Source organism: Glycomyces halotolerans (assembly GCF_054779575.1).
On record NZ_BAAGXZ010000017.1, the window covers coordinates 57,672 to 108,990 of the forward strand.

The 51,319-nt window shown below is 70.3% G+C and carries 50 protein-coding genes (1 of these 50 running past the window's edge); 24 read left to right on the forward strand and 26 right to left on the reverse strand.

Features of this window, described 5'->3' with window-relative positions:
- Together ACYVL2_RS14480 and ACYVL2_RS14485 are read right to left on the reverse strand one after the other, a co-directional pair.
- Positions 1-512, reverse strand: the 5' portion of a protein-coding gene (locus ACYVL2_RS14480; RefSeq protein ID WP_460544511.1) for an acyl-CoA-like ligand-binding transcription factor. The gene continues 97 nt to the left of window position 1, outside the view; only the first 512 of its 609 coding nucleotides appear in the window; its start codon is at positions 510-512; its stop codon lies off the left edge, out of view.
- Positions 513-586: 74 nt separating this feature from the next.
- A complete protein-coding gene (locus ACYVL2_RS14485; RefSeq protein WP_460544513.1) occupies positions 587-1,618 on the reverse strand; it encodes a lactonase family protein in 1,032 nt (343 codons plus the stop codon).
- 107 nt (positions 1,619-1,725) lie between these two features.
- Here ACYVL2_RS14485 and msrB point away from each other — a divergent pair, with 107 nt between their 5' ends.
- Together msrB and ACYVL2_RS14495 are read left to right on the forward strand one after the other, a co-directional pair.
- Positions 1,726-2,112 (forward strand): peptide-methionine (R)-S-oxide reductase, encoded by a 387-nt coding sequence (msrB, locus tag ACYVL2_RS14490; RefSeq protein ID WP_460544515.1) that lies wholly within the window; start codon positions 1,726-1,728, stop codon positions 2,110-2,112.
- A gap of 65 nt (positions 2,113-2,177) precedes the next feature.
- Positions 2,178-3,689 (forward strand): protein kinase domain-containing protein, encoded by a 1,512-nt coding sequence (locus tag ACYVL2_RS14495; protein ID WP_460544517.1) that lies wholly within the window; start codon positions 2,178-2,180, stop codon positions 3,687-3,689.
- Positions 3,690-3,698: 9 nt separating this feature from the next.
- Here the strand turns inward: ACYVL2_RS14495 and ACYVL2_RS14500 are convergent, their stop codons facing one another.
- Positions 3,699-4,262, reverse strand: a complete 564-nt coding sequence (locus ACYVL2_RS14500) for a COG4315 family predicted lipoprotein (protein ID WP_460544519.1) — start codon at positions 4,260-4,262, stop codon at positions 3,699-3,701.
- Between the two features lie 63 nt (positions 4,263-4,325).
- On the opposite strand from ACYVL2_RS14500, the gene hrpB reads away from it, so the two are divergent.
- On the forward strand, positions 4,326-6,785 hold the full coding sequence (gene hrpB / locus ACYVL2_RS14505; protein ID WP_460544521.1) for an ATP-dependent RNA helicase: 2,460 nt from the start codon (positions 4,326-4,328) through the stop codon (positions 6,783-6,785).
- Here hrpB and ACYVL2_RS14510 read toward each other — a convergent pair.
- The gene (locus tag ACYVL2_RS14510) at positions 6,760-7,509 is read right to left on the reverse strand and encodes a M50 family metallopeptidase (RefSeq protein WP_460544523.1); all 750 of its coding nucleotides are present in this window, start codon (positions 7,507-7,509) and stop codon (positions 6,760-6,762) included. The two genes, hrpB and ACYVL2_RS14510, sit on opposite strands and share 26 nt — an antisense overlap.
- 106 nt (positions 7,510-7,615) lie before the next feature.
- Between ACYVL2_RS14510 and ACYVL2_RS14515 the strand changes: the two genes are divergently transcribed.
- From ACYVL2_RS14515 to ACYVL2_RS14540, 6 genes are all read left to right on the forward strand, one after another.
- Entirely contained in the window at positions 7,616-8,068 is a 453-nt protein-coding gene (locus ACYVL2_RS14515) for a hypothetical protein (RefSeq protein ID WP_460544525.1), read from the forward strand.
- 270 nt (positions 8,069-8,338) lie between these two features.
- Positions 8,339-9,787 (forward strand): glycoside hydrolase family 16 protein, encoded by a 1,449-nt coding sequence (locus tag ACYVL2_RS14520; protein ID WP_460544527.1) that lies wholly within the window; start codon positions 8,339-8,341, stop codon positions 9,785-9,787.
- A 97-nt stretch (positions 9,788-9,884) separates the two neighbouring features.
- A complete protein-coding gene (locus ACYVL2_RS14525) occupies positions 9,885-11,156 on the forward strand; it encodes an ABC transporter substrate-binding protein (RefSeq protein ID WP_460544529.1) in 1,272 nt (423 codons plus the stop codon).
- Between the two features lie 84 nt (positions 11,157-11,240).
- A complete protein-coding gene (locus ACYVL2_RS14530) occupies positions 11,241-12,194 on the forward strand; it encodes a carbohydrate ABC transporter permease (protein ID WP_460544530.1) in 954 nt (317 codons plus the stop codon).
- A complete protein-coding gene (locus tag ACYVL2_RS14535; RefSeq protein ID WP_460544532.1) occupies positions 12,191-13,060 on the forward strand; it encodes a carbohydrate ABC transporter permease in 870 nt (289 codons plus the stop codon). Before ACYVL2_RS14530 ends, ACYVL2_RS14535 begins: the two co-directional genes overlap by 4 nt.
- A 55-nt stretch (positions 13,061-13,115) precedes the next feature.
- Positions 13,116-14,120, forward strand: coding sequence for a LacI family DNA-binding transcriptional regulator (locus ACYVL2_RS14540; RefSeq protein ID WP_460544615.1), 1,005 nt, complete (start codon positions 13,116-13,118; stop codon positions 14,118-14,120).
- Here ACYVL2_RS14540 and ACYVL2_RS14545 read toward each other — a convergent pair.
- On the reverse strand, positions 14,117-14,260 hold the full coding sequence (locus ACYVL2_RS14545; protein ID WP_460544534.1) for a GPGG-motif small membrane protein: 144 nt from the start codon (positions 14,258-14,260) through the stop codon (positions 14,117-14,119). The two genes, ACYVL2_RS14540 and ACYVL2_RS14545, sit on opposite strands and share 4 nt — an antisense overlap.
- 149 nt (positions 14,261-14,409) lie before the next feature.
- On the opposite strand from ACYVL2_RS14545, the gene ACYVL2_RS14550 reads away from it, so the two are divergent.
- From ACYVL2_RS14550 to ACYVL2_RS14570, 5 genes are all read left to right on the forward strand, one after another.
- Positions 14,410-16,032, forward strand: a complete 1,623-nt coding sequence (locus ACYVL2_RS14550; protein WP_460544536.1) for a bifunctional 3'-5' exonuclease/DNA polymerase — start codon at positions 14,410-14,412, stop codon at positions 16,030-16,032.
- 96 nt (positions 16,033-16,128) lie between these two features.
- Positions 16,129-17,049: an ABC transporter ATP-binding protein gene (locus ACYVL2_RS14555; RefSeq protein WP_460544538.1), complete on the forward strand. Its 921-nt coding sequence runs from the start codon at positions 16,129-16,131 to the stop codon at positions 17,047-17,049.
- The gene (locus ACYVL2_RS14560) at positions 17,049-17,867 is read left to right on the forward strand and encodes an ABC-2 transporter permease (protein ID WP_460544540.1); all 819 of its coding nucleotides are present in this window, start codon (positions 17,049-17,051) and stop codon (positions 17,865-17,867) included. The genes ACYVL2_RS14555 and ACYVL2_RS14560 overlap by 1 nt, the downstream gene beginning before the upstream one ends.
- 10 nt (positions 17,868-17,877) lie before the next feature.
- Positions 17,878-19,110, forward strand: a complete 1,233-nt coding sequence (locus ACYVL2_RS14565; protein ID WP_460544542.1) for a sensor histidine kinase — start codon at positions 17,878-17,880, stop codon at positions 19,108-19,110.
- Positions 19,107-19,784, forward strand: coding sequence for a transcriptional regulator (locus ACYVL2_RS14570; RefSeq protein ID WP_460544544.1), 678 nt, complete (start codon positions 19,107-19,109; stop codon positions 19,782-19,784). The genes ACYVL2_RS14565 and ACYVL2_RS14570 overlap by 4 nt, the downstream gene beginning before the upstream one ends.
- 16 nt (positions 19,785-19,800) lie before the next feature.
- Here ACYVL2_RS14570 and ACYVL2_RS14575 read toward each other — a convergent pair whose 3' ends face one another.
- The 5 genes from ACYVL2_RS14575 to ACYVL2_RS14595 form a co-directional block, all read right to left on the reverse strand.
- Positions 19,801-20,373, reverse strand: coding sequence for a GNAT family N-acetyltransferase (locus ACYVL2_RS14575; protein WP_460544546.1), 573 nt, complete (start codon positions 20,371-20,373; stop codon positions 19,801-19,803).
- A gap of 63 nt (positions 20,374-20,436) precedes the next feature.
- Positions 20,437-21,012 (reverse strand): SWIM zinc finger family protein, encoded by a 576-nt coding sequence (locus ACYVL2_RS14580; protein WP_460544548.1) that lies wholly within the window; start codon positions 21,010-21,012, stop codon positions 20,437-20,439.
- A complete protein-coding gene (locus tag ACYVL2_RS14585) occupies positions 21,012-22,913 on the reverse strand; it encodes a DEAD/DEAH box helicase (RefSeq protein ID WP_460544550.1) in 1,902 nt (633 codons plus the stop codon). The genes ACYVL2_RS14580 and ACYVL2_RS14585 overlap by 1 nt, the downstream gene beginning before the upstream one ends.
- A gap of 234 nt (positions 22,914-23,147) precedes the next feature.
- Positions 23,148-24,680 (reverse strand): family 43 glycosylhydrolase, encoded by a 1,533-nt coding sequence (locus ACYVL2_RS14590; RefSeq protein ID WP_460544553.1) that lies wholly within the window; start codon positions 24,678-24,680, stop codon positions 23,148-23,150.
- Positions 24,681-24,792: 112 nt separating this feature from the next.
- Positions 24,793-25,221: a hypothetical protein gene (locus ACYVL2_RS14595; protein ID WP_460544555.1), complete on the reverse strand. Its 429-nt coding sequence runs from the start codon at positions 25,219-25,221 to the stop codon at positions 24,793-24,795.
- A gap of 149 nt (positions 25,222-25,370) precedes the next feature.
- On the opposite strand from ACYVL2_RS14595, the gene ACYVL2_RS14600 reads away from it, so the two are divergent.
- Both ACYVL2_RS14600 and ACYVL2_RS14605 read left to right on the forward strand, forming a co-directional pair.
- A complete protein-coding gene (locus ACYVL2_RS14600) occupies positions 25,371-26,285 on the forward strand; it encodes a sugar kinase (RefSeq protein WP_460544557.1) in 915 nt (304 codons plus the stop codon).
- A 2-nt stretch (positions 26,286-26,287) separates the two neighbouring features.
- Positions 26,288-26,893, forward strand: coding sequence for a bifunctional 4-hydroxy-2-oxoglutarate aldolase/2-dehydro-3-deoxy-phosphogluconate aldolase (locus tag ACYVL2_RS14605; RefSeq protein ID WP_460544617.1), 606 nt, complete (start codon positions 26,288-26,290; stop codon positions 26,891-26,893).
- Between the two features lie 76 nt (positions 26,894-26,969).
- On the opposite strand, the gene ACYVL2_RS14610 is transcribed toward ACYVL2_RS14605, so the two are convergent.
- From ACYVL2_RS14610 to ACYVL2_RS14630, 5 genes are all read right to left on the reverse strand, one after another.
- Positions 26,970-27,485, reverse strand: coding sequence for a purine phosphoribosyltransferase family protein (locus ACYVL2_RS14610; RefSeq protein ID WP_460544559.1), 516 nt, complete (start codon positions 27,483-27,485; stop codon positions 26,970-26,972).
- Complete coding sequence (locus ACYVL2_RS14615; RefSeq protein ID WP_460544561.1) at positions 27,476-28,447, reverse strand: carbohydrate ABC transporter permease; 972 nt, start codon at positions 28,445-28,447, stop codon at positions 27,476-27,478. The genes ACYVL2_RS14610 and ACYVL2_RS14615 overlap by 10 nt, the downstream gene beginning before the upstream one ends.
- Positions 28,448-28,452: 5 nt before the next feature.
- Positions 28,453-29,454, reverse strand: coding sequence for a carbohydrate ABC transporter permease (locus ACYVL2_RS14620; RefSeq protein ID WP_460544563.1), 1,002 nt, complete (start codon positions 29,452-29,454; stop codon positions 28,453-28,455).
- Positions 29,438-30,736: an ABC transporter substrate-binding protein gene (locus tag ACYVL2_RS14625; protein WP_460544565.1), complete on the reverse strand. Its 1,299-nt coding sequence runs from the start codon at positions 30,734-30,736 to the stop codon at positions 29,438-29,440. Before ACYVL2_RS14625 ends, ACYVL2_RS14620 begins: the two co-directional genes overlap by 17 nt.
- 190 nt (positions 30,737-30,926) lie before the next feature.
- Entirely contained in the window at positions 30,927-32,135 is a 1,209-nt protein-coding gene (locus tag ACYVL2_RS14630) for an ROK family transcriptional regulator (protein ID WP_460544567.1), read from the reverse strand.
- Positions 32,136-32,276: 141 nt separating this feature from the next.
- On the opposite strand from ACYVL2_RS14630, the gene ACYVL2_RS14635 reads away from it, so the two are divergent.
- From ACYVL2_RS14635 to ACYVL2_RS14645, 3 genes are all read left to right on the forward strand, one after another.
- Positions 32,277-33,254 carry an aldo/keto reductase gene (locus tag ACYVL2_RS14635; RefSeq protein WP_460544569.1) on the forward strand — a complete coding sequence of 326 codons (978 nt, stop codon included), beginning with the start codon at positions 32,277-32,279 and terminating at the stop codon, positions 33,252-33,254.
- A gap of 84 nt (positions 33,255-33,338) precedes the next feature.
- Complete coding sequence (locus ACYVL2_RS14640; RefSeq protein ID WP_460544571.1) at positions 33,339-33,851, forward strand: macro domain-containing protein; 513 nt, start codon at positions 33,339-33,341, stop codon at positions 33,849-33,851.
- Positions 33,852-33,913: 62 nt separating this feature from the next.
- On the forward strand, positions 33,914-34,798 hold the full coding sequence (locus tag ACYVL2_RS14645; RefSeq protein ID WP_460544573.1) for a hypothetical protein: 885 nt from the start codon (positions 33,914-33,916) through the stop codon (positions 34,796-34,798).
- On the opposite strand, the gene ACYVL2_RS14650 is transcribed toward ACYVL2_RS14645, so the two are convergent.
- The 4 genes from ACYVL2_RS14650 to ACYVL2_RS14665 form a co-directional block, all read right to left on the reverse strand.
- On the reverse strand, positions 34,795-35,433 hold the full coding sequence (locus ACYVL2_RS14650; RefSeq protein WP_460544575.1) for a class I SAM-dependent methyltransferase: 639 nt from the start codon (positions 35,431-35,433) through the stop codon (positions 34,795-34,797). The two genes, ACYVL2_RS14645 and ACYVL2_RS14650, sit on opposite strands and share 4 nt — an antisense overlap.
- 48 nt (positions 35,434-35,481) lie before the next feature.
- Complete coding sequence (locus ACYVL2_RS14655) at positions 35,482-35,685, reverse strand: hypothetical protein (RefSeq protein WP_460544577.1); 204 nt, start codon at positions 35,683-35,685, stop codon at positions 35,482-35,484.
- Between the two features lie 77 nt (positions 35,686-35,762).
- Positions 35,763-36,899 carry a class I SAM-dependent methyltransferase gene (locus ACYVL2_RS14660; protein WP_460544579.1) on the reverse strand — a complete coding sequence of 379 codons (1,137 nt, stop codon included), beginning with the start codon at positions 36,897-36,899 and terminating at the stop codon, positions 35,763-35,765.
- Positions 36,900-36,961: 62 nt separating this feature from the next.
- Positions 36,962-38,830 carry a hypothetical protein gene (locus ACYVL2_RS14665; protein WP_460544581.1) on the reverse strand — a complete coding sequence of 623 codons (1,869 nt, stop codon included), beginning with the start codon at positions 38,828-38,830 and terminating at the stop codon, positions 36,962-36,964.
- Between the two features lie 707 nt (positions 38,831-39,537).
- On the opposite strand from ACYVL2_RS14665, the gene ACYVL2_RS14670 reads away from it, so the two are divergent.
- Positions 39,538-41,145, forward strand: coding sequence for a glucuronyl esterase domain-containing protein (locus ACYVL2_RS14670; protein ID WP_460544583.1), 1,608 nt, complete (start codon positions 39,538-39,540; stop codon positions 41,143-41,145).
- Positions 41,146-41,286: 141 nt separating this feature from the next.
- On the opposite strand, the gene ACYVL2_RS14675 is transcribed toward ACYVL2_RS14670, so the two are convergent.
- Positions 41,287-41,589: a hypothetical protein gene (locus tag ACYVL2_RS14675; RefSeq protein ID WP_460544585.1), complete on the reverse strand. Its 303-nt coding sequence runs from the start codon at positions 41,587-41,589 to the stop codon at positions 41,287-41,289.
- A 198-nt stretch (positions 41,590-41,787) separates the two neighbouring features.
- Here ACYVL2_RS14675 and ACYVL2_RS14680 point away from each other — a divergent pair, with 198 nt between their 5' ends.
- Positions 41,788-42,036 (forward strand): SCO4848 family membrane protein, encoded by a 249-nt coding sequence (locus ACYVL2_RS14680; RefSeq protein ID WP_460544587.1) that lies wholly within the window; start codon positions 41,788-41,790, stop codon positions 42,034-42,036.
- A gap of 16 nt (positions 42,037-42,052) precedes the next feature.
- Here the strand turns inward: ACYVL2_RS14680 and ACYVL2_RS14685 are convergent, their stop codons facing one another.
- The 3 genes from ACYVL2_RS14685 to ACYVL2_RS14695 form a co-directional block, all read right to left on the reverse strand.
- Positions 42,053-42,724: an NAD(P)-binding oxidoreductase gene (locus tag ACYVL2_RS14685; RefSeq protein WP_460544589.1), complete on the reverse strand. Its 672-nt coding sequence runs from the start codon at positions 42,722-42,724 to the stop codon at positions 42,053-42,055.
- 584 nt (positions 42,725-43,308) lie between these two features.
- Positions 43,309-45,303: a GTP-binding protein gene (locus ACYVL2_RS14690; protein WP_460544591.1), complete on the reverse strand. Its 1,995-nt coding sequence runs from the start codon at positions 45,301-45,303 to the stop codon at positions 43,309-43,311.
- A gap of 141 nt (positions 45,304-45,444) precedes the next feature.
- Positions 45,445-46,266 carry an HAD family hydrolase gene (locus ACYVL2_RS14695; protein WP_460544593.1) on the reverse strand — a complete coding sequence of 274 codons (822 nt, stop codon included), beginning with the start codon at positions 46,264-46,266 and terminating at the stop codon, positions 45,445-45,447.
- A gap of 114 nt (positions 46,267-46,380) precedes the next feature.
- On the opposite strand from ACYVL2_RS14695, the gene ACYVL2_RS14700 reads away from it, so the two are divergent.
- A complete protein-coding gene (locus ACYVL2_RS14700) occupies positions 46,381-46,998 on the forward strand; it encodes a GyrI-like domain-containing protein (protein WP_460544595.1) in 618 nt (205 codons plus the stop codon).
- Between the two features lie 18 nt (positions 46,999-47,016).
- Here the strand turns inward: ACYVL2_RS14700 and ACYVL2_RS14705 are convergent, their stop codons facing one another.
- The 3 genes from ACYVL2_RS14705 to ACYVL2_RS14715 form a co-directional block, all read right to left on the reverse strand.
- On the reverse strand, positions 47,017-48,159 hold the full coding sequence (locus tag ACYVL2_RS14705) for an NUDIX hydrolase (RefSeq protein WP_460544597.1): 1,143 nt from the start codon (positions 48,157-48,159) through the stop codon (positions 47,017-47,019).
- Between the two features lie 72 nt (positions 48,160-48,231).
- A complete protein-coding gene (locus ACYVL2_RS14710) occupies positions 48,232-48,768 on the reverse strand; it encodes a tetratricopeptide repeat protein (RefSeq protein WP_460544599.1) in 537 nt (178 codons plus the stop codon).
- Positions 48,769-48,888: 120 nt separating this feature from the next.
- Positions 48,889-49,506, reverse strand: coding sequence for a class I SAM-dependent DNA methyltransferase (locus ACYVL2_RS14715; RefSeq protein ID WP_460544601.1), 618 nt, complete (start codon positions 49,504-49,506; stop codon positions 48,889-48,891).
- 103 nt (positions 49,507-49,609) lie between these two features.
- Between ACYVL2_RS14715 and ACYVL2_RS14720 the strand changes: the two genes are divergently transcribed.
- Positions 49,610-50,809, forward strand: a complete 1,200-nt coding sequence (locus ACYVL2_RS14720; protein WP_460544603.1) for a sulfotransferase family protein — start codon at positions 49,610-49,612, stop codon at positions 50,807-50,809.
- Between the two features lie 62 nt (positions 50,810-50,871).
- On the forward strand, positions 50,872-51,319 hold a 448-nt coding region (locus tag ACYVL2_RS14725), incomplete at its 3' end, for a VOC family protein (RefSeq protein WP_460544605.1).

Here is a 51,319-nt window from a genome sequence, read left to right on the forward strand (position 1 = left end):
TGCTGGTGGGCGACCTTCATCGCGATGAGCGCGCTGCCGAGCACGAGTCGGGGGTACAGGTCGCTCGGGTCGGTCCCGGTGGCTTCGGCCACGATGCCGAGGGCGTCGTTGAACAGTTCGAAGAACTGGCCGGCCTGGTGGGTGATCAGCGACGGGGAGTTCGCGATCAGTTCGTCCTTGCACCGCAGCAGTTCCACGTCCCAGTGCTCGCCGGTTTTGAGGCTCAGGCACGCGTCGCGCAGGGCGTCCCAGATCGGCTGGTGCTGGGAGCATTCCCGCAGCTCGGCGAGCATCTTGCGGGTGTGCTCGTTGAAGTCGTGGAGGAGCGCGTCCTCCTTGGAGTGGAAGTAGTTGTGAAAGGTGCGGGCGGAGACGCCCGCGGCGGCGGCGATCTCGTCGGCGCTGACCGCTTCGATGCCGCCCTTGGCGATCGCCAGACGGAGCGCGGCGTCGCCGAGGGCCGCCTTGGTGGCGGCCTTCTTGCGTTCGCGAAGGCCCGTCTGATCTGCCATGGCCGCAACCCTAACCGGGGTTGCCACCGTTTACAAGATTCGTTCGGAGAAATTTTGCAGAATCCGCAATATTCCTAGGTGAGAGGCCTCACGCAAGAGGCGCCGGGGCACTCCCAGACGGCGTGCGCCTCCGCTTCACCGGTCGGGTCGACGCGCGTGACGACCCCGCCGAACTGGCACGCCACCAGCAGGTTCCCATCGGACTCCAGCGCGGCGTCGCGCGGCCACGACGCCCCGACCGGGACCGAGCGCACCAGCGCCGGACGAGCCGGGTCGATGACCGTGACCTGGTCGGGTCCACGGACGGTGACGTAGCACAGGCCGCGTTCGGGGTCCGGTACCACCGCGCCAGGGTAGGGGCGCGGCACGTCCTCGGGCAGGCCGATGTCGGGCAGCGCGGCCAGGTCCGCCGGGTCGGTCCCCGGCAGCGGCAGGGTCGGGCCGAGCACGAACTGCGCCGAGTTCCCGTCGAAGGCGCCGGTGACCACCGCGTTGGCCAGCTCGCCGGCGATGACCGCGCGCTCGCCGACGAAGGCCAGGTGCCGGGGACCGAAGCCGGGCTCGAAGACGGTGAAGGCCACCGGATTCAGGCGACCGTCGCCGTCGAGGTCGAAGGTGTGGACGCGGTCGGAGCCGAGGTCGACCACGAGCACGCGGCCGGCGTGGCAGACGATCTGGTGGGCGTGGGGCCCGGTCTGCCGTTCGGGATCGGGACCGGAGCCGACGAGGTCGTACACGTCGGTCGGCTCCCCGAGCGAGCCGTCGGCCGCGATCGGCAGCACCGCCACCGAACCGCCGCCGGCACCGTCGCCGTAGTTGGCCGCCAGGAGCCACCTGCCGGAGGGGTGGACGACGGCGTGGCACGGGTTCGAACCGCCGGTGGGCCTGGCGGTGCCGACCGGGTCGAGTGAGAAGGTCTCGGCGACGCGCCAGGCGGCGGCCCACCCGGGCTCGGCCTCGCTGACGGTGTACACGACGCCGCCAGGTCCCCCGGTGGCCACCCAGGAGGGATTCTCGACCGATGCCGGTGACGCGAGCCCGTCCGGGCCGGCGACCACCAGACCGGGTCCGCCTTCGGTCGTGTAGTCGCCCAAGAGATACCGCATTCGCATCATCTTAGGGGCCGGCGGGAGTCCGGTGAGGGCGGCACGACTCGAAAGCCGTGATCGTTCGGTACGACCGCGAGGGACGACGGCGGCCTAGACTCGATCGCATGACCGACGACCAGTGGCGCGAGAAGCTGACCGAAGCCGAGTACCGCGTGCTGCGCGAGGGCGGCACCGAGGCCCCGTGGACCGGCGAGTACGTCGACGAGAAACGCAGCGGGGTCTACCGCTGCCGGGCCTGCGGGGCCGAGCTGTTCTCCTCGGAGACCAAGTTCGACTCCCGCTGCGGATGGCCCTCCTTCTGGACCCCGATGGCCGGAGACCGGGTCCGGCTGATCGAGGACCGGAGCATGGGCATGGAGCGGACCGAGGTGCGCTGCGCGAACTGCGATTCGCACCTGGGCCACGTGTTCTACGGTGAAGGCTGGGACAACCCCGAGGACGCCCGCTTCTGCATCAACTCCGTCAGCCTCACGCTCGAACCGGAGGCGTAGGCGCTGGAGCGGCCCTACTAAGCTCGGGTTCTCATCGTTCCCCCGAAGCTGAGGAGAGGGCCGAGGTGCACATCGGGACCCTGATCGCCGGCCGCTACCGCCTTGACGACCGACTCGCCGCCGGCGGCATGGGCGAGGTGTGGCGCGGCACCGACACGCGCCTGAGCCGCGTCGTCGCCGTCAAGCTGCTGCACTCCGGCCTGGCCGGCAACGACCGCTTCCGCGCCCGCTTCCAGCAGGAGGCCCGGGCGGTCGCGGCACTGCAGTCACCGGGCATCGTCGCGCTCTACGACTACGGCGAAGAGCCCGGGCCCGACGGCGTGATCTCGTATCTGATCATGGAGCTGGTCCGCGGCACCTCGCTCGACAAGGTCATCGCCCAGCGCGGGCGGCTCTCGCCTCCCGAGGTGTTGAAGATCGTGGCCACCGCCGCCGAAGCGCTCGATGTGGCGCACCGGGCCGGGATCGTCCACCGCGACATCAAACCGGGGAACCTCCTGGTCGACGAAGAGGGCGCGGTCAAGATCGTCGACTTCGGGATCGCCTCGGCCCGCGGCCAGGCCGGGCTCACCGAGACCGGCACCGTGATGGGGACGCTCCACTACGCCTCACCCGAGCAGCTCTCCGGCGGCGACCTCACCGGCGCGACCGACCAGTACTCGCTCGGGATCGTGGCCTACGAGTGCCTGGCCGGACGGGCCCCGTTCGGCGGAGGCGACCCGGCCGCGGTGATCACCCAGCACATGACCGGGCAGCCCGCGCCGCTGCCGCAGGACGTGCCGCCGCCGGTGGCGCAGATCGTGATGCGATGCCTGGTCAAGGACCCCCGCCAGCGGTTCGCCTCGGCGGGCGAACTGGCGCAGGCGGCCCGGGACGGGCGCATGGCCCCCGGCCAGGGGACGACGGCGATCCTGCCGCCGACCTCGCCGCCGAACCGGTCCACGCGGGCCATGGCTCAGGGCATGGTCCCGGCCGGTCAGCACACGCAGGCGATGGGCATGCAGGACCCCGGTTCTCCCCCGCCGGGCCGGGAGCTGCCGCCGCCGCGCGACTTCGAGGAACCCGAGCGCAGCAAGGTCGTGCCGGTCATCCTCACCGTCGCGGGCGTGCTCATCCTCCTCATAGCGCTCACCGTGTGGTGGCGGTCGGCCGGCGAAGAGACGCCGACCGCGGGCGACGGCCCGGAGAGCGGAGCGCCCGCGCAGTCGGAGGCGGCCGAGACCACCGAAGCCGCCGACGACGAAGCGGAGCAGCAGACCGAGGACGACCAGGAGGAGGACGACGCCTCAGACGACGACCAGCACGAAGAGGAGCCGACGACCGAGGCGCCCTCGGAGCCGACCGGTGAATCGGGAATGTTGACGATGGAGGACTACGTCGGCGACGACGTCGCCGACGCTAAGGCCGAACTCGAAGGAGAGGGCTTCAACAACGTGGTCGAAGAGGTCGCCGAGTCCGCTGACGAGGACGCCGACGAGTGCGAGGTCGTCGAGCAGCAGCCGTCGGAGGGCAGCGACGTCGGCTACGACACTCCGATCACGCTCTACTACGTCCCGGGCCTGCTCTGCACCACCTGACCGAGGCGGTCACGGCATCTCGGTGATGGCGTTGCCCTCGGCGTCGAGGACGTACCAGACGTTGTTGACGCCCTGCCCGTTGATGTCTCCGGGCGCGGCGTCGTCGACCCAGAAGTACAGCGGGTGCTCGTTGTAGGTGACCTGCATCGAGCCGTCTTCGCGTTCGACCCTGCCCACCAGTGACTCGTCGAGCCCGTCGCCGACCTCGACCTCGCCGTCGTCTTCGGCCAGGAGCGGCGGCCAGTTCTCGGCGCACTGCTCATAGCAGGTCGGCGTGCCGCCGGCGTCCTCGGTGAACAGGTAGACCGTCATCTCCTCGCCGTCGACGACCACCTCACCGAGGTCGGTCTCGGCGAGGCCGAGCTCGTCGACGGTGGAGCCCGCGCCTCCCGCGTCGTCCTCGGTCGTGGCCGCGTCGGTGGGCGTCTCGGTGTCGGTCTCGGGAGCGCCGTAGCGCGAACCTGGATCGGCGTCCTCATCGTCGCCGCCGCAAGCGGTCAGCGCGAGCGCGGCCGCCAGCGCGGCGCTGCCGGTCGCGGCGTGGAGCCGGTGCTTGGTGATCTTCTCTCCCATGGGTCCGACGCTATAACCGTCGGCGGCCCCTGTCCGCGGAACACGCCGGTCCCAGGGGCGACAATGGTCCGCATGCCCGCTCTTCCCGAACTGCCGATCCGTGATTCGCTTCCGCTGCTGCTGCGTGCCGTCGAGGAGACCGGCACGGCGGTGCTGGCCGCGCCTCCGGGCACCGGCAAGACCACGCTCGCTCCGCTGGCCCTCGCCGGGCTGCTGGACGCCGACGCCCCGCCGCGCAAGGTGCTGGTGGCCGAGCCGCGGCGGTTGGCGACTCGGGCGGCGGCGCGGCGCATGGCCTCGATCCTCGGCGAGTCGGCGGGCGAGCGTGTGGGCTATCAGATCCGGGGCGAGTCGCGCCGTTCGGCGGCGACCAGGGTGGAGGTGGTGACGACCGGGGTACTGCTCAATCGGCTGCTGGCCGATCCGGAGCTGCCCGGGGTCGACGCGGTGATGCTCGACGAGTGCCACGAGCGGCACCTGGAGACCGACACCGCCTGCGCGTTCCTCATCGAGACTCGTCAGGTGCTGCGTCCTGACCTGGCGGTCGTCGCCGCTTCGGCCACCGCCGACACCGGGTTGTGGCGGCGGCTGCTCGAGGGCGCTCCGCTGGTGGAGTCGGAGCCGATGCGTCACCCGGTGGACCTGCATTGGGCGCCGCCGCGGGAGCGGACGTCTCCGCCGGACGGGCTCAGGGTCGATCCGCGGCTGCTGTCGCATGTCGCGCACGTGGTCGACCGGGCGCTTCATGCCGACGACGGCGATGTCCTGTGCTTCCTGCCCGGCGCCGGTGAGATCCGGCGGGTCGCCGACCAACTGGACTACCTCGATGTCGATATACATCAATTGCACGGGTCGGTGTCGTCGGCCGCGCAGGACGCCGCCTTGCGGCCGGATCCGGACCGTCGCCGCGTGGTCCTCTCCACCGACATCGCCGAATCGAGCCTGACCGTGCCGGGGGTGCGGATCGTCGTCGACGCCGGACTGGCTCGACGTCCGGTCATCGACCACTCGCGGGGGCTGCCGGGGCTGACGACGGTCCCGGCTTCGCGGGCCTCGTGCGACCAGCGGGCCGGGCGCGCCGGGCGCGAGGCCCCCGGCGCGGTGTGGCGGTGCTGGAGCGAGGCCGAGCACGCGCGCCGCCCGGCGCAGCCGACTCCCGATATCGACTCCTCCGACCTGACCTCCTTCGCGCTGCAGGCGGCCTGCTGGGGCACGCCGGTCGAGGGCCTGGCGCTGCCGGGTCAGCCGGCGGCCGGGGCCTTGGAGGCCGCGCAGGCGACACTGCGGTCCCTCGGAGCCATCGCCGACGACGGATCGGCCACCGAACGGGGCCGGACGCTGGCGAAGGTCGGTTTGCATCCGCGCCTGGCACGGGCGCTCATCGACGGGTCGGAGCGGGTCGGCACCGAGCGGGCCGCCGAAGTCGCGGCGCTGCTCGGGCTCGACCGGCGCGGTAGGAGCGACGACCTCCTCGCCGAGTGGCGGCGGTTGCGGTCGAGCCGGGACCGCCAGTGGCAGAACGAGGTCCGGCGGCTGAGCCGCAGCGCCCCGGAGGTCCGGCGACGCGTCGGCGACGACGAGGCGGCCGCCACGGTGGTGGCCCTGGCGTTCCCCGAGCGGGTCGCCAAGCGCACCGGATCCCAGTGGCGGACCGTGGCCGGCACCGGTGCGGTCACCGCCGAGGGCTCCCCTCTGTCGGGCAGCGAATGGCTGGCCGTCGCGGACGCCGACCGCTCCCCCGGGCGCGCGGCCGCGATCGTCCGCGCGGCGGTGCCGATCGACGGCGAACTGGCCTGCGAGCTGGTCGGCGACGGCGTGTCGGATCGGGTGGCGTGGGATCCCGAGCGAGGCGACGTGACCGCCCGCCGCGTCCGGACCCTCGGCGCGATCGAGGTGTCGGCGAGGCCGCTGCGCGATCCCGACCCGGAGCTGGTCGGCGCGGCCCTGGCCGAAGGGCTGCGACTGGAAGGGCTCGAGCTGCTGCGCTGGTCGGAGGACGCGAAGCGGCTGCGGGAGCGGATGGACTTCTGCCACCGCGGCATCGGGGACCCGTGGCCGGACGTGAGCGATCGGGCGCTGCTGGCCGGCACCGACTGGCTGGAGCCGTGGTGGTCGCGAGCGCGCAGGCGCGGCGACGTGGAGTCGATCCCGGTCGGTCAGGCGCTGCGGAACCTGCTGCCGTGGCAGGCGGGCATCGACGAGGCCGCGCCCGAGGCGCTGCCGGTGCCCAGTGGACGCAGGGCGCGCGTGGACTATTCGGGCCCGACGCCGGTGCTGGCGGTCAAGCTCCAGGAGATGTTCGGCGCCGAGCGCACCCCTCGGATCGCCGGGACGCCGGTGACGCTGCACCTGCTGAGCCCGGCGGGGCGTCCGCTGGCGGTGACCGCGGACCTGACCTCATTCTGGGAGGGCCCGTACCAGCAGGTGCGCAAGGAGATGCGCGGCCGGTACCCCAAGCACCCCTGGCCCGAGGATCCGTACTCGGCGCCGCCGACCGCTAAGACGAAACGACGCCTCCGTTGAGCAGGTCCCACTCCTCGAACGGCAGGAGCAGCCAGGTGCCCCAGGCCGCGGCTGCGATGGTGATCAGCGTGAAGACGAAGATCCAGGCCCCTGCCGGGAGCGAAGTGATCCCGGCGAGCTGGTCGGCGTCGGAGGCTCCGGAGCCGCGGCGGCGCCTGCGGCGGGCGCCCAGTTCGATCACCGGCTTGACCGCGCCGAGCAGGAGCAGCCACGCCCCGAGGTAGGCGGCCACGGTCTGGACGATGGCGTTGCCGTACCAGGTCGCGGCGAAGACTCCGGCGCCGACCACGAGCAGGGCCAGCGCGCCGTACCAGTTGCGGATGAACGCGAGCATGATCGCCAGCAGGACCAGCGTGATCCACAGGAGCGCGACGATGTAGCCGGCGCCGGTCAGGGCGGCCGCGCCGAGGCCGAGGGCGGCCGGGGCGATGTATCCGGCCAGCAGGGTCATCGCCGCTCCGAAGCCGGTGGGTCTGCCGCGGGAGAAGGTCAGTCCCGACGTGTCGGCGTGGAGGCGGATGCCGGTGAGGCGGCGGCGCATCAGCACCGCCATGAGTGCGTGGCCGCCTTCGTGGGCGATGGTGACCAGGCCGCGGCTCCACCGCCACAGTGGCGTGTAGAGGACCATCACGGCCGCCGCGGCCAGGCACGCCAGCATGATGCCGGCCGGAGGGGTCTCCTGCGTCTGGGTGAGGCGGTCGATGAAGATGTCGATTGCTTCCACTGGTCCTCGTCTTTCAGGGGGATCTGACGCGCGGTGAACGGTACGGGGATGCTCAGCCGTATGGTAGAGGAGGAAGGCATCTGCTCCGCACGGAAGGACAGCCCAGATGGGCACTGACGATCGCCCCGATCCGCATCTGAACTTCCTCGAGCTCACCGACCAGATCGTCGAAGACCTGGCCATGCACAACCTCAAGGCCCGCGAGAAGCTCCGCGAGGGGATCGCCTGGCTGGAGGCGCGCCGGATGGACGCGACCACCGCCGAGAACGCCGACATCGAGATCCTGGTGGCCCAGTGCCATGACGCGATCAAGCGCATGGAGTCGCTGCGGGACACCTATCAGGATGTGCGGGCCATCAACGCGGCCGCGCACGCCGAGCACGTGGAGCAGCTGGAGAAGCGGATGCTCGGCGGCACCGAGTCGCCCGAGGAGATCCGGGAGCGGCAGAAGCGGCTCGACCGGCTCAGCGCCGAGCGGCGCGAGCGCCTCAACGACCTGCGCGAGCACACCCGGGAACGCCAGGAGCGCGACCCCGAGGCCGACGACACCGAACTTTGAGCCGGCTCCGCCGCCGCCACCGGCTTTGATCTGAAAACCGCCACCGGCTTTGGTCTGACTTGAAAAGCGAAGGGCCGCAAGGCTGATCGCGTTTGCCTTCGCGTCGGCGAAGGTAACGGTTCGGTCACGGCGCATTGACTTCTCTGGATTCATTGGGTAGGAATATCTTCGTAGCTCGATGAGAGAGCGCTCTCTGATTGTTTCTCTCAGCTGGAGAACCTGATAGAGAGCGATTTCTCCGTTTCCCGGCAATCCGGCAAAGGAGCCGTCATGACCACCCTCCCGACCTCCGAACCCGAGAATCGACACCGGCGGCGGCCTCTCGTCCGCGTCATCACCGCCGTCGCAGCGGCCGGCGCCGTCATCGCGGCCGCCGGCGTCACCATCGACACCGCAGGCGCGCAGACCGCCCCCGAGGCGGCCCAGGACTGGCAACTGGTCTGGGCCGACGAGTTCGACGGCGCCGCGGGCCGGCTCCCGTCGTCCGACAACTGGCAGTTCGACATCGGACACGCCTATCCGGGCGGCCCCGACAACTGGGGCACCGGCGAGATCGCCTACCACACCGACGACCCCGCGAACGTCTCCCTCGACGGCAACGGGAACCTCTCGATCACCGCGCTGCGCGACGGCGCCGGCAACTGGACCTCGGCGCGCATCGAGACCCACCGCGGCGACTTCCGCGCCCCCGAAGGCGGATCGATGCGCATCGAGGGCAGCCTGCGGCTGCCGCAGGTCTCCGGCGAGGCCGCGCTCGGCTACTGGCCGGCCTTCTGGGCCCTCGGCTCGCCCTACCGCGGCGACTACTGGAACTGGCCGGGCATCGGCGAGTACGACATCATGGAGAACGTCAACGGCCTGCCGGAAGTGCACGCCGTCCTCCACTGCGGCGTCGCGCCCGGCGGTCCCTGCAACGAGTTCAACGGCCTCGGCGGCACCACCGACTGCGGCGGCAGCTGCCAAGGCGGCTTCCACACCTACGCGTTCGAGTGGGACGACTCCGGTGCGGCCGGCCAACTGCGCTGGTACGTCGACGGACAGCTGTACCACACCGTCGACGAGGCGCAGGTCGGCGCCGACACGTGGGCGCAGATGACCGACCACGCCGGCTACTTCATCCTGCTCAACCTCGCCATGGGCGGGGCCTTCCCCGACGGCGTGGCCGGGCACGCGACCCCGGTCGCGGCCACCGAGCCGGGCCACAACCTGCTGGTCGACTACGTCCGCGTCTACACCCGCGGCGGCGGCGAGCCCGACCCGGACCCGACCACCTCCGAGCCCACCGACCCGGGCGAGCCCGGCGACGGCCACGACGCCTACACCACCATCGAGGCCGAGGCGTTCGACGCCCAGAACGGCCTCCAGGTCGAAGGCACCTCGGATTCGGGCGGCGGCGAGAACATCGGCTGGATCGGCGACGGCGACTGGGCCCGCTACGACAACGTCGACTTCGGCTCCGGCGGGCCGACCGACTTCGTCGCCAGAGTGGCCTCAGGCGCCGACGCCGGCGTGAGCGGCATGGTCGAAGTCCGCATCGACAGCCCGACCGCGTCGCCGATCGGCAGCTTCGCCGTCGGGAACACCGGCGGCTGGCAGAGCTGGACCACCGTGCCCGGCAACGTCGCATCGGTCACCGGCACCCACACCGTGTACCTCACGTTCACCAGTGGACAGCCGAACGACTTCGTCAACGTCAACTGGTTCCACTTCCGCAACTGACCCGGCCGCCGACCGGCGGCCCCGCCCCTCACGGCTCCCGCGCCCCGACGGCGCGGGAGCCGCCGATCCCTCACCACCGATTAGGAGAAACCCGACAATGATCACCAACCCCTTCCGCACCTCGCTGGCGGTCGTCTCGGCCGCGGCGCTGGTCGCAGCCGGGACCGCGGCCTGCGGCTCGGATTCCGAGGACGACGGCACCGTCACCCTCACCGTGGGCCTGTTCGGCGACTTCGGCTTCGGGCCGCTCTACGAGGAGTACATGGAGGCCCACCCGAACATCAAGATCGAGGAGCAGATCGCCGAGTTCGCCGACCACCACACCGGCCTCACCACCCACCTGGCCACCGGGTCGGGCGCGGCCGACATCGAGGCCGTCGAGGTCGGCTACATCAGCCAGTACACCGCCGAGCCCGACCGCTTCCACAACCTCCTCGACCTCGGCGCCGCCGACCTCGAGGACCAGTGGCTGGACTGGAAGTGGCAGCAGGCGCTCGCCGCCGACGGCGAGTCCCTCATCGGACTCGGCACCGACGTCGGCGGCATGGCCATGTGCTACCGGCGCGACCTGTTCGAGGCCGCCGGGCTCCCGGTCGAGCGCGACGAGGTGTCGGCGCTGTGGGCCGAGTCGTGGGAGGACTACGTCGCGGTCGGCCAGGAGTACATGGACGCCACCGACGGCGAGTACTTCTTCGAGTCCTCGGGCAACATGTTCCGCGCCATGGTCGAACAGGCCGACCAGGGCGTCTACGACCGCGAGAACAACATCGTCGTCGACTCCAACCCGGCCATCAAGGACGCCTGGGACCTGACCGTCGAGTCCATCGAGGCCGGCATGTCCAACGGCCTGGAGGCCTGGACTCCCGAGTGGAACGCCAGCTTCACCGAGGGCACCTTCGCGACCATCATCTGCCCCGCGTGGATGACCAGCTACATCGAGACCAACGCGCCCGACGCGGCCGGCCTGTGGGACGTCGCCACGGTGCCCGGCGGGGCCGGCAACATGGGCGGCTCCCACCTGGTGCTGCCCGCCCAGGGCGAGCACCCCGAGGAGGCCTACGAGCTCATCGAGTGGCTCACCGCGCCCGAGCAGCAGCTGAAGGTCTTCGAGCAGACCGGCAACTTCCCGTCCACGCCCGAGCTGTACGAAGACGAAGCGCTCACCGGCATGACCAAGGAGTACTTCAACGACGCGCCGGTCGGCGAGATCTTCACCGCCGCAGCCCAAGCGGTCGAACCGCAGTACCAGGGCCCGCTGCAGGGCGACGTCCTGGCGACGATCGGCCAAGGCCTCGGCCGCATCGAGGACGGCGCCCAAGCGCCCGACGAGGCCTGGCAGCAGGTACTGAGCGACCTCGAGTCGTTCTAGGGCCACCAGCCGGCGGCCGCTCGACTCCCCAACCCGAGCGGCCGCCACCTCCCGTCCGATCCACCGAACCTTGAAGGCGACCCCATGGCCATCGCTACCAAGGGGCGAGGCGCGTCCGTCGGCCGGCCGGCACCGGCCGGCGTCTTTCGCTACCGCCTCGACCTCCATGCCTCCCCGTACCTCTACATCGCCCCGTTCTTCGTACTCTTCGCGGCGTTCGGCCTCTTCCCGCTGGCCTTCACCGCGTGGGTCTCGATGCACGACTGGAGCCTGCTGTCCGACGAGCGGGTCTTCGTCGGCGTCGACAACTACACGACGCTGCTGGGCGACCCGTACTTCTGGAACTCCCTCACCAACACCCTCTCCATCCTGGCGCTGGCGACGGTGCCGCAGCTGCTGGCGGCGCTGTTCCTGGCGCACCTGCTGACCTTCCGCCTGCGTGGCCAGACGGTCTTCCGCATGGGCATGCTCCTGCCGAACGTCGCCTCCGTGGTGGCCGTGGCGGTCATCTTCAGCCAGCTGTTCGGCCGCGACTTCGGCCTGATCAACTGGGTCCTCGAGACCGTCGGGGCCGGACGCATCGACTGGAAGGCCGGGACCGCCTCCTCGCACGTGGCGATCGCGGTCATGGTGGCGTGGCGGTGGACCGGATACAACACGCTGATCTACCTGGCGGCCATGCAGGCCGTGCCGCGCGACGTCTACGAGGCCGCGCTCCTCGACGGCGCCTCGCGGTTCACGCAGCTGTTCCGCGTCACCGTCCCGATGATCCGCCCGACGATCATCTTCACCGTCATCGTCTCGACCATCTACGGCCTGCAGATCTTCGCCGAACCGCAGCTGTTCGACGGCGGCGGCGTCACCGGCGGCGCCTCCCGCCAGTTCCAGACGCTGACCCTGTACCTGTACGAGCACGGCTTCAACCGCGGCTTCGAGTTCGGCTACGCCTCGGCCGTCGCATGGACGATGTTCGCGATCATCGTCCTGATCGCGCTGCTCAACTACCTCTTCATCCGACGCATCCGGAGCGACTCATGACGACTGCGATCAGCCCCCGAAAGCGCCGGGCCTATCTGCGCATGATGCGCAACCGGCCGGGACGGCTCACCTACCTGACGCTGGTGGCGGTCCTGTTCTTCTCCGGCTTCCCGCTGTACTACAGCGCCGTGGTCGCCTCCAGGGACAACTCGGCGCTCGGGCAGGTGCCGCCGCCGGTCCTCCCCGGCCGGAACCTCCTGGAGAACATGCGGCGGGTCTTCGACACCGTGCCGTTCGACCTCGCCCTGGTGAACTCGGCGATCGTCAGCGTCAGCGTCACCGCCTCGGTGGTGTTCTTCTCGACCCTGGCCGGCTTCGCGTTCGCCAAGCTCGAGTTCAATGCCTCCAAGGTGCTGCTGGTGTCGGTGGTCGCGACGATGATGGTGCCGGTGCAGCTGGGCGTCATCCCGCTGTACATGCTCATGATCAACCTCGAGTGGACCGACACGCTGTGGGCGGTCATCGCGCCCGGCCTGGTCAACGCCTTCGGGGTGTTCTTCATGACCCAGTACCTGCGCGGCGCGCTGCCCGGCGAGCTCATCGAGGCCGCCCGCATGGACGGAGCCACCACGTTCCGGATCTTCTGGCAGGTCGTCATGCCGGCCGCGAGGCCGGCGGCCGTGGTCCTGGGGGTGCTGACGTTCCTGACCGCCTGGAACGACTACTTCTGGCCGCTCATCGTCCTCTCCAGCCCCGACCGTTACACGGTGCAGGTCGCCCTGTCGACGCTCAGCGGCGGGTACGTGACCGACCACTCCTTGGTGCTGACCGCGACGGTTCTGGCTACGCTTCCACTGCTGGCGGTGTTCGCGCTGCTGGGCAAGTACATGATCAGCGGGATCATGCAAGGTGCGGTCAAAGGTTGAGGCGGAGGACATGGGACGGACGGAACCGGGGACGAGCGACATGGCATCGCGCAGACTGCGCCGCGAGCGCAGGCCGACCCTCGAAGAGGTCGCCGAGCGCGCGGGAGTGTCGCGGGCGACGGTCTCACGGGTGGTCAACGGGCAGACGAGCGTGGCCGAGCACCTGCGCGTCGCCGTCGAGACCGCCGCGGCCGAGATGGGCTACGTCCCGCACGCGGCCGCGCGGAGCCTGGTGACCCACCGGACCGATTCGGTCGCGCTCATCGTGCCGGAGTCGCCGACCCGGGTGTTCTCGGACGACCAGTTCTTCCCCAGCGTCATCCGCGGCGTCGCCACCGAACTGGACGCGGCCGGAAAGCTCTTGGTGCTCATGACCACCGGAACCGCGGAGGGACGCACCAGGGTCGAGCGGTACGCCGTCGGGGGCCACGTCGACGGGGTCATGTTCGCCTCGCTCCACGACGCCGACCCGCTTCCCGAGCTCATGGAGCGGCGAGGGGTGCCGGTGGTGTGCAACGGGATGATGCCGCATTCGCGACTGCCGTGCATCGACGTCGACCACATCGGCGGCGTCCAGGCGGCCGTCGAGCACCTGCTGGCGAAGGGCCGGAGCCGGATCGCCACGATCGCCGGCCCGCAGGACATGGTCGCCGGCCGGGCGCGTCTCGAGGGCTACCGGCGGGCTCTGGCGGCCGCCGACCGGCGGGCCATCGTCGCCATCGGCGACTTCACCGCCGAGTCGGGGACCGACGCGATGCGGCAGCTCCTGGCCGACGAGCCGGAGCTGGACGCGGTGTTCGTGGGGTCGGATCTGATGGCGCACGGGGCGCTGGCGGCGCTGCGGGAGGCGGGCCGCCGAGTGCCCGACGACGTCGCGGTGGTGGGATTCGACGACATCGCGCTCGCCTCGTACTGCGAGCCGCCGCTGACCACGGTGCGCCAGCCGATCACCGAGATCGGCCGCACCCTGGCCAGGCACATGCTCGCACTGCTCGACGGGGAGGACGTCGAGCGGACGACGATCCTCCCCACCGAGCTGGTGGTCCGCGAATCCGCCTAAGTGAAGACCGAGACGCCGCCGGGGCCTACCAGGAGGCCCACGATGATGAACACGATGCCGAGCATGATCCTGCCGCGAAACAGCAGGAAAATGCCGTAGACGACCAGAATGACCGCGAGTATCCAAAGAATGAACTCCATGTCGGACGATTACCCGACGATACGGAAAGTATGTCCGATCCGCGCGGACGTTTCGGGCCCGTCGGAGTCACGGCGTTGTCACAGGCCTGTGCTTGTCTTGTGGTGTGACGGTCGCGCTGGTGCATGGCAGGGGCGCCGAGGGTTGGACGATGAGGCTCCCCGGCGGCCCGGTCGCCTATCACGAGGACCTGGCCGAGGCGGTCGCCCGTATCGAGGCCGAGTGCTCGCCGCGCTGGGTCCTGGCCGACGCCTCGCGCGACTATCCGCCGCTGCTCGATGCCGGTGCGCGGCTCGACCGATGCCGTGACCTGCGGTTGAGCGAGCGGATCCTCGCGCGGGTGGAGGGGCGCGAGGCGCCCGAGACGGTCGTGGAGACCGACCCGGACGCGGGGACGCTGTTCGAGCGTGAGCCCGATCCGGTAGACGGTCCGGGCCTGTTGACGCGTCTGCAGGCCGCGTGGCTGGACCAGCAGCGACGGGTCCGCGCGGCCGGGATCGAAGGACTGATCAGGCTCCTGGCGGCCGAGTCGGCCGGTGCTCTGGTGGCCGTGGAGATGTCCCGCACCGGCGTGCCGTTCGACCGCGAGGTGCACGACCGGCTGCTCCGCGAGCTGCTCGGGCCGCGCCCGGCCAAGGGCATGCGTCCGCGCAAGCTGCAGGCGCTGGCCGACCGGGTCGTCGAGGCGTTCGGGCACCAGCTCAACCCCGACTCGACCAAGCAGGTCCTCGGCGCCTTCCACGCCGCCGGGATCGACGTCAAGACCACCCACCACTGGGAGCTGGCCCGGATCGACCACCCGGCCGTCGAAGCGCTCAAGGTCTACCGCGAGCACGCCCGAGTCTGGTCGGCCTTCGGCTGGAACTGGGCTGACACATGGGTCAGCGTTCACTCCGGTTCGGGTGGTGGCGGGCCGGCGGGTGGGCGGGTCAGCGTTCACTCCGGTTCGGGTGGTGGCGGGCCGGCGGGAGCACAGGGCGGGGCCGTCGACGGGCGGTTCCGGCCGGTCTACACCGTCGGCGGGGCCGACACCGGGCGCTGGGGCACCGACGGCGGCGGGGCGCTGCAGCTGCCGCACGCCGTCCGGGAGGCGATCCGGCCGGTGCCCGGCTGGAAACTGGTCGCCGCCGACGCGGCGCAACTCGAGCCCCGCCTGCTGGCGGCCATCAGCGGCGACCGGGCCATGATCGCCGCGACCGCCGCCGACGACCTCTACACCGAGCTCGCGCCCGACCTCGGCGGCGAGCGTTCCAAGGCCAAGATCGCGCTCATCTCGGCGATGTACGGCGGCACCGCGGGCGACGCGGCGGCGCTGGTCGCGCTCATGCGCGAACGGTTCCCGGCCGCCTTCGATCGGGTCGAGAGCGCCGCCCGCATCGGCGAGAAGGGCGGCATCGTCCGCACCTGGCTCGGTCGCACCGTGCCCGCTCCTTCGGAGAAATGGTGGCGGGAGCTCAACTCCGAGCGAGGCACCCAGGTCGCCTCCAGGAGGGGCCGGTTCACCCGCAATTTCATCGTCCAGGGCACCGCCGCCGAGTGGGCGCTGGTGGTGCTGGCGCTGCTGCGCCGGGAACTGTTCCAAAGGGACCTGGGCGAGCTGGTGTTCTACCTGCACGACGAGGTGATGGTGCACTGCCCGGCCGAGCATGCCGAAGCCGTGTGCGAGGCGATCGAACGGACCGCCGAGGCGGCCACGGCCGTGCTCTTCGGCGATCTCCCTGTGCGGATACCGCTGCGCCCCAAGGTGGTCGACAGCTACGCCGAGGCGAAATAGGCGACGCCGGTAGTAGTACCGCGGTACCAGTGCGAGGCGCGAGGTTCCGGCCCGAGCCTGATGAAAGGTCGCGTTCGCGGCCGTAGCTTCGAGAACATGATCGAGATAGAACACCTCACCAAGCGTTACGGCAAGAAGACCGCCGTGGACGACCTGACCTTCACGGTCAAACCCGGGATCGTGACCGGCTTCCTCGGCCCCAACGGGGCCGGCAAGTCCACCACGATGCGCACCATCGTCGGCCTCGACGCCCCCACCGCCGGCACCGTCCGCGTAGGCGGCAAGGAGTACGCCCGCTTCCGGGCCCCCATGACCGAGGTCGGGGTCCTGCTGGAGGCCAAGTCCGTCCACGCCGGCCGCAGCGCCTACAAGCACCTGCTGGCCTTGGCGCACACCCACTCGATCCCCAAGCGCCGCGTCATGGAGGTCATCGACCTGGTCGGGCTCTCCGACGTCGCCGGCAAGCGCGCCGGCGGGTTCAGCCTCGGCATGGGCCAGCGCCTCGGCATCGCCGTAGCCCTGCTGGGCGACCCGGCGGTCCTCATCCTCGACGAGCCGGTCAACGGCCTCGACCCCGACGGTGTGCGTTGGATCCGGGAGCTGCTCAAGAGCCTGGCCGCCGAAGGTCGGACCGTGTTCCTGTCCTCGCACCTGATGAGCGAGCTGTCGCAGACCGCCGAGCACCTGGTCGTGGTCGGTCAGGGCCGGCTGCTGGCCGACACCACCGTGGAGGAGTTCGTCAACGGGCGCGGTGAGGGCTCGGTCAAGGTCGTCTCGCCCGACGCCGCGGCGCTGGCCGAGCGTCTGCAGGGGCCGGGGGTCTCCGTCACCAGCCCGAAGGCGAACATGCTCGAGATCAAGGGCGCCGACGCGGCGGCCGTCGGTGCGACCGCCGCGGCCCACGGGCTGGTGCTGCACGAGCTGCGCACCGAGCGGGCCTCGCTCGAAGAGGCGTTCATGGAGCTCACCGCGGACGCCGTCGAATTCCAACAGACCAAGGAAAGGGTGGCTGCGTGATGACGGCCGCGACCATGACCGAGAGCCCGGCGGTCTACGCTCCGCCGACGGAATACCGTCTGAGCGGCACCGGGCTGCTGCGTTCGGAGTGGACCAAGTTCTGGTCGCTCCGCTCGAGCTGGATCGTGCTGGTGTGCGCGGCCGTGTTCGGCGGCGGCATCGCCGTGGCCGCCGCGGCCGACTACAGCGGCGGCGCGGCCGATTTCGGCATGACCGCCGTCGACCTCTCGATGTTCGGGGTGGCGTTGAGCTCGGTGTTCATCGCCGTGCTGGGCGTGCTGTTCGTCACTGGCGAGTACTCGACCGGTTCGATCCGGTCGACGATGGCCGCCGCGCCTCGGCGGACCGGGGTGCTGTGGGCGAAGGGCGCGGTGTTCGCGGCGGTCGTCTTCGCGGTCTACGCCCCGCTGGTGTTCGCGACGTTCTTCGTGAGCCAGGCGCTGGTGTCGGGGACCGACCTGGGCGGTGCGAGCCTGTCGGATCCGGGCGTGTTCCGGGCGCTGTCGGGCTATGTGCTGACGACGGTCTACCTGGGTCTGCTGGGTGTGGCGATCGGCGCGGTGCTGCGCAACTCGGCCGGCGGGATCTCGTTCTACATCGGCGTGATCCTGATGCTGCCGGAGCTGGCGACGATGCTGCCGTGGGAGTGGGTCGCCGATGTGCTGCCGTACACGCCGGGCAATGCGCCGAACACGATCATGGCGGTCGACACGACCGCGGCGACGCTGTCGATCGGCGCTTCTTGGGCGTGGATGGGCGTGTGGATGCTCGTCTCCTTCGGCCTGGCGGCCTTCCTGCTGAAGCGCCGGGACGTGTGAGAATCCCGTAGTGGCCCAAACCGTGACCGCTCCGCGCAGGCGGGGACTGTGGCAGCGGATGTCGGAGTTCGACTCCCGGCATCCGCTGCTGTGGAATCTGGCGCCGCTGCTGGTGTACGCGCTGATGATGGCGGCGGGCCTGGCCACGTTCGGCGGCCAGCCGCGGTACGGGGGCCTGCAGCTGCTGCTGGCGGCCGCGTTGATGGTGCCGCTGGTGTGGCGGCGCCGGTATCCGTTCGCGGTGCTGCTGAGCCAATTGGTGCCGCTGCCGTTCATTCTGGCGCTGGACCTGACCGGTGCCGGGGCGGAGCTGACCGACGGGGCCGCGGCGATCGCGTTCACGCTGGCGCTGTACAACGTGACGCTGCGGGAGCGGCTGGTGCGGCTGTGGTGGGCGGCGCTCATCGCCTTCGTTCCGGCGATGGTGGACTTCGCGCTGCACTCGGCCGACCATTCGGTGGCGAGTCTGCTCGGCTATCTGTTCGAGACTGGTTTCGTCTTCGGTTTCATCGTCGCGGTGGCGATGCTGATCCGCACGAGGCGGAACTACCAGGCCTCGGAGCGGCATCTGGCCGCGCAGCAGGCGGTGCAGGAGGAGCGGGCGCGGATCGCGCGCGAGATGCACGACATCATCGGCCACAATCTGGCCGTGATCAACGCTTTGGCCGACGGCGGCGCCTATGCGGCGGCGGCCTCGCCCGAGCGGGCCAGGGACGCGCTGACGGCGATCGGTTCGACGAGCAGGCAGGCGCTCAGCGAGCTGCGTCGGGTGCTGTCGGTGCTCAAGGACGGGGAGTCGGCGGACGCGGAGTTGACGCCGCAGCCGGGGCTGTCGGAGCTGGGCGCGCTCATCGAGCGGGTGCGGGAGGCGGGGCTGCCGGTGACGGTGAAGGTCACCGGTGAGGCGTCGCGGCTGTCGGAGAACCAGCAGCTGGCGGTCTACCGCACCGTTCAGGAGGCGTTGACGAACGTGCTCAAGCACGCCACGGGTCCGCGCCGGGCGCAGGTGTCGATGGAGTACCGCGGCGGCGGCCTGCACGTGGCGATCGCCAACACCGGTCCGAGCGTGACCGATCCGGGCACCCGCAGAGGCCTGGCAGGGCTGAGCGAGCGCGCCGCGGCCTTCGGCGGCACAATGGTGGCCGGGCCGCAGCCGGCCGGCGGCTGGCGAGTGGCCCTGTGGCTGCCCGAGGACGCGCCGAGCGGCGCGAACGCTTCACCGAGTGAGGAACGCCCCCTGTGACGACACTGCTCATCGTCGACGACCATGCGCTACAGCGGATGGGTTTCCGGATGCTGGTCGAGAGCCAGCCCGATCTGACCGTGCTCGGGGAGGCCGACAACGGCGCCGAGGCGGTCCGCAAGGCCGCCGATCTGGCTCCCGACGTGGTGCTCATGGACGTGCGGATGCCCGGCATGGACGGGATCGAGGCGACCCGGCGGATCATCGCGTCCGGCGGGCGCAGCCGGGTGCTGGTGCTGACGACGTTCGACCTCGACGAGTACGCCTATGCCGCGCTCCGGGCCGGGGCCAGCGGGTTCCTGGTCAAGGACGCACAGCCCGAGGAGCTGCTGGCGGGGATCCGGGTGGTGGCCGACGGCGACGCGGTGGTGGCGCCGAAGCTGACCAGGCGGCTGCTCGACAGGTTCGCCGACCAGTTCCCGGTCGAGGGGGAGAGCGGCGGCGGCGAGCCGTCGCGGCAGCTGGCGTCGCTGACCGAGCGGGAGCGCGAGGTGCTGACGGCGATCGGCAAGGGCTGGAACAACACTGAGATCGCCGAGCGGTTCCATCTGGCGGAGTCGACGGTGAAGACGCATGTGGGCCGCATCCTGTCGAAGATCGAGGCGCGGGACCGGGTCCAGGCGGTGATCTTCGCGTACAACGCGGGTCTGGTCGCGCCCGACAATCACTCGTGAACTTCGGGCGCGGTCGTCATCGAGCGTTCGGCCGCGCTCGGCCGTCGGCCGCGTTGTCGGGTGTGGTGGGGACCCAGAAACGGAGCTTCTTGCCGCGCCGGTCTTCGAAGACGCCGCCGTTGCGTTCGATGACCTTGCGGGAGGCGATGTTGTCGTGGTCGCAGGTGACCAGGGCCTTCTCGATGCCGAGGTCCGCGGCGCGGGGCAGGGTGGCGGCGAGCATGGCGGTGGCGTGGCCGCGGCGGCGGGCGGTGGGCCGCACTTCGTAGCCGATGTGGCCGCCGATCTCGAACAGGCGGTCGTTGAGGCGGTGGCGCACGGAGATGCGGCCGAGGAACTCCTCGCCGTCGACCCACCAGTAGAGGGTCATGGGCACGAAGTACTGGGGCGGGTCGGTCTCCCAGCGGCGTTCGTGTTCGAGGAAGTCGATGAGCCAGTCGGTGCGCTCGGCGGGGAGGACGTGCTCGCGGATCATCTCGCCGACGAGGGTGTGGTCGTCCGGTCCCCCGCGGCCTTCCGCGATCCACTCGTCGACGGCCGCTGAGAAGGACTCGCCGAGGCGCTCGGTCGGCGCGATGAGTTCGGCCATGCCTCTGACGCTATGCGAAGTGGCGGTGCGGGGCAACCGTATTGGCGATTCGGTCCTCCGGCGTCAGGCGGCGGGCCGGGCGGCCTCCATGCTGGCGAGGCGGGCGGCGCGGAGGCGGCCGGCGAGGTCGCGGGTGGGGCCGCCGCGCAGCAGCAGGACGAGCCAGGGGTCTTCGTCCATTCTGGCGGCGCTGACCAGGGAGACGGCCATGATGTGGGAGCAGACTTCGCGGTTGTCGTCGCAGTCGCAGGAGGTGGTGATCCGGTTGTACGGCTCGGCGACGTACTTCTTCGGCAGCAGGCGCATCCCGGCCTCGGCGAGGACGTCGTCGATGCGTTTGGGCAGCCGTCCGGCGAGCAGTCCGGCCACGCAGGAGGGCGAGAGCGCCAGGGCGGTCATGCCGCGGGTCCAGGCGGCGCCGTCGTAGACCGGGATGCGGATGGCGGCCCGGTAGGTGCCGGCGGCGTCGGCGACGGTCCCGGAGACGACGCCGGGTTCGATGGCGAGATCCTGGACGGCGCCGTGGCCGGCGAGGGTGCGGCCCTTGACGATGCGCGGGTCGGGGTAGCCGAGGCCGATGGTCTCGAGCGCGCGCCACCATTTGCGGCCCCACCAGGTCCTGCCGTACGGGTCGCTCATCAGTAGTGGCCTCCCTCGTCGAGTTCGATCAGTTTGCGCAGCTGGGAGTCGTCGAGTTCGCCGAGCCAGTCCTCGCCGGTGCCGACGACGGCTTCGGCGATGGCGCGTTTGCGGGCCAGCAGTTCGTCGACGCGTTCTTCGAGAGTGCCGGCGGTGACGAGTTTGTGGACGTGGACGGTCTGGGTCTGGCCGATGCGGTGCGCCCGGTCGGTGGCCTGGTCTTCGACGGCGGGGTTCCACCACCGGTCGTAGTGGACGACGTGGGAGGCGCCGGTGAGGTTGAGGCCGGTGCCGCCGGCGCGCAGGGAGATGAGGAGGATGGCCGGTCCTTCGGTGGTCTGGAACTGGTCGACGAGGCGGTCGCGGGCGGCCTGGTCGAGACCGCCGTGGAGGAACGGCGCCTCGACGCCGGTCTCGGCGGCCAGGTGGGCCGACAGCAGCTCGCCCATCTGGCGGTACTGGGTGAAGACGAGGGCTTTGTCGCCTTCGTCGACCACTTCGGTGAGCATCTCGGTGACGCGGTCGAGTTTGCCGGAGCGTTCGGCCAGTTCGCCGTCGCCGATGCCGACGGCCTGGGCGGGGTGGTTGCAGACCTGCTTGAGTCTGGTGAGGAGTTTGAGGACGCGGCCGCGGCGGGTGATGCCGTCGCCGAGGCCCTCGTCGAAGGCCTCGCGGATGGCCTCTTTGTAGAGTCCGGCCTGTTCGTCGGTCATGGTGCAGGCGACGGTGGACTCGATCTTGGGCGGCAGGTCGGCGGCGACCTCCTCTTTGAGGCGGCGCAGGACGACCGGGTCGATGCGGGAGCGCAGGAGCGCGGCGGTCTCGGGGTCGCGGCCGATCTCGATGGGGTCGGCGAAGCGGCGTTTGAAGTCGGCTTGGCCGCCGAGGAGGCCGGGGTTGACGAACTCGGAGATCGACCACAGTTCGGCGAGGTGGTTCTCCACCGGGGTGCCGGTGAGGGCCACGCGGACGCGTCCGGTGAGGTCGCGGACGGCGCCGGCGGTTCGGGAGCGGTGGTTCTTGATGGCCTGGGCCTCGTCGATGACGATGGTGTCGAAGGCGATCGAGCGCATGAGTTTGATGTCGCGCAGCGCGATCGAGTACGAGGTGACGACGACGTCGGTTTCGAGGAAGACCTCGGCGCTCTTGGCGCGGGAGGGGCCGTGGTGGAGGTGCACGGTCAGTTGGGGGGCGAAGCGGGCGATCTCCCGCTGCCAGTTGCCGACCAGGGAGGTGGGGCAGACGACCAGGTGGGGGGCGGCTCCGGCGCGGCGCACGAGCAGGCCGATGGATTGGAGGGTCTTGCCCAGGCCCATGTCGTCGGCGAGGATGACCCCGGCGCCGCCTTCGGCGGCGGCTTCGAGCCAGGCGATGCCGTGGGACTGGTAGCGGCGCAGGTCGGCGTTGACGCGGACGTCGCCGGGGTCGGTGTGCTGGGCGGTGATGAGCCGCAGGTTCAGGCCGGAGTCGGAGCGCTGGAGTTCGGTGTAGGACTCGACGAAGGCGGCGACGGTGGCCTCCGGGGTCCAGATGTGGCCCTCGGAGTGGACGGCGGCGTGGCCTTCGGGGGGCAGTTCGGCGGCGATGCGGTCGAGGTCGTCGAATTTGTCGTCGTCGACCGCGCCGGCGACGCGGGCCCAGACGGCGACCGATTCGGTGATGTCGGGTCGGGAGGCGACGCGGGCGAGGGCGGTGATGACCGGGCGGACCGGTAGGGCGATGCCGTCGACGCTCTGGAGGCTTCCGTCGAGGTAGAGATCGGTGCTGACCGGGTCGCCGGGCGGCAGGCCGAGTTCGCTCGCGGCCGCCTCGGGGTGTTCGGAGCCGTAGAGGAGCAGCCGACCGTCGGCCGGTGAGGCGTGGTCGGGGACGAAGGTGGCGTGCAGTTGGCTGGGTGGCACCGAGGCTCCTACTGGTTCACGGTCGCGTCGACGCCTGGGAGCCGTGTGTCGGCACCTCGGCGACGCCTGCGGAGCCGCAAGCGGGCTAGGCAGACGAGCCATTTTGCCACAGGTCGACTCGCGATCCCAAACTCTCTCGGGCGCTTTGCGCCGCTTTGGGGCTTTGGTCACCAAGCGGGGCGGGTCGGCCGTGACGTGGCCGGCCCGCCCCGCGGCGGTGTGTCGCCTCGCTCGTCAGGCGCCGCCGGCGGGCTCGAGGAGCCACTGCTGGTCGGCGCTGCCGGTGGCCACGTCCTGGCTGATGCGCGAACCGGGTTCGGTGGCGCCGTCCCAGACGGTCATCGAGAGCGCGGAGAACCGGTTGAGCAGGGTGATCGCGCCGGACGAGGCCTGACCGACCTGCCACTGCTGGTTGACGCCGTTGAGGTCGTCCCACTGGGCGATGGTCGCCCCGGGCTGGTCGTTCCATTCCCAGATGTCGAGGGCCAGGCCGGAGTTGCGGTTCACCAGCCGGTAGAAGCCGTTGTCGGAGTAGACGAACTGCCACTGCTGGTGGGCCTCGCCGGTCGGCTCCTGCTGCACGAGGCGGGCGCCGCCGGCGGTGGAGGCGTCCTCGATGCCGAGGACCAGCCCGGAGTGGGCGCTGGTGATCTCGTACCAGGTTCCGGTGTCGACGGCCGGGCTCGGCTCGCCGCCGCCGGACGGGCCGGAGAGGACGGGCCAGCCGCGTTTCCACTCGACGCGTTCGATGCCGAAGGCGAAGCCGCCGGCCTGGTCGTAGGAGTGGTAGGCGATCAGGCCGTTGTCGAGGCTCTGGCCGCCGGTCGCGACGTTGGTCCCGTGCTCTTTGAGGATCACGGTGCCGCCGCCGTCGCGCATGTCGACGCCGTCCTTGTCGAGGAACGGGCCGGTCGGCGAGGTGGAGCGTCCGACGGCGATCTCGTAGGTCGAGTCGGCGCCGGCGCAGCAGACGCCGAGGGAGACGAACAGGTAGTAGTGCTTGCCGTGGCGGACGATGGTCGGGCCCTCGATCCCGTCGCCGCCCTGGCCGGCGATGTGGACCGGCTCGGCGCCTTCGGCGACCTTGCCGGAGGGCCAGTCGAGCTCGGTCACGTAGATGCCGGTCCACCAGGATCCGAAGACCATGTGGTGGGTGCCGCGGCGGTCGACCACGATCTCAGGGTCGATGGCGTTGTACGGGTCGCCTTCGAACGATGCGAAGACCTGGCCGTGGTCGACCCATTCGTAGTCGGGGTCGGACGGGTCCAGCGTGGTGTTGGTGGCCAGGCCGATGAGCGAGCGCTGGGAGCCGAACGTCGAGGCCGAGTAGTACACGTAGTAGGTGCCGGTCCGGCGGTCGAGGTGGACGGCGGGGGCCCAGAGGTTGTCGACGCCGGGGATGGCCTCCACGATCCAGTCGGGCTTGGTGTCGAAGACGCTGCCGACGGTGCGCCAGGACTGGCCGCCGTCGAGCGACTGGCGGATGGGGACGGTGCCGTCGTTGTAGCCGCCCCAGCCGGTCGCCAGCACGTACCAGGGCTCGCCTTCGCAGCCGGCGACGAGGGCCGGGTCGTGGGAGCCGAGTTCGCCGAGCATGGGCCCGGCGGGGGCCTCGGGGGTCTCGCAGTCGCCGGGCGCCTCCTGGTCGGCCAGAGCGCTCGGGGCGGCGGCCCACAGCGCTCCGGCGACGGCCAGCGCCAGGGCGGCGCCGAGCCGGGAGCGGGTCGAGGGACGCGCGCGATCGCGGCGTCCGGTGAGGGATCTCATGTCACTCCACAGTGGTTCGGTTTGGGGCCTATCAGGGGATAGGTGTTCGGTCCGGAGGATGTTAACGGTAAATTCGAGTGGTGTCAATGCATCGATTCACCCGAGGGCGCCGCTATTGGAGGGACATCATCGCGGCGGTGCAGCGCATCGACAGCTCGACCTCCACCAGGCCGCGGAACAGCCGGTAGTCCTCTTCGATCTGCTCGTCGTCCCCGGGGTCGGTGTAGCGCACCAGTTCCTCGGCCCTCGCCGCGAACGAATAGGTCATCTCCGCGAGCTCCGGATCGACGATCTCGGCGGCCATGATGTCGATCTGATCGACGACCTGGTCGACGTTCGCGTGGTCGAGTTCGCCCATGAGGTCGAGGGCCTCCCAGGAGCGCTGGCAGTCGGCTACGTACTGCTCGGCGTCCTGCTCGTACTGGTCGCGTTCGGGGTCGGTGGCGTAGTCGGGCCCGGCGAGGCACTGCGCCAGCAGCCACAGGAGACACAGGACCCCGATCGTCCACGCGAAGATCTTGGCCAGCTGCACACCGGTCATCGATCTCACCTTCGGCCTGAGTTCGGAGCCGCGGACAGGAGCTGCGGGCGGCGGGCCCGCGTACGAGTCTAACGCGGACACGGGCCGACGCCGGTTGGCAAGCGTTATCCCAAACCGGTACGCTAGGGATCCCACCGAGAGGAGCGCAAGTGGAAGTCCTCTGTCTCGGCGAGTCGATGATCGTGCTCGCCCCCGCGCCCGGCACGACACTGCGCCGCGCCCGCGACATGCGCGCCGGCATCGCCGGCGCCGAATCCAACGTCGCCATCAGCCTCGCCCTGCTCGGCGCCCGGACGGCCTGGCACGGCAAGGTCGGCGACGACCCGTTCGGACACCGCATCCTCGACGCCCTGCGCGAAGCCGGCGTCGACTGCGAAGGCGTCCAGACCGACCCCGGTGGCCGCACCGGCGTCTACTTCAAAGACCCCGCCCCCGGAGGCGGCACCGCCGTCCACTACTACCGCGCCGGATCGGCGGCCTCCGCCATGTGCCCCGGCCACCTGGACGGCGTGCAGACCCCCCGGATCCTCCACCTGACGGGCATCACCCCGGCGCTGTCCGACACCTGCGACCAGCTCGTCGACGAGCTCATCGTCGACCGCCCCCTCGAAGGGGCCGAAGTCAGCTTCGACGTCAACTACCGACCCGCGCTGTGGCCGGTCGAGCGGGCCGCACCCCGGCTCGCCGAGCTGGCCGACGCCGCCGACATCGTCTTCGTCGGCCTCGACGAGGCCGAGACGCTGTGGGGCTGCGCGACCGCCGACGACGTGCGGACCCGGATCCCGAAGGCCGCGACGCTCGTGGTCAAGGACGGCGGCGACGGCGTCACCTGCTACACCGGCGACGAACGCCACTACTCCCCCGCCGAAACGGTCGACATCGTCGAACCGGTCGGCGCCGGCGACGCCTTCGCCGCCGGATTCCTCTACGGCCGGCTCCGCGGCGCCGCGCCCGAAGCCTGCCTGCGGCTGGGCCACCGCCTCGCCGCCGGGGCCCTGCAGACCAGCGGCGACCTCGCCGCTCCGCCCGCACCGGCGACCGTCGCATCCATACTGGAGCTATGACCATGAGCAGCACCGACTTCGACGAACTCTTCGACGGACAGGCCGTCATGGCGATCCTGCGGGGACTGCCGCCGGCCGACACCGTCGCCATGGCCGAGACCGCCTGGGACGGCGGCGTCGGCCTGGTGGAGGTGCCGATCGGACGGCCGGGCCAGGAGCGGGCGCTCGCCGCGGCCGTCGAGGCCGGCGCGAAGCGCGGACAGGCCGTCGGCGCCGGCACCGTCGTCTCCCCCGGCCACGTCGACCGGGCCAGGAAGGCCGGAGCGGCCTACACCGTCGCCCCCGGACTCGACCCGGACGTGCTGGAGGCCTCGCGCAGCGCCGGCATCCCGCACCTGCCGGGGATCGCCACCGCCTCCGAGCTGCAGCACGCCATGCGACTGGGATGCCGCTGGGTGAAGGTCTTCCCGGCCTCGGCGCTCGGACCCGGATGGTTCAAGGCCATGGCCGGCCCGTTCCCCGAAGCGCGGTTCGTGGCCACCGGCGGCGTGGGCGTCGACGAGGTAGGAACGTACCGGAAGGCGGGGGCCTCGGTCGTCGGCATCGGCTCGGCGCTGGCGAACCCGGAGTCGCTGGCGGCGCTGGCCGATCTGCTCGACGGTGACTAGAGCGTTCCCGGCAGGGACCGACCCGCTCGACTGCGCTTGGCGGGGCCCCAGCGGGGCCCGAACCGCTCAACGGCGCTCAGAGCGGTCCCAGCAGAGAAATCAGTGGATAGCCGTCGATCCGGTCTCGGCCGGAGAGCGCCTTGATCTCCAGCAGGGCCGCGCAAGCGGCGACCTCGCCGCCAAGGCTCTCCACGAGGCGGATCCCGGCGGCCATGGACTCGCCGGTCGCGATGACGTCGTCGACCAGCAGCACCCGGTCGCCGGGCGCGACCGCGTCGGCGTGCATCTCCACGTGCACCTCGGCGTACTCGCCTCGGTAGGACTCGGCGGCGGCCGTGCGCGGGAGCTTCCCGGCCTTGCGGATCGGGAGCAGCGGCTTGGCGGTGCGGTCGGCCAGCGGCGCGGCCCACAGGAAGCCGCGGGCGTCGAAGGCGGCGATCGCGTCGAACGGGTGGGCCTCGGTGGCCGCCTCGAGCTGGTCGATCGAGGCGCGGAACGCCTCCGGTGAGGCCAGCAGCGGCGTGATGTCGCGGAACCCGACGCCCGGCTCGGGGAAGTCGGGGACCAAGGGCACGTATTCGGTCAAGTCCACTCGGCAAGCCTATCGGGTACTCGACGGCTCGAGCCCCCGGCCGAGGACGGCCGGGGGCTCGACGCGGTCGGTCGGTCCTCCGTGGGTAAGCCTTTCAGGCCGCTCTGGGTCACCCCTTGGACCAGGTAGCGCTGGAGGAACAGGAACACGAAGATCAGCGGGAGGATGCCGACCGCCGCGGCCGCGAACAGCTGCGGCAGGTTGATGTTCTGAGCGGTCAGGAAGGTCGACAGGGCGACCTGCACCGTCCACGAGTCGGGGCTCCTGCCGATCACCAGCGGCCACAGGAACGAGTTCCACGAGGTCACGAACGTGATCACGCCGATCGCCGCCAGGAACCCCTTGGAGTTGGGGATGACGATGCGCCAGAACGCGCCCCAGTAGCCGAGCCCGTCGACCCGCGCGGCCTCCTCCAGCTCCCGGGGGAAGCCGAGGAAGTACTGGCGGCACAGGAACGCCACGAAGCCGTTGAACAGAGTCGGGATGATCAGCCCTCGCAGGTCCGAGACCCAGCCGAGGCTGGAGACCATCACGAAGCTGGGCACGAAGGTGATCGCGCTGGGGATCATCAGCGTGGCCAGGATCGCGTAGAACACGTGGTTGGCGAACCGGTTGGGGATGCGCGCGAGTCCGTACCCGGCGGTGGTGCACAGGAACAGGGTGCCGGCGGTGGTGAGCACGCCGACCACCGTGGAGTTCCACAGGCTCCTCGCCATCGGCACCATCGGGTTGTCGAACAGATCGCCGAGGTTCGACCACTGCGGAGAGGAGGGGAACCACAGCCATTCGGGAGCCGTGATCTCCTGGGTGGTGGCCAGCGCGTTGCGCACGATCAGATAGAACGGGATCAGGAAGATCACCGCGAGCGCCATCAGGGCGACGAAGGTGAGCACTCGCGAGGCTCGCGAGCCGACCCCGGGGGTGTACCCGACCGGTTTGGAGCGGGGCTTGGTGTCCAGCATCTAGCTCACCGTCCTTCCGATTTGCCGAAGCCGAGGAACTTGCCCTGCAGCAGGGTCACTATCGCTATCAGGAGTGCCAGCAGCAGCGCTCCGGCCGATCCCTTGCCGAGGTCCTGGCCGGTGCCGAGCGCGGTGTTGAACAGGTAGATCAGCGGAGTGCGCGCATACGGCACGTTGCCGTTGTTGGGCAGCAGGTTGTAGAACTCGTCGAACGCCTGGTAGGCCTGGATGACGATGAGCATCAGCACCGCCACCGAGGTCGCGCGCAGTTGCGGGAGCGTGATGTGCCAGAACGTCTGCGGGCCGGGCTTGGCGCCGTCGACGTAAGCGGCCTCGTAGAGCTGCTCGGGGATCTGCTGGAGCGCGGCGATGAAGAGGATCATGTAGAAGCCGCACTGGATCCACAGTCGCAAGGAGACGATGACCAGCCAGAACCAGGGCGGGTCGTTGCCGTTGAGCCAGGCGATCTGGTCGATGCCCAGGGTGTCCAGGACGGTGTTCATCAGCCCGAACCGCACGCCGTTGAAGATCGACATCTTCCACACCAGCGAGGCCACCACGTAGGAGCAGGCGAAGGGGAGGAAGAACACCGACCGGAAGAAGGCCCGCATGATGCGGACCCGGTTGACCGCCATCGCCAGTCCGAGGGAGGAGGCGAAGGTCAGCGGCACCACGAAGAGGGCGAAGACGGTGAAGGTGATGAGGCTGCGGCGGAAGTTCTCGTCGGCGAGCATCGTGACGTAGTTGTCGAGCCCGACGAAGTCCTCCGCAGCCGGTGAGACGGTGTTGCGGGCGTCGAACAGGGACAGGTAGGCCGACCATCCCACGGGGATGTAGGTGAAGACCAGCAGGCCGATCAGGAACGGGCCTACGAAGTACCAGAAGGCGAGGTTGCGGCCGCCGAACCGCCGGCGGCGGGGGCGCCAGGGCGCCCCCGCTGCCGGCGATGCCGGTTCGGCCGTCTTTTCGGTGACGGCCACGCGGCTCTCCTTATCCGAAGATGCCATCGAGTTCGGTGTTGACCGTCTCGACGGCCTTCGCGAGCTCGTCCTCGGGGTCGTTGCCCTCGATGACGATGTTGCTCATCATGTCGTTGACCGCGGTGTTCATCGTGGGGGTCCAGTCGGGGTTCTCGGCCCAGCCGTACTCCTCGGACATGGCCACGACCTCCGCGGACGGGCCGGTGGTGAGTTCGTCGGCTTTGGCCCGCAGCGACTTCCGCGACGGGATGTGGAAGCCGTAGCTCAGGCACCAGTCGAGGATGTTCTCCTCGTGGTCGACCCACAGCCACTTCGTGAAGGCCTTGGCCTCCTCCACGTGGGGGCTGTTGGCGTTGACGAAGGCCGACCAGCCGCCGTTGAAGACCGTCGGCGAGCCGTCGACGAAGCCCGGGCAGGGGAAGACGCCGATGTCGTCGCCGAGGTTCTCCAGCAGCACCGGCATGGTCCACAGTCCGGTCCAGGACATCGCGCACAGCCCCTGGCTCATCGAGGACGGGTCCCACCAGGCGGTGGGCGCGCCCAGCAGCAGCGCGTCGGTCTCGCTGAGGCGGCGGACGGCCGCGGCGCCCTCGGCCATGCGGGGGTCGTCGAAGCCGGCCTGCATGTCGTCGCCGATGAAGGACAGGCCGAGGCTGTGGATCATGTGCTGGCCGAGGCGGTCGGCGCCCTGGGCCTCACCGAAGTCGATGCCCTTGACGTCGTTGGTGGTCAGTTCGACGGCGATGTCGACCAGCTCGTCGAAGGTGGTGGGCGGCGCGGTGATGCCGGCGGCCTCGAACATGCTGGGCCGGTAGACGATGTACTGCGGATCGTCGATCATCCGGATGCCGTAGACCTTGCCGTCGATGGTGTTGCGGGCCAGGTCTCCCTCGGGGATGTCATCGATCACATCGGCGATGATGTCGTCCAGTGGCTCGACCTGGCCGGCCTCGACCATCGCGCGGTTGAGGTGGCTCTCGAACACGTCGGGGGCGTCGTCGGTCAGCAGGGCCGAGGACAGCGCCGCGTCGTAGTCGCCCGGGATCCATTCGACGTTGACCGTCGCCTCGGTGTATCCCTCGGCGTACCGGATGGCCGCTTCCTGCGTGCCGGCCTCGCCGTACTCGTGGTACCACTGCGCCAGCGTCACGCCGTCGCCGTCGCCACCGTCGTCGCGTCCGGTGTTGCCGCCGCAGGCGGCCAGCGCCCCGGCTCCGGCGGTCATCCCGCCGAGGGCGAGCATGCGCCGCCGGTTCATCGCGGCGCGCGCCAGCGGGTTCGTGAATGGGCTGTTGCCTGAAGCAACCATGTCCTGCTCCTCGCTACTTTGAGAGGTCGGAAGGGCTCTCGAGGGGCCCCCGGATCCGAGTGGATGCCGCTGCGGAGAGTTGCCTTCCGTCGTTTCGTGTTCAGTCTTGCGTGACGGAACTCCCTTTGTCAATGGGTTGAATTAAGGTTTCTCGCCAGACGCGCTCCCACGCGCCCGTCAGGCGGCGGACTCATCGACGCGAACGGGCGCCCACCGTGTTGATCCGGCTCAGATGGCCCTCCAGGGCGAGCGCGGCCGCCCCGAGGTTCACCATGTTCCGGCGCTGCATGTCACGCTTGAGCTCGAGGACTCTGAGCGGCTCCTCCAGGACCCGGGCCGGCAGGCGCCGCTCCAGTTCGGGCAGGAGCGCCTCGCCGAGAGTGGTCGCGACCCAGCCGGTGATCACCACCAGCTCGGGGTTGATCAGGTTCACCAGGTTCGCCATGCCGAGCGCCAGCTCGTCGGCGACGGCCGCGACGGCGCGGACGGCGGCCTCGTCCCCGGACCGCCAGGCATCGGCCAGCGCCTCCATCGTCCGCTCCTGGGACTCCAGCTCCACCGGCCCGCCGGCGAACTCCGCCCAGGTCCGAAAGATCGCCGGGGCCCCGACGTAGGCTTCGACGCAGCCGTCCCGGCCGCAGCGGCACCGCCGCCCGTCGGGGTGGATGGTGGTGTGCCCCCACTCCCCCGCCGAGTTGGTCGCGCCGCGGTAGAGCTTGCCGTCCAGCGCCAGGCCCACGCCGACGCCGGTGCCCAGGACCACCACGGCGAAACGGTCGACGCCGCGGCCGTCGCCGAACCACAGCTCGCCCACGGCGGCGGTCTTCAGGGAGTTGTCGAGGTAGACCGGGACCTCGGGCCGGAGCAGTTCGTGCAGCAGATCCTTGAAGGCGACGTCGTGCCAGTCCCAGTTCGGGGCGAAGACCGAGACGCCGCCGGCCACGTCGACCTGGCCCGGCAGGCTCAGGCCGATGCCGATGACCTCGCGGTCGCCGAAGTTCTCGCGGACGGCCTCCATCCCGGACACGATGTGGGCGATGACCTGTTTGGGCGTGTTCTCGTCCGGTTCGAGGCGCTCTTCGAGGCGGACCAGCAGTGTCAGGGCCAGGTCGTAGACTTCGAACTTCGCGTAGGTGGTGGCGACGTCGATGCCGATGAGGATGCCGCCGGAGGTGTTGGGGGCCAGCAGGGCCCGGGGGCGGCCGCCTCCGGAGTCCTCGCGTCCGACCTCGACGACGACGCCGAGCTCGATGAGGTCGGTCACCAGGTTGGAGACGGTGGCGACGCTCAGGTCGGTCTCGCGGGCCAGCAACTGCCGGGAGGTCGGATTGTCCGCTATGAGGTGCCTGAGCACCGAGAAGCAGTTGCGAATGCGGATATCGCGCGAGGTCGACTTCATGAGAGGAAGCGTACGTCGGACGCGCCCCTTTGTAAATGGGTTAGATGAAGGCACGCGCTCGCCGAACGGCTCCCGAATCCGAGATCCGGGCGTTTCAGATGAGGCGATTGGACGATACCCGCTCGCGGCTATGCTCGCGGCATGGAACAACGGATACTCGGCAGAACCCGCACCCCCGTCGGCGTCGTCGGCTTCGGGGCCTGGCAGATCGGCGCGGCCTGGGGCGAGGTGTCGGACGAGGACGCCGACGCCGCCCTCGAGGCGGCGATCGGGGCGGGAGTGAACTTCTTCGACACCGCCGACGTCTACGGCGACGGCCGCTCCGAGCGCTTCATCGGCGAGCTGCTCGAGCGCCACGAGGGCCTGACCGTGGCCACCAAGATGGGGCGCCGCGCGGCGCAGGACCCGGAGAACTACAACCCGGACAACTTCCGGACCTGGAACGACGACTCCCGCTCGAACCTCGGCGTCGACACCGTCGACCTGGTGCAGCTGCACTGCCCGCCGACGCCCGTCCTCCACTCCGACGCGGTCTTCGACGCGCTCGACCGGATGGTCGAACAGGGCCGGATGCGGGCCTACGGGGTGAGCGTGGAGACCTGCGACCAGGCCCTCGCCGCGATCGAGCGGCCGAACGTGGCCACGGTGCAGATCATCCTCAACCCGTTCCGGCAGAAGCCGCTCGACGCGGTCCTGCCCGCCGCCGAGAAGGCCGGTGTCGGCATCATCGCGCGGGTCCCGCTGGCGTCGGGGCTGCTGTCGGGCAAGTACACCGCCGAGACCGCGTTCTCCGAGGACGACCACCGGAGTTTCAACCGGCGGGGCGAGGCCTTCGACGTCGGCGAGACGTTCGCGGGCGTGGACTTCGAGACCGGGCTGGCCGCTGTGGAGCGGTTGCGCCCGCTGGTGCCCGAGGGCATGACCATGGCGCAGTTCGCGCTGCGCTGGATTCTCGACCAGCGCGGGGTTTCGGTGGTCATTCCGGGCGCCCGCAACGCCTCCCAGGCCGAGGCGAACGCCGCGGCGGCGGACTTCGCTCCCTTGTCGAGCGAGGTGCACGCCGAGGTCGCGGCCGTCTACGACGAGTTCATCCGGCCGCAGGTACACGACCGCTGGTAGGTCCCGTGCGGGGCCGCGGACGTCGGCACGGGTCAAATCGGGCGCCCGGACCCGCCGGGACCAGTCGCATGTTTCAATGCCGGTATGGCCCTATCGATCATCAGCGGCGACATCACCCAGCAGCGCGTCGACGCGATCGTCAACGCCGCCAATTCGTCTCTGATGGGCGGCGGAGGCGTGGACGGGGCGATCCACCGCCGCGGCGGCCCGGCGATCCTCGAGGAGTGCCGGCAGTTGCGCTCCTCGCAGTTCCCCGACGGGCTCCCGACCGGGCAGGCCGTGGCCACGACCGCCGGAAAGCTCCCGGCGCGCTGGGTGATCCACACCGTCGGACCGGTCTACTCGGCCGGGGAGGACCGCTCGGAGGAGCTGGCGTCCTGCTACCGCGAATCGCTGCGGGTGGCCGACAACCTGGGGGCGGACTCGATCGCGTTCCCGGCGGTGTCGGCCGGGGTCTACGGGTGGCCGGCCGATTCGGCCGCCCGGATCGCCATCGACACGGTGACCTCGGCCGACACCGCCGTAGTGAACATTCGCTTCGTGCTGATGGACCCCGAGGTCCTGGCCGCCTTCGAGAACTACGAGCCGAGGGAGTGAGCGGCCGGTGTCGGACCCGGCCGCTATCGTCGGGCGCACCGACACCGACCGAAGGGGCAAGCATGAAACGACTGGACGCGGCGGCATTCGCCGCCGCGGAGCGGTACCTGGTCCGCAGCGCGAGGATCATCGAGCGGCGCCGCTACGAGCACCTCTTCTACGGAGCCGATCCCGGTCCGGTGCGCGACGCGCTCCGCGCCTATCGGACCGACGACGGCGGCTTCGGGCACGCGCTCGAACCGGACTTGCGCGGGGCGGCGGCACAGCCGCAGCAGATCGAGATCGCCTTCTGGATCCTCGATGAGATCGGGGGCTTCGACGACCCGATGGTGCGCCCGGCCTGCGACTGGCTCGTGACGCACACGACCGAGGAGGGCGGGGTGCCGTGGGTCCTGGCGAACGTGGTCGAGAGCGAGCGCGCACCGTGGTGGCAGCCGCAGGGGGAGAGCGTCGCCGCGCCGCCGGCCGCGCTCAACCCGACCGCCCCGATCGCCGGACTGCTGCACCGGCACGGCGTCGAGCATCCGTGGCTGGAACGCGCGACCGAGTTCTGCTGGAAGCAGATAGCCGGGATGACCGAGATCGGCGCCTATGACGCGCTCTGCCTCCTGGCGTTCCTGGAACGGGTCCCCGACCGCGAGCGAGCCGAAGCGGAACTGGTGCGCCTCGGCGATTCGCTGCGGGCGGCCGCCGCGATCGACCCGCATGCGCCCGGCCACGTCCACTCGCCGCTCGATCTGGCGCCGGACCCGGGCTCGGCGGCTCGGCGGCTGTTCACCGACGCCGAGATCGATCTGCACTTGGACGCGCTCGTGGACGCTCAGCGGCATGACGGCGCCTGGGGGCCGAACTTCGAGATGTGGACGCCCGCGGTCGCGCACGAATGGGGCGGCTATCTGACCTTGGCGCGGCTCAAGACGCTGCGGGCGTACGGCAGGATCGCCTAGGCCGGTTTGCGGGCGGTCCCCACCACGTGCGGGCTGAGCGACAGCGGGAACGGCATCCCGGGGACCCGCCCGACTTCGAGGCCGCCGGTGTCGAAACCGGCGCCCTCGATGGCCGCTTCGGTGTCGCGGGCCAGGTGGCAGCCGCCGAACAGGTGGGACCACAGGACCGTGTCGAAGACCCGCTCGGCGAGTCGGACGCGGCTGCTCGAGGCGCCCACGTGCTCGAAGCACCGCAGCTGACCGCCCGGCTTGAGGACTCTCGCGACCTCGGCCAGCGCTCGGGCCTGGTCGTCGACCGAGCAGAGCACCAGCGTGGCGACCGCGGTGTCGAATTCGGCGTCGGCCGACGGGAGCGCTTCGGCGGTGGCGTCCAGGACGGTCGCCGGCAGCCCGAGGTCGCGGGCGCGGTCGCCAGCCAGGCGGCGCATGTGCGGCTCCGGTTCGACGGCGACGACCTCGTCGGCCCGGCCTACGTAGTGCGGGAAGTTGGCGCCGTGGCCGCAGCCGATCTCGAGGACGCGCCCGTGCACGCCGGAAAGGAGCGAGTCGCGCTGGCGGTCGAACCCGCCTTCGTCCATGGATTCCGATACGCGGGGGTAGAGCCGGGCGAAGAGTCGGTGCCGTCGGTGGCCCATGCGCCTATTGTCCCTCGTCGCCTCGCGTCGCGTTCGAGTTCGGGCGGCTCATTCTTCTTCGCCGCCTTCGCTGGGTCGGGCCAGTCCCACGACCAGCAGGACGGTGACCAGCAGCAGGGCGGCGGCCACGTACATCGGCTCGATCGAGAGCAGTGCGCCCAGGCCCTGCGCGAGGAACGGCGAGGCCATGGCGACGACCACGAGCAGCGCGATCCACCGCGAGTACCGCTGCATGAGCTGCATCAGCCGCATTCGACTCCTTCCAAGGTGCCTCCCCGAGCCTATCGAGCCGGCTCGGTGATGGCGAGGCGAGGAGCCGCAGCGGCGTTTCAGCAGCGCATGAGGTAGAACCGCCAGAAATCGTTCTCGATCGGGGCGATGCGGAACTCGGCGAAGCCCGCCTCGCCCGCCCAGCGCTCGACGGTGGAGGACCGGAGCATGGTGCCGTTGGCCTCGACCGGCGCTTCGGCGAGCGTCGCCGGAAGGCAGTGCAGGACGCTCCAGCCGAACTGGAAGCGTTCGAGCAGTTCGCCCGGGGCCGCCAGGTCGTCGGCGACCCGCTCGTCGGCGACGAGCACGCTGCCGCCTTCGGCGAGCCGCTCCCTGGCGGTGCGCAGGACGCCCGCCGGGTCTCCCATGTCGTGAAGGGCCTCGAAGACGGTGATGAGGTCGAACGGCTCCTCGGGGTCGAGGGCCGCGGCGTCCGCGTCGAGGAATGCGACCCGGTCGGCGAGGGCGGCCTCGTCGGCGGCGGCGCGGGCTTCGGCGACCGACTCCTCGTCGAGGTCGACGCCGAGCACCGCTGCGTTCGGATAGGCGCGGGCGAGCGCGAGCGTCGAGTGGCCGCAGCCGCAGCCGAGGTCGAGGATGCGCGGGGCGCGGTACTCGCGCAGCCGCCGGTCGACTTCGGGCACGGCGGCGAGCCAGTCGCGCAGCTCGTGGAGGAACATCGGCCGGTTGAGCGTGGCGATGCCGCGCCGGATGTCCTCGCCGTAGTCGGCGTAGGGGACGCCCGCGCCGCTGCGGTAGGCGTCGAGCAGCTGCGGCAGCACGCCGGTGACGCCGCCGTACATGAGCACGGCGGGCATGGTGTGGAACGGGCTGTCGCCGTCGGTGAGGACCTCGGCGTGGGTCGGCGGCAGGCGGTAGCGTCGCTCGTCGGCCGACGCGGCCGTGTCGTCGCAGGCGAGGTAGTCGGCGGTGGTCTGGTGCTCGAGCCATTCGCGGGCGTAGCGGGGGTCGATGCCGGCCGCGGCGGCCAGTTCGGCGGCGTCGGCGTCGCCGAGTTCGGCGAGGCGGCGGTAGAGGCCGAGTTTCGCGCCGAGGTAGACGCTGAGCGTCTCCAGTGCGCGGGTGACGTCTTCGATGAGGCGTTCGCCGAACGCTTCGCGGGGGTCGGTCGCTCCGGTGTCCATGATGCGCTCCGTACGGGGATGCTCGAGGGCCGCGGCAGGTCTGCCGATCACGTTACGCGCATTCGGCGTTCCCCAGGGTGATTCACCGGCGGCGCGGGCGGAGGGCGGGTCGCTCAGTTCGTGCGGGTGTTGGGGAGGTGGTCGCCGAGGTAGCCGACCCAGATCTTGCCGGTGGAGCCGCCGGCGTCGTCGAGGAAGTGCATGCGCGGCGCGGGCGAGCCGACGCGCCGGAGCTTGATGTGGGACGGCATGTAGACGCGGCCGGAGGGCTCGACTTCGGTGGGGACGCGGAAGGTGCGGGCCTCGCGGAACTTGGGCCTGCCGGTCACGCTGTCGGATTCCTTCATGGACACCATGGTGGGGGTGATGGCCGGCTCGCCGGGCAGGGGCCGGCCGCACCAGTCGTAGAATCCGCCGGTGAACTTGCCCTCGGCGCGGGCGGCGGCGTAGGCGTCGAGTGCGCGCAGCGCGTCCCAGGCCTTCCCGGTCCATCGTCGGCACATGCGCGGGTAGGTGATGTCGAGCTTGGCGACCTCGGGGTCGAGCGTCTCGGGCAGGTCGACGTGGTCGAGGTTCGCGCGGGCGCGCAGGATGACGGCCATGAGGCTGTCGGCCTCGGCGGGAGGATCGGCCGTCTCGGCGGGGGCGTCGACGCCGTAGACCGGGTCGGCGCGCTCGGCCAATCGGCTCTCGAGCCAGCGGATGCGCTCCTGGGCGCGGCGCTCGTCCTCCAGCAGCAGCTCGTAGTCGAGTTCGAGCTGGCTGTAGTCCTTGCGGAGTCGCTCCAGGTCGCGTTTGCGCCGATCGTGGTCGCCGGTGCGTTCGTCGAGCAGGCCGGTGTCCTCGACGGCGCGGGTGAGTGCGGCCAGGTGCGCGGACATGGAGCGGATGAGCCCGGTCGTCTCCGAGTCTCCGCCGCGGGCCATGTCGACCAGTGCTTCGAGGATGCCGTCGGCGAGGTTGTCGGTGACCCGTTCGGAGACGCGCTCGGCGATGTGGGAGACGGAGTCGGGTTCGGCCATCGGGGTCGCGGGCGGGGCGACCCGCGGCTCGTCCGTCGGTTCGGGCTCGACCGGTTCCGGATCCCGGGCGGTGCGGGCGCGCGCGAGTTCGGCGGGTGTGGGGACGGCGGCATGGAGATGCTCGGGTCCGGCGCGGCCGGCGAGGATGGCGGTGACGCGGGCGTCGGCGTGTCGGACGTCGGCGGGAAGGGGGCGGCGGACGGCCAGCTCGATGACGCCGTCGATGACGACTTCGAGGGCTCGGACGCCTTGGTCCCGGATGGCTCCTCCCCCGCGGACGGGATGGCGTCCGGGGTAGGGCTCGTCGCCGGGCTTGAGGCCGGGGAGGTAGGTGCGCAGGCCGCCGCCGAAGACGGTGAGGTCCTCGCCCAGGCGCCGGTTGAGGACGTCTTGGGTGCGGACGTCGAACAGTCGCACCACGATCGCGATGCCGGCGAGGTTCTCGGCGAGATGGCGGGCGTGGGCGTCGACGGTGTCGGGGTCGGCGCGGTCGACGGTGAGGACGATGACGGGCACGCTGCGTTTGGCGTGTGCGAGCCAGGAGGTGAGGAGGCCGACCTCGTCGGGGCCGACGACATGGGGCGCGGCTTCGACGGGGACGGCGCCGTCGGTGGCGCGAGTGGTCTCGAGGAACCTGGTGATCAGCGAAGGGGCGCGCACCGGTTCGGCGTCCGGGGACAGCTCGCCTTCGACGGTGAAGGCGGTCCAGCTGTCGGCGGGGCGTCTGCCTCGGGCCCAGGTGGCGGTGGTGCGGAGTCGGCCCGCGCCGGTGGGGATGTCCTTGGTGTAGCGTCCGCATGATTCGTTGTCGGCCAAGATGACGCGGGTGCGGCCGCGGGAGCGCTCGAGGTGTGAGGCGCCGTCGTCGTCGATGTCGGCCCAGGCGGCGAAGCATCGTCGCAGCCGGGGGCCGAGCCGGTCGCCGGAGTCGCGGAGGACGGCCTGGAAGTACTGCGTCATGGTGCCTCCGCTGTGTCCGTTCGACGTTGAGGCAACATGCTACTGCAAGACTTCTCGCGTTCCTTCCCTCAAGTTCTATAGGGACAGTCTGGCGAACCGGTGTCACGGCGACCGCGTTGTCGCTTGCACGCCAGGCGAAGGCGTCGCCGCGAGGGACGGAGCGCACCACTTGTGCATCGATATCAGTCGATGTATACTTCGAGGACCCTCACTGAAACTTTCAATGGAATTTTCGGAACGAGTGGTCCGACCGTTGACGCCGGTCCGCGCGGTGAATCCGCCGCGACCCCCTTCACCGTCGATGATGGACTGTCACCGCTGGCCAGACAAGGACCTCGCCATGGCGCCATCGAGCAGACCCCGGCCCTCGCGCCCCGTTGGAGCGCTCCCTCAGCTTCGACCCGCCGTGCCGAGGACGACCGTCCGCGCCGTGTCCCCTCTGGCGTGACCTCGCGCGGCGTCGACCAGGCGCCGTGCCGCCGACCGCCGCCCAAGTCGCCGGCCGGTGATCCCGCACCGACGACCTCGGGTGGTGTTGCCGATTCACTGAAAATCGCTCGATCACGAACACTCTCTATCGAGACCTCATCCCTAACCGAAAGGAGCCCAAAGTGAATACCAGATTGGGCCGCTCGAAATTCCGTTTCGCGCTTGTCGTGTCGGCGGCGTTGGCGGTGGCGGGGGCGGTGTCGTTGGCCCCTCGTGTCATGACCGCGCAGGCCGCCGACTCCCACGCCCCGACAGCGCTGGCGCAGGTCAGCTCTTCTTCCGAGTTCGACGGCGCGCACTGCGACGTGAACCTCCCCGGCTCGACCCCGTCGAATGCGCAACTGCCCGACCCGTTCACCCGCCTCGACGGCTCCCGCGTGTCGACCACCGGCCAATGGGAATGCCGCCGCGCCGAAATCAAGGAACTGGCCGAACGCGCCGTCTACGGCGACAAACCCGCACCCCCGGCCAGCGTCTCGGGCACCGTGACCTCCTCGAACATCACCGTGAACGTGTCCGACCAAGGACGCTCGACCAGCTTCTCGGCCTCGGTCGACCTCCCCGGCGGTTCGGGGCCGTTCCCGGCGGTCATCGTCTACGGCGGCTTCGGCGCCGACACCGCCGCCATCCAGAACGCCGGCGCCGCGGTCATCAACTTCGACCCCGGCACCGTCGGCGCCGAAACCTCCCGCTCCAACAAACAAGGCGCCTTCTACGACCTCTACGGGTCCGGCTCCTCGACCGGGATCCTCATGGCCCAGGCCTGGGGCGTCTCGCGCATCATCGACGTCATCGAACAATCCGGCGGCGACATCCTCACCAGCGGCACCGGCGTGACCGGCTGCTCGCGCTACGGCAAAGGCGCCTTCGTCGCCGGCGCGTTCGACCAGCGCATCGACCTGACCATGCCCATCGAATCCGGTACCGGCGGCGTCCCGGCCTTCCGCGCCGTCGCCCAGGAAAGCGGTGCCCAAGGCCTGTCCAGCGCTTACGGCGAACAACCCTGGCTCGGCGACGCCTTCGGCGACTACACCTCCAACCCCAACGGCCTGCCGGTCGACACCCACCAGATCGTGGGCATGATCGCCCCCCGCGGCCTGCTGGTCATGGAGAACCCCCACGTCGACTGGCTCGGCGCGCAATCGGGTTCGGTCGCTTCCCTGGGCGGGGCCGAGGTCTACCGCGCCCTGGGCGCCGAGGACAACATCTCCTACCACTCCAACGTCTCCGACGGCACCCACTGCGCCAACCGCACGGCCTGGTCCACCCTGATCGGCCAATCGATCCAGGCGTTCCTCCACTGCGACGGCAACCCGCCCGGGGTCTACAACGCCCACTCCAGCAACGCCGGCAACCTCGGACAATGGCGCAACTGGACCACCCCCGCCCTCACCGACGACAACCCCGACGACCCCACCACGCCGGACGACCCGACCACACCGCCAGACGACCCGACCACACCCGACGACCCCACCACGCCGGACGACCCGACCACACCGCCAGACGACCCCACCACACCCCCGACCGGCTCGGGATGCACGGCTGAGATCGATGTGGTCAACGACTGGGGCTCGGGCTGGCAGGGCAACGTCAACATCACCGCCGGCAGCGGCTCGGTGAACGGTTGGACGCTCACCTGGACCTGGCCGGGAGGCCAGTCCATCTCCAGTTCCTGGAACGCGCAAGTCAGCACCAGCGGTTCGACGGTGACGGCGAGCGACGTGGGCTGGAACGGCAATATCGCCGCGGGGCAGACCATCAACGCCTGGGGCTTCATCGGCTCCGGGTCGGCGACGTCGCCGACGGTGACCTGCACCTCCGGATAACGACCCATCGATGAGCGGGCCCGGCACCGGTCGACCGGTGCCGGGCCCGTCCGTCATGTCGAGGAATGGCCGAATCGGTCGCACCGCCGCGCGTTGAACGGCGGAGGCGTCGGCGTCACGAGAGTCGAAGCGCCCGGCGGCTCAGGACTTCCAGAACTTCGTGGCGCGGGCGATCAGGGAATCGCGCTCGGCGCGGGTCAGGCGCTTCTCGAACTCGAAATTGAGGTAGGAGGACGGCGATCTGGCGTCCATGCGGATCACGTTGCCGAACCATCGACTGGGCTCGCCGTCGACCAGCTCCCACACCTCGACGATCTTCTCTCCCGGAGCGGCCGTCAATCTTATGTGGAATCCAGAGAACTCCAGGTCCTCGGTGCGGACCCATCCGGAGTTCGTCGGGTCGGGGTAGCCTTTCGGCGCCGTCGATCGTGTAGGTCGGCTCATGTCCGGGCCAGCCAATCCTTGCATTGATGACATTCCGGTCTCCATCATCGCAGACCACCGTATGCACGCAAGTGACGCACAGCGTGATACCGGACTGCGCAATAACAGCATAAACGTCCCGATCGGCTTGTGGTACCCGGATACGCGTCCGATCCGTACCCCCGCGCAAAGGCGCGGGGAGGGCCGGATACTGGAAGCATGAAGCTCAGTCGTCCGATCTCCTGGTTCCTGCTCGCCTTCGGCGCCTGGTCCTGGTTCATATGGACCACGTTCGTGAAGAACCTCTTCGAAGACGCGAGCGGACTCGCGTTCGACCGGGCCGGCGACCCGACCGCCTACTTCTGGGTGCACCTGGCCCTGGCGGTGACCTCGTTCGCGCTGGGTACTGCGATCGGCGCCATCGGACTGCGCGGGCTCCTGGCGATTCGCCGCGCCGACGAGAACTGAGGCCGGGCGGGCCCGCTCACTCCACCTCGTCGTCGGCCAGGGCGTCGACGGCCTCGTCGATGTCCTTCTCGCCGTTCACCAGTTCGAGGGTGCGGCACGTCAGCATCGGCGTCTCCAGGGCTTTGGCGATGACGGCGGCGACGTCCGCGCGCGTGACCGCGGACCGCTCCACCGGTTCGTCGGAGAGCGTGACCCGGCCGGTCGGCGGATCGTCGGTGAGCCGGCCCGGACGGACGATCAGCCAGTCGAGGTCGCGTGAGCGAAGGTCCTCTTCGGCGCGCGTCTTGGCCTCGATGTAGGCGACCCAGACGTCACCGCGGGAAGGGTCGGGATCGGACCCGGCGCCCATGCTCGAGATCTGGACGAACCGGCCGACTCCGGCGCGTTCGGCCGCGTCGGCCATGAGCACCGAGGCGGCGCGGTCGACGGTGTCCTTTCTGGCCGCGCCGCTGCCCGGGCCGGCCCCGGCGGCGAACACGACCGCGTCGACCTCCCGCAGCAGACCGGAGACATGCTCGACGTCGGCCTGCTCGAGGTCGCACACGACGGCCCGGCCGCCGACGGCCGCCATGTCCTCGACGTGGTCGGGATTGCGGACCAGACCGGTGACGGCGTGGCCGCGTCCGGCCATGATCTCGGTCAGGTGCAGCGCGATCTTTCCGTGGCCTCCGGCGATGACAACGTTCATCCTTCGCAGCCTAGTCGTACCGCCGACCCGGCGAACCGATGCGCCGGAATTCCGTCCTCAGTCGAGCCCCATTCCAGTGCCCGCGCCGGCGAGTTCGGTGTGCCGCTCGATCGAGCGCGGGGCGCGGACGGTCACGGCGACGACGAGGACACCGCGTTCGCGGGCGGCCGTCAGGGCCTTCTGAGAGCGCTGCGACAGTCGACCTCGGCTTGTCGAGCAGAGTGCCGTCGAGATCGGTGGCGATGACTTCGAGGGGTCGCATGCCCGCAGTATCGGGGTCGCCGGGCCGGGAGAGAGCAAACCGTCTCCCTACCGAGAGCCACCGAAAGTTCGCGGAAATTTCGGTCTTTACCTTGGGTGTCATCAGTGTTAGTCTGTGCTTCTCGCTGGTAGATGAGCCGGTTAAGGATCGAAACTTCCGGAATTTCTTTCAGCGGACACCCCCTGGACTGTGCCGGTATGGTCTGAGTCCCAACCCTTGGGCGGTGCCGGCACAGCGACAATTCACCAACGGGCGGCGGACCCCGGTCCCTGCCATGTCGGGGTCCGCCGTCCCGCGTTGGTCCCGTCTCCTCGCGGTCGTCTCAGCGTCCGGTGACCCGGCGGACCACCGCCAAGAGGTACTGCTCGCGGTCGAGGGGGTTGTGATCGGTGCGCGGGCGGGTCGGCACGGCGCCGGTGACCGGCTCGTAGCGCTCGAATCGGCATTCGACCGTCCCCTCTCCGCCGGTGAGCGACGGCATCCGCCGCTCTAGAGCGTGGACCGAGCCCGCGGGGACCGTGCCCTCCAGTACGCAGGCGCCGCCATGTGCGCTCGGCGCTTCCGGGACGGCGCGGAGTTTCGACAGCGCGGCCAGGACCGCTCCGAGACTGGAGGCGGGCAGTTCGATCCGGAAGCGGTGGATCGGTTCGAGGACCACCGTCCCGGCGAGACGCAGCGCGTCCATGAGCACCAGCGCGGTGAGGCCCCGGAAGTCGCCCGCGGTGCTCGACATGCTCTTGTCGAAGCCGCCGTGAGCGCTGCTCTGGCGGGCCCAGTAGCCCGAATGCGTCATCGTGACGGTGCAGTCGGCGACCTGCCAGCCTCGCAGGCCTTCGCGAAGGGTCCGGTGGACGGTCTCCTCGACGGCGGCGAAGAACGCCGGCGGCATCGATCCGAGCTCCACTTCGAGCCGGAACTCGATGCCCGAACCGATCGGCGCGGGGTCCACTCGCAGGCCGACGGTCGCCAGGAACGGGTTGGAGTCTCCCGCGATGAATTCCACGGCCGCTCCCGAGCCGGCGGGCCGCTCGATGCAGATGGTGGTGCTCTCGCGGAAGTCGACCTCGAGACCGTACTCCTCGGCGAGCGTCGCGCCGATGACCTCTTTCTGGACCTCGCCGTAGAGCGAGACCGACAGTTCGGAGCGGGTCGCGTCATGGCGCAGGTCGATCAGCGGGTCCTGCTCGGCCAGCTGCGTGAGCGCGGCGTGCAGCCTTCCCCGCTGGGACGGCGTGGAAGGGACGACGATCGTCTCGAGGGTCGGCGGCGCGAAGTGTCCGCCGCCGGCGGGCTTCGCGACTCCGACGGCGTCGCCGACCCGCACCTCGCTCAGTCCCCAGAGTTTCGCGATGCGTCCGGCCGCGACCGTCGAGCGACGAACGTCCGCGCCGTCCTCGAAGACGCTGATAGCGGTCACCTTGCCTTCGTCGCCGTCGCCGTACGGCAGGCGGTCGCGCACGCGGACGGTGCCGGAGAACAGGCGGACGTAGGCGATCTTCTCACCCGCCGGTCCGCGCTCGATCTTGAAGACCGTGCCCGACACCGGGCCGTCGGCATCGCGTTCGGAGGCCGGCAGCAGGTGCGGGAGGTCTTCGATGAGGCCGTCCACGCCCGCCCCGGTGATGGCCGATCCGAAGTAGACCGGGTGGATCAGTCCGGCGCGGGTCTGGGTGATGAGTCCGGTGCGGAGTCGCTCGAGATCGACCGCGCGCTCGTCGCTCACGTAGTCCTCGAGGAGGGACTCGTCGTGGTCGGCGAGCAGTTCGGTCAGTTCGGCGGCGAATTCGTCGCCGGTTCGGGGCGTGGAACGGACGCCGGCGCGCAGGCCGTGGATTCGCTGGACGGTGTCCATCGCGATCGCCGCGGGCTCCAGCCTCCGGGCGATCTCGTCCAGGAGGTCGTCGTAGCGGGCGCCGGCGCGGTCGATCTTGTTGACGAACAGGAGCGTGGGGATGTTCAGGCGCCGCAGGGTCCGCATCAGGATCCGGGTCTGCGCCTGGACGCCTTCGACGGCGGAGACGACCAGGATCGCGCCGTCGAGCACGCCGAGTACCCGTTCGACCTCGGCGATGAAGTCGGGGTGGCCGGGCGTGTCGACGAGGTTGACGGTGAGGTCGTCCAGGGCGAAGGAGACCACCGCCGATTTGATGGTGATGCCGCGCCGGCGTTCGAGCGCCAGCGAGTCGGTCTGCGTACTGCCGCGGTCGACGCTGCCGATCTGCTCGATGACTCCCGCCTCGTGCAGGAGCCGCTCGGTCAGGCTGGTCTTACCGGCGTCGACATGGGCGAGGATTCCCAGGTTGAGCGTGCGGGCCAACAGTCATGTCCTTCGTGTAGACGACGATTCCTTCCGGGATGGACATGAACTGTTCCCGCATGATGGTGTCTCCTTCGACGAGTGGGCGCTGCGGCCGAGTAGATCAGAGGCGCTGCGGGGCCGCAAGCGAATATCGCCGCCTCAGATCGGTTCCCCGCGCTCCGCGAGGAGCCGCTCGACCACGAGGGCGACGCCGTCGTCGACGTTGGCGGCGGTGACGCCGCGGGCCGCGGCCAGCGCGTCGGGGTGGGCGCCCTCGACCGCGTAGGAGCGGCCGGCCCAGGCGAGCATGGGCACGTCGTTGACCATGTCGCCGAAGGCGACGACCTGGTCGGGGCCGACGCCGCGTTCGGCGCACCAGCGCTCGAGCCCGGAGGCCTTGTTGACTCCGGGGGCGTTGAACTCGAGTACGCCGAAGTCGCCCCAGTGGCACATGTCGAGGCCGTCGAGTTCGGTGCCGGCGATGGCTTCGAGCATCTCGTAGGAGGTCCGGGCCGGGTCGAAGGCCTTGATCTTGACGATCGTCTCGGCGCGGTCGAGCATGTCCTCGGTCGAGTCGATGAACTCCCAGTGGCGGGTGCTGGCGACGATGTCGACGAAGTGGCGGCGGTGGCCGATCTGGCCGGTCGGGGTCTCCAGGGCGATCGCGGCTTCGGGGAGGAGGCGTTGCATCGCGGCGCAGACGGCGCGGGCGGCGGCGTGCTCGATCAGGCCCCAGACCGTCTTCTTCTCGTCGGCGGGGACGTATTCGATCGCTCCGTTCGCGCAGATGGCGGCGTCGATGAGGGGCACGAGGTCCTCGAGTCGGTCGACGCCGTAGGTGGTGCGGGCGGTGACGGCGACGACCGCCAGGCCCCGGTCGCGTGCCGCTGTGAGGGCGTGGCGGGTCCGCTCGGAGACCCGGCCGTCGCCGTCGAGAAGAGTGCCGTCCAAATCGGAGGCTATGACCGCTGGTGGTTGCACGGCTTCAGTATCGCGCCTTGGGACCGGCGGGGCAACCGCGTATGCGTCGGGGCGGTGTCGGTCCCGGTCGGTACCGTGGCCGACGCCCGGACTGGTCGAGTGGAGGGGGCGGTCATGACCGCGTACGACATCAAATGCGCATACGCGGCGCTCTATGCGCCGAAGCGTGCCGGATGGGAGGTCCTGGAGGTTCCCGAGCTGCGTTTCATCGCCGTCGACGGCAGGGGCGACCCGAACACGGCCGACGAGTATCGGCGGGCGGTCGAGGCGCTCTATGCCGTCGCGTACACGATGAAGTTCGCTTCCAAGCGCGCCGGCCGCGACTTCGTGGTGGGACCGCTCGAAGGGTTGTGGTGGTCGGAGGATTGGCGGGCCTTCGCCTCCGGGCAGAAGGACCGGTGGGAGTGGACGATGATGATCAGCCTGCCGGAATGGATCGGCGGCGACGCGGTCGAGGAGGCCAAGGCGGCCGCGTCGGCGAAGAAGGGGCTTCCGGCGATCGCATCGGTGTACCGAAAGGACCTCGCGGAGGGACTGTGCGCGCAGGTGCTCCACATCGGGCCCTATGACGACGAGGCCCCGGTGCTCGAGGAGCTGCATGAGCGCTTCCTGCCGGACGGCGGACTCGAGCCGACCGGGACGCACCACGAGGTCTATCTCGGCGATCCGCGCAAGGCCGCCCCTGAGCGGCTGCGAACGGTGCTGCGGCAGCCGGTCCGCAAGCGGGAGTGAAGGATCGCGGGAGGCCGCTCAGCGGTGGTGCGCGGCGAAGGCGGCCGGCACCCGCACTTCGTGGCCTCTGAAGAAGTCGATGTCCTCTACTTCCGAACGGTCGATCCAGCGGGCCTCCGAGGCCTCGAGTTCAGCGAGGTCCAGAGGCTGACCGGAGTCCTTCATACGGCCCGCGAAGCTCATGATGATGGGGAATCGCGAGTCCCCGTAGTGCGAGTCCCGCTTGTCGAAGGCACTGACCAGGCCGGTCAGCGCGATGTCGAGGCCGGTCTCCTCGAGGGCCTCGCGCACCGCGGCGACGCCGACGGTCTCGCCGACCTCGGCGCCGCCTCCGGGCATCGCCCACTGGCCGGTGTCGGTGCGGCGGATGAGGAGCATGCGGTCGCGGTCGTCGAAGATCGCGGTGTCGGCGCCGGTCGCGAGGAAGTCGACGGCGATGTCGCCGCAGTCGATGCGCGGGTAGGCGATCGGGGACTCGACGGTGTCCTGGCTCAGTGCGACCACGCGGGCGTGGCGTTCGGAGGCGTAGAAGTTCTCATTGGCCGCCAGCCCTTCGCGGCCGAGCTCGGCGACCTCGCCGAGGATCGCCGCGGCCGCGGGCGAGACCGGCAGCGGGCCGCGATGGGCGGCGACCGCGCTCGCCTCCGGCGCGAGGCTCGGTATCGGGCCGGCGAGATCGGGGTCGCTCGGGTCCAGTCGCTCGCGGACCTCGACGGCGGTCAGGTCGGTCTCCATCTCGTAGACGAGCAGGTAGGTGTGGGGACAGGGCAGCCCGGCCAGATCGGTGTCGGCGATGCCGACCGCTCGCGTGGGGGCCGGGGCGTGCAGCGCCGCGGCGAGGCTCTCCAGGGTTCGCGGGAGCGTGGGTCCGCCGAGGTGCAGGCGGCGGCGCTGGACGACCTTTTCGCCGCGGGCGCACCGGATGCGCAGCTCGGTCCCCGGCATGGGAGTGCGCAGCCCCTCGTCGGCCTCGAAGACCGACGCGATGAACGGCCGCGGCCGCGGATCGACCTCGGCCAGCAGGGCGGCGGCGTGGCGCCGCAGCCGCCGCAGGCGCGCCGCCTCCTCGTCGTCGCCGCCCCAGAACAGGCCGTTGGCGGCCTCGGCTCGCAGCATCTGCGCCAGTCTCGCCAGACCGATAGCCGCTTCGTGGTGGTCCATCGCGCTCCTTCGCTCGCCGGCTCCGGGCTCAGACCCTACCGGCGAGCGCGGCCCAGCGGCCTCGGGCTCCTTTCACACCCGTCGGCGCCCGACGGCGGCGCGGGCGAGGTTGAGCGCATCGCGGGTCGAGGCGATGAGGGCCTTGTCGCCGAGCTTCTGGCGCATCTTGAGGACCGCTTCGAGCACCTCGGCGGCGCGTCTGGGCTTGCGGGCGTCGATCAGGTGCTTGCCGTAGTGCTGCATCGCGACGTGGAGCACTTCGGGGCACGACGACCGGGCCACCTCGACGGCCTTGGTGTACTTCGGTTCGGCTCCCTTAAGGTCGCCGCCGTACCGGTGGGCGTCGCCCAGGTTGATGAGCGCCGCGACGGTCTCGAGAGGTGACCGGGCCTGGGACAGGGCGTTGCCCAGGATGCGCTGAGCGCGTTGATAGTCGCCGAGGACGATCAGTCCCACGCCGACTTGGCGCAGGGCGGGCTGGACCAGCCCGGACTCGCGGGCGAGCGCCGACTCGACGAGCCGCCGCAGTTTCTCGGGCTCGGTGGCGTACATGCGTCCGTCGTTGCCGGTCGCGATCAGCTCCGCTATTTGATATTGAACTGCCGACATCACTCTTCCTCGATTTCGGTCGAGTCGCCGCCGGGCCGTCGGCGGGGGCGCCGCCGCCCGGCTGTCGGAAGTGTAACTTCCGACACGCCGGTGGCGCTCGACTGATCGAGTCGGAGCGGTTCAGCGTCGCCGCAGCACCAGGCTGGTGAAGTCGAGTTCGGTGTAATCCGGTTCGCGGACACGCCGATCGAGGATCTCGAAGCGCTCGGCCGCCGTCCGCTCCATCGTCTCGGCGGTCATCAGCGAGAACAGCCGCTTCGGGTCGCAGCGGTCGTCGGACCAGACGCGTTCGGTGTCCTGGCCCCCATACTGTCCCCAATAGAACAGGCCGCCGGGCGCCAGGACCCGCTCCACTTGGTCGAGCGCGGTTCCGAGATGGGCGCGCGGCACGTGCAGCAGGCAGTTCATGGCGAACACGGCCTCGAAGGCGCCGTCGGGAAAGCGCAGGTCGCAGAAGTCCATGACCTCGGCCTCCAGCCCCTTGGCCCGGCAGCGGGCGACCAGTTCGGGCGAGAGGTCGACACAGGTGACCGTCAGGGCCTGGTCGGCGAAGTAGCGGCCGCTGACGCCGTGTCCGGCGCCGATCTCCAGCAGACGAGCGGCGCCCGACTCGCGAAGCCGGCCCAGGAAGCCGACGCGTTCCTCCCGCTTCCAGGGCGCGTCCGCCATGTTGTCGCGCTCCTCGGCCGCGGCGTCGTAGGCGCGGCGAAGATCGCGTTTGATCGCTTCGTATTCCATGCCCGGAATGATGGCACCGGGTTCGGCGGGCCGGTTCGGACCCGATCACGGTGTGCGAGACTGAGGCACGTTCGTACCCTCAGCCCTGGAGAGGACCTCCGGTATGCGACGCATCGCCCTTTGGGTCCGCCCGGTGAACGCCGTGGCCTCGCCCGCGCTCAAGCGGGCCGTCAGCGATCCGGACCGCGCGTTCGAACGCCTCTTGCGCAAGGCCGAGGTACATGGTGGCGCGCCGGCGGACGAGGACGCGGCGTTCGTCGAGGACTTCAGGGGACTGCTGCGCCGCTTCGCGGAAACCGACTCGATCTCGTACCTCGGCTGGACGGCCACGACCGCCGAGCTGCGGGTGCGCCTGGAGAACCGGTTGCGCATCAGGCGGCTGATCGACGAGACGCCGGAGATCGCCGACGAGCCGATCGACCGGCCGATCGTGGTCGTGGGCCTGCCGCGGACGGCGACCACGCTGGCGCACAAGGTGCTCGCCGCGTCCGAGGGGAACCGCGCTCCGATGTTGTGGGAGTTCCGCTCGACCGACCGAGCCGACGCCGACCCGAAGCTGCGCGCGCGTCGCATCAAGGAGGCCGACCGGATCTCCAAGGCGGTCAAGTACATCGCACCGGTGTGGCCGATCATCCACCCCAACAGTGCCGACACGCCCGAAGAATGCGTGCTGGCCCTCCCCCACGGGCTGCACTGGCTGACGCGGTTCGACCTGCCCGGCTACCGCGACTGGCTCGATCAGCGCGACTTCGTGCCGGACTACGCCTACCTGAAACAGTTCCTCCAGGTCCTCCAGCACGGCGACCGGCCGTGCCGCTGGGTGCTCAAATCCCCGTTCCACCTGCACAACCTCGACGCGCTCTTGAAGGTCTTCCCCGACGCGTCGATCCTGTGGACGCACCGGGACCCGCAGACGGTGATGGCCTCGTGGTGCTCGCTGGTCGAGACCGGCACGGCGATGTGCAACCGGGCGTACGACCCGTTCCAGATCGGCCGGCGGTGGCTGGACACGCTGTCGTGGATGGTCGAGCAGGGACGCCGGGCCCGCACCGGCATCCCGCCGGAGCAGATGATCGACCTGTCGTACCACCAGTTGACGGCGGACCCGTTCGGCATGCTGCCGAAGATCTTCGCGACCCTGGATCTCCCCTGGACCGACGAGCAGGGCGACCTCGCGGGAGTGCTGCGGCGGCCGGGCATGCGGCGGGTCCACGAGTACTCGCTGGCCCGCTACGGGTTGGACCACGACATGGTCGAGCGCGCCTTCGGCGACTACTCGAGACTGGTCGGCGCGATGCGCTGAGCCGAAGCGGGCTTCGTGATCATGCCGGGCGCCGTGTCGGACCGGCCTGCGAGACTGCGGGGATGATCGGTAGCTGGCATGTGATGATCTTCGACTGCCCCGAACCGCGGGCGCTGGCCGCTTTCTACGGGGAGCTGCTCGGCATGGTCGAGACGCCCTCGGAGTACGGCGACATGGTGTTCATCGGCGAGCCGGGCGGACGGCCCGGGTTCGCCTTCCAACGGGTCGACGACTTCGCGCCGCCGACCTGGCCGGACCGGGCGGTGCCGCAGCAGGTCCACATCGACGTGCGGGTCGAGGACCTCGACGAGGGCGAGCGGCGGGTGCTGGCGCCCGGCGCCTCACCGGCGGCGAGGAGTTCCGGGTCTTCGCCGACCCGGCCGGACACCCCTTCTGCCTCGTCCTGGTCTAGTCGCAATGCCGTTCGGTTAAGGGTCTGCGAAGACGACGATGTCGAGGGTGGCCTTGTAAGTTCGCCGGTCGATGCCGTTGGTTCTGGCGTGGTATTTC

Bases quoted from the DNA above. Each gene is read 5' to 3' on its own strand.
- ACYVL2_RS14550 (WP_460544536.1), top strand. From the start codon at position 14,410: ATGAGGCTCCCCGGCGGCCCGGTCGCCTATCACGAGGACCTGGCCGAG.
- ACYVL2_RS14580 (WP_460544548.1), bottom strand. From the start codon at position 21,012: ATGAGCGACCCGTACGGCAGGACCTGGTGGGGCCGCAAATGGTGGCGC.
- ACYVL2_RS14710 (WP_460544599.1), bottom strand. From the start codon at position 48,768: ATGTCGGCAGTTCAATATCAAATAGCGGAGCTGATCGCGACCGGCAAC.
- ACYVL2_RS14625 (WP_460544565.1), bottom strand. From the start codon at position 30,736: ATGGTTGCTTCAGGCAACAGCCCATTCACGAACCCGCTGGCGCGCGCC.
- ACYVL2_RS14665 (WP_460544581.1), bottom strand. From the start codon at position 38,830: ATGACGCAGTACTTCCAGGCCGTCCTCCGCGACTCCGGCGACCGGCTC.
- ACYVL2_RS14620 (WP_460544563.1), bottom strand. From the start codon at position 29,454: ATGGCATCTTCGGATAAGGAGAGCCGCGTGGCCGTCACCGAAAAGACG.
- ACYVL2_RS14650 (WP_460544575.1), bottom strand. From the start codon at position 35,433: ATGGGCCACCGACGGCACCGACTCTTCGCCCGGCTCTACCCCCGCGTA.
- ACYVL2_RS14590 (WP_460544553.1), bottom strand. From the start codon at position 24,680: ATGAGATCCCTCACCGGACGCCGCGATCGCGCGCGTCCCTCGACCCGC.
- ACYVL2_RS14680 (WP_460544587.1), top strand. From the start codon at position 41,788: ATGAAGCTCAGTCGTCCGATCTCCTGGTTCCTGCTCGCCTTCGGCGCC.
- ACYVL2_RS14700 (WP_460544595.1), top strand. From the start codon at position 46,381: ATGACCGCGTACGACATCAAATGCGCATACGCGGCGCTCTATGCGCCG.
- ACYVL2_RS14635 (WP_460544569.1), top strand. From the start codon at position 32,277: ATGGAACAACGGATACTCGGCAGAACCCGCACCCCCGTCGGCGTCGTC.
- ACYVL2_RS14485 (WP_460544513.1), bottom strand. From the start codon at position 1,618: ATGCGGTATCTCTTGGGCGACTACACGACCGAAGGCGGACCCGGTCTG.
- ACYVL2_RS14640 (WP_460544571.1), top strand. From the start codon at position 33,339: ATGGCCCTATCGATCATCAGCGGCGACATCACCCAGCAGCGCGTCGAC.
- ACYVL2_RS14685 (WP_460544589.1), bottom strand. From the start codon at position 42,724: ATGAACGTTGTCATCGCCGGAGGCCACGGAAAGATCGCGCTGCACCTG.
- ACYVL2_RS14605 (WP_460544617.1), top strand. From the start codon at position 26,288: ATGAGCAGCACCGACTTCGACGAACTCTTCGACGGACAGGCCGTCATG.
- ACYVL2_RS14500 (WP_460544519.1), bottom strand. From the start codon at position 4,262: ATGGGAGAGAAGATCACCAAGCACCGGCTCCACGCCGCGACCGGCAGC.
- ACYVL2_RS14515 (WP_460544525.1), top strand. From the start codon at position 7,616: ATGGGCACTGACGATCGCCCCGATCCGCATCTGAACTTCCTCGAGCTC.
- ACYVL2_RS14560 (WP_460544540.1), top strand. From the start codon at position 17,049: ATGACGGCCGCGACCATGACCGAGAGCCCGGCGGTCTACGCTCCGCCG.
- ACYVL2_RS14525 (WP_460544529.1), top strand. From the start codon at position 9,885: ATGATCACCAACCCCTTCCGCACCTCGCTGGCGGTCGTCTCGGCCGCG.
- hrpB (WP_460544521.1), top strand. From the start codon at position 4,326: ATGGTCCGCATGCCCGCTCTTCCCGAACTGCCGATCCGTGATTCGCTT.
- ACYVL2_RS14575 (WP_460544546.1), bottom strand. From the start codon at position 20,373: ATGGCCGAACTCATCGCGCCGACCGAGCGCCTCGGCGAGTCCTTCTCA.
- ACYVL2_RS14555 (WP_460544538.1), top strand. From the start codon at position 16,129: ATGATCGAGATAGAACACCTCACCAAGCGTTACGGCAAGAAGACCGCC.
- ACYVL2_RS14520 (WP_460544527.1), top strand. From the start codon at position 8,339: ATGACCACCCTCCCGACCTCCGAACCCGAGAATCGACACCGGCGGCGG.
- ACYVL2_RS14705 (WP_460544597.1), bottom strand. From the start codon at position 48,159: ATGGACCACCACGAAGCGGCTATCGGTCTGGCGAGACTGGCGCAGATG.
- ACYVL2_RS14715 (WP_460544601.1), bottom strand. From the start codon at position 49,506: ATGGAATACGAAGCGATCAAACGCGATCTTCGCCGCGCCTACGACGCC.
- msrB (WP_460544515.1), top strand. From the start codon at position 1,726: ATGACCGACGACCAGTGGCGCGAGAAGCTGACCGAAGCCGAGTACCGC.
- ACYVL2_RS14595 (WP_460544555.1), bottom strand. From the start codon at position 25,221: ATGACCGGTGTGCAGCTGGCCAAGATCTTCGCGTGGACGATCGGGGTC.
- ACYVL2_RS14630 (WP_460544567.1), bottom strand. From the start codon at position 32,135: ATGAAGTCGACCTCGCGCGATATCCGCATTCGCAACTGCTTCTCGGTG.
- ACYVL2_RS14530 (WP_460544530.1), top strand. From the start codon at position 11,241: ATGGCCATCGCTACCAAGGGGCGAGGCGCGTCCGTCGGCCGGCCGGCA.
- ACYVL2_RS14645 (WP_460544573.1), top strand. From the start codon at position 33,914: ATGAAACGACTGGACGCGGCGGCATTCGCCGCCGCGGAGCGGTACCTG.
- ACYVL2_RS14670 (WP_460544583.1), top strand. From the start codon at position 39,538: ATGACCGCGCAGGCCGCCGACTCCCACGCCCCGACAGCGCTGGCGCAG.
- ACYVL2_RS14615 (WP_460544561.1), bottom strand. From the start codon at position 28,447: ATGCTGGACACCAAGCCCCGCTCCAAACCGGTCGGGTACACCCCCGGG.
- ACYVL2_RS14655 (WP_460544577.1), bottom strand. From the start codon at position 35,685: ATGCGGCTGATGCAGCTCATGCAGCGGTACTCGCGGTGGATCGCGCTG.
- ACYVL2_RS14720 (WP_460544603.1), top strand. From the start codon at position 49,610: ATGCGACGCATCGCCCTTTGGGTCCGCCCGGTGAACGCCGTGGCCTCG.
- ACYVL2_RS14545 (WP_460544534.1), bottom strand. From the start codon at position 14,260: ATGGAGTTCATTCTTTGGATACTCGCGGTCATTCTGGTCGTCTACGGC.
- ACYVL2_RS14675 (WP_460544585.1), bottom strand. From the start codon at position 41,589: ATGAGCCGACCTACACGATCGACGGCGCCGAAAGGCTACCCCGACCCG.
- ACYVL2_RS14535 (WP_460544532.1), top strand. From the start codon at position 12,191: ATGACGACTGCGATCAGCCCCCGAAAGCGCCGGGCCTATCTGCGCATG.